This window comes from Mesorhizobium sp. M2A.F.Ca.ET.067.02.1.1, assembly GCF_004023285.1.
GTDB lineage: Bacteria > Pseudomonadota > Alphaproteobacteria > Rhizobiales > Rhizobiaceae > Mesorhizobium.
Genome location: NZ_RZSB01000001.1, coordinates 35,363 through 86,955, shown reverse-complemented (window position 1 = coordinate 86,955; position 51,593 = coordinate 35,363). Strand labels below are relative to the sequence as shown.

The window sequence follows — 51,593 nt, the reverse complement described above, 5'->3', positions numbered from 1 at the left end:
ATCGGCGGGTGGAGTGGATTAGTGCAGACGACATAGGTTCGGGGTCTGCCGTTGCCGAGCGGGTGCTCGAGCTTAAGTCCGCTTTCGTAGGTGCCTGCCGGATGCGGTGTTATCCGGCGCCGCACCCAGTCCGTGAGCGAGTGTCCCTCGGGAATGCCGAATGCTGTTGGCGGCGGAGTCGGCATGAAGATACCCCGTCCTTCCTCCGCAACCAATTTTCGACGGGCCGCGACGATGTCGGGGGGCATGGTGCTGAATACACTTTGACCGCTCTCGACGATGGCGCTGTCGAGATAAACGAGATGGCTGATATGGTCGGGTATCCGGTCGGCGGCGCCGGTGATGCTGATGCCGCCTAGACTGTGACCGACAAGGATCACATCGCTCAGCTCTTCCGTCACAATGTGGTTGACGATGTCGGTCACGAATGTGTCGGGCGTGATGTCCTTGCACAGCAAACGTGCGCGTTCGCCGACACCTGGTCGGCGTGGTCACGTGGCATCCCATCTTGCGAAGATTGGCAGCCACGTCCCGCCAACACCATCCGCCATGCCAGGCACCATGCACTAGCACATACGTCTTTGCCATGGGTTGTGCCGTTCCACTTGCTCACCGGCCGTTGTGGCTGCCATCCGGCACGATGGCCGGGCGTTGTCCCAAAGGGGCTCGACCACGTGACCGGTGGTAAGTCCGGCGCACAGGGCAGCGCCGTGGCCTGAGGACACCGCTAACGAGTCAAGGAAATTTGAATTGCGAAAGGCCAATATTCACTAGCTCTTTGCAAGTGGATGGAGAGGCTCATGGTGTGCCGCAGTTGCTCGCTGCCGGCATGCTCTTGGCACGGTCCCGGCTGATCATCCGAACTTGAACAGGACACCAAAGCCGCCGCGCGGATAGTTCCACTCGATGTCGCCGCCTTTCTCGCACAATATCCGGCAGGTGCCGCATTCCATGCAGCCGTCGGCGGTGATCTCGACTTGACCCTTGTCATTCAACTCATAGCATTTCGCCGGACAGACGTAGGTCAACGCAAGCAAGTTCGCGCTTGGCTTGTCGTGCGGTCGCACTATAATATGGGGGCGGCCGGAATCGACCAGATAGCGGTTCTGGTAAAGTTTGTCCTCGACACGAACCTTCGTCACTGCGATCGTCATCTTGTACCCTCTTCAGCGCCATGCCAATGCCAGGCGGACCGCGTCGCTGACCAACCCCCAGCGCGAGCGCGCGTTGATGAAGGCGGCCGTGGTGTTCTTTTCCTTCTCGATCTTCGGCGTGCCGTCGACACGCATGAAGTTCTGAGCGGCATGCGACATCAGCCGCGGATAGCTGTCAAAAAAGTTGCTGGAATTGGTGTGGAGCAAGGCTGGCATGTCCTTGTATTTCTTAAGATCCTTGATCACAAAGGAGTCATCCAGCATCGTCTTGTAGAGCGCAAGGTTCGCTTTGGTCATAGGACCGTTGCGGCTTTTGACTTTGATGATCGCCTCAGCCGCGACACGACCCGAGGTCATGGCAAGGTTCGAACCCTCACGGTGAATGGCATTGTTCAGTTGCGCTGCGTCGCCGACGATGACCCAACCGTCGCCGAAGAGCTGCGGAATGGCCTTGTAACCACCTTCGGGGATAAGATGGGCGGCATATTCTTTCACCTCCGAGCCAGCGATCAGCGGCCGGATCGAAGGATGGTTTTTCATCGCATCCAGGAGGGCGGACGGGCTCTCCATCGTCGCGGCGAAATCCGAGACCAGGCAGCCGATGCCGAGTGATATCGACTCCTTGTTGGTGTAAAGGAAGCCGAGCCCGGCCATGCTGCGAGAGATCGTGCCCACGGCCTCGATTACGCAGCCTTCATCGCCCTTGACCCCGAACCGCTGGCCAATGACCTCTTCGGGCAAGAAATGCATTTCCTTGACGGCAAGCGCCACGGTCTCCGGCTTCGGCATCTCGCGCAGGCCTGCGCGAGTGCCAAGCAATCCCGACACCCCTTCTGCGAGAACGACCACATTCGCGAAGACCACTCCGCCAGCCCGGTCTGTGCGGACGCCGATCACCTTGCCATTGCCATCACGGACGAGTTCCGTCGCGGTCGTCTCACACAGGACCGTCGCGCCAGCCTCGCGCACCTTGCGGGAAAACCATTTGTCGAACTGGGCGCGAATGATCGTGTAGCGGTTGGGTTTCGCCTCATTGAAGTCGTCCGACCGGTAATGAATTCCGGTGTGAGACGTGTCGTCCAACACCCAAAGTCGCTGTTCGACCAGGTGCCGCTCGAGGGGCGCATCATCCCGGAAGTCCGGGATGATCTTCTCCAGCATGTTCGCGTACATTATGGCACCCTGGACGTTCTTAGAGCCCGGATATTCCCCGCGCTCCAACTGCAGTACCTTCAGCCCCTGGCTTGCCAAAGTGTAAGCAGCTGCGTTTCCAGACATGCCGGCTCCGACCACTATGGCATCGAATTGTTCAATCATGTCCTCTCCCTCAACTCGCAAGCTTGTCTCGACTGTGCGGCGACAGCCGCCGGGTGAAGGCTTCCGTCAGTGCGGGCAGGAAGCGGATTGCATCCGTGACGATCCCGAGGTGGGCGAACTCGAAAATCGGCGCGTTCGGATCGGTGTTGATCGCGACGATGAGATCGGCCCCCTCGACCCCAACTCGGTGCTGGATGGCGCCGGAAATTCCGGCCGCGATGTAAAGCTTCGGTCGAATGGTCTTGCCAGTTTGTCCAATCTGTCGATCAGCCGGCATCCAGCCCTTCTGGACCAAGGGGCGCGAACAGCCATGCTCGGCGCCGATCGCTCGGGCAAGATTCTTCACAAGCTGAAGGTTCTCCGCCGCTCCGAGACCGAGGCCTCCCGCAACCACGACATCCGCATAGGCAAGATTTGCCATTGCCGACTGGTTATCCGGTAGGAAGCCGAGGACTTTGGTGACGATATCGTCCTCAACGAGCGACAGCTTGTGCCGCATGACACGCCCGACCGGCTTATCCACCCGTTGCGGCATAGGCATGACCCTTGGTCGCACCGTCGCCATTTGCGGCCGGTAATTTAGTGTATAGATCGTACACAACAATGAGCCACCAAAAGTCGGACGGGTCGCGGCGAGTGAACCGTCGGAATCTACATCAAGTTCGGTGCAGTCGGCCGTGAGCCCCGTCTGCAGGGTCGTCGCTACCGAGCCTGCAAGATCCCTGCCCAGTGTGGTCGCGCCGAGAAGGAGGATTTCGGGTTTATGGGTATTGACCAGATCCGTGAGCGCCTTGGCGAACGGCTCGTTCCGGTAGTCGGCGAGCGGCGGCGCATCGACGATGTAGACAAGATCCGCCCCGTAAGCGAAGGCCTCGGCAACAGCGTCCTCGACCATCTCGCCCGGCGGTCCCAGCACGACGCCCGCGAGCTGGACTTCAAGCTTGTCGGCCAATTTGCGGCCTTCGCCCAGCAGTTCGAATGATACAGGATGCACATTGCCGCGTTCGAGCTCGAGGAAGACCCACACGTGCCGGTAGTCTTTGAAATGGTCGGGAAGTTCTTTCTTTACACCGGCACGGCCGGGGGCAATGCGAGGGGTGGTTTGGCTTGCGGTCGACATTTTCTGCTCCTGGCCGTCACGTGCCGCTGTTGAAGGCCAGCTCATGTTCCAGCGCCGGCCGGCGGGTTAAGATATCGGCGATGAGTTCATCGGCTATGTCCTGCAAGCCCCTTTCCGCGGTGTCGATCTGCGCCGCCCTTTCTGCCCGTGCGGTGGGGGCGAAAACACGCTTGACGACTGTAGGCGAGCCACGCAGACCGCACCGGGTGAGATCGTCAATGCCGGCGTCGGCTGCAGTCCACTTCACGACTTGCCTGCGCGCCGCGCACAGAGCCTGCTGGAGCGAGCCCCGGCGGATTTCGTTGGTGTCTTCCAGCATGGTAATGAGGCAAGGGAGTCTGCTCTTCAGCAACTGGGTGCCGCCTTCGGCGCGACGCGCGACTTCGATCTCTCGCGTATCGAGATCGATGGAGGCAATCTTCGCGACATAGGTAAGTTGCGATAAATCTAGGCGCTTGGCTATGCCCGGTCCGACCTGGGCGGTATCGCCGTCAATCGTCTGCTTGCCGGTGAAGACGATGTCCGGCCTGCCGAAAGTCTCCCCAATTTTTGCGATTGCTTGCGAAAGAGCAAAGGAAGTCGCCAGCGTATCGGATCCGGCAAAATAGCGGTCCGTCAAGAGAACTGCTCGGTCAGCACCGTAACCGAGCGCCTTTCGCAGCGAGTCCTCCGCCATGGGCGGACCCATTGTGAGCACAGTAACCTCGCCACCATGAACGTCGCGCAGTTTGAGCGCTTCTTCGAGGGCGAACAGGTCGTAAGGATTGATGATGGTCGGAACACCCTGACGCATGATCGTGTTCGTCACCGGGTGCACGCGGATCTGTGCCGAATCCGGCACCTGCTTGATGCAGATTACGATATGCATTGGCGGTTTCTCTAAGCTCCCAGTCCGGATTCGTGCTTGGCGGTTCGCCTCATTGCCTGCATCGTTCATGCCAAGTCGTCTTCCTGCCTCTATTCCAGAAGGTGGCTTCGTTTGCTTCCGAGGAGGCGTCATGAGGACTGGATTTGTCGACTTCTCGACATTGTCGCGTCGCAGCCGTGTCGGGCTCATTACTTTCCGAACCGCTTCAGTGCAGAGTCGAGCGGGACGAAGGCGCGGCCAGGTGCGGGACATATGTTTGGATCGTGGTCCCTTAGCACCTTGAACACACGTTGCGTGAGCGGCGAGGAAGTCGCGAAATCTTCGTAGGCGCGTTCCAGCTTGGCGCGCACCCGCGCGGCGATTACCTGGTTAGGCAGACCGGAGAAATCTTCTTCGGCAAGGTATTGGCCCACGCGCTTCATGATATGGAGCCGCGAGACATTCATCACTTTCGGGTCGTAGGAGACGCCAAGGCAGGCGAAGAAGTCCTCCGCGGCCGACAGGCCCTTCAGTCGCGCTAGGATATCGGTGCGATCGATCGGGCGGCTATCAGCGGAGCAGTTCATTGTATTCTCCCGGCGCGTAATTGTGGTGTCGATGCATTGGTGACATTGCTGACGGCGTGCCGACCTCTGGCACGGCGGCTGGGCAAGAGACTTGGCGATCTCAAGCTTTTCTGAAGTGGTGAAGGCGACCCCGAGTTTGACTGCTCTCCATTGCGCAGGGTCGTCACGTTGAGGAAGACCTCACGGCTCGTCGGCTATTGTGCCGCTCGGACCCGGGCCGGAATGAAGCTGTTCTGCACCTCGCCCGCACAGTCCAGCACTGGGAACGGCCCGTAGCTTCTCGGTGATCGCAGGCAGGACCTCAAGCACGCGGTCTACGTCATCTTCGCCGTTGTCACGCGACAAGGAGAAGCGGACTGCCCCACATGCCGCGTTCATAGCGATCAGAACATGGCTCGGTTCCAGTGAGCCAGAGGCACAGGCGGACCCGGCGGAACAGGCGATTCCCAGCCGGCTCAGGACAATTGGAATTGCATCGCCTTCGATACCTTCGAATCCAATGTTTGCAGTGTTTGGCAATCGCTCTTGCGGATCGCCGTTGATGGATGTGTTTGGGATGCGCTGGATGATCCCGTTCTCAAGGCGGTCGCGCAACCATTTTATTCGTTTTGTCTCGTCCATGAATTTCAAGGCGAGTTCGGCCGCCATGCCCAGTCCGACTATGCCGGGTGTGTTTTCAGTGCCTGCACGCCGGTCGCGCTCTTGGTGCCCACCCTTGATCATGGAGGAGAAGCGCACGCCACGTCTTACATAAAGCGCGCCTATCCCCTTTGGACCATGCAGCTTGTGGGCGGAGAGCGACAGCATGTCGATCGCGGTCGATTTCAGCTCAATCGGAAGCCTTCCGACCGCCTGCACTGCATCAGTGTGGAAAAGCGCGCCGACTTCCCTGGCTAGATCGGCAAGCTTAACCACGGGAAAGATCGTACCGGTCTCATTGTTCGCCCACATTATCGAGACGATTGCCACTTGTGGAGTGAGAGCGGTTCTGTAGGCGTCCAGGTCGAGCCGGCCGTGGTGATCGACTGGGATAATGTGCACCTTGACGCCGCGCGTCTTTTCAAGGTGCGCGCACAACTTCAGAACGGCCGGATGTTCAACCGCGGAAGTCACTATTTCCGTTCGGTCGGGCATCACCTCCAGCGCCGAAAGGATGGCTGTACTGTCGCTTTCAGTCCCGCCCGAGGTGAAGATGATCTCGTCCTCGAATCCCGCGCCGATGAGGGCTTGCAACTGTTGCCTCGCCTTTCTCACGGCTTCAGCAACCGATGCGCCATAGGCGTGCATGGACGAATGATTGCCAAATTGCTCCGTAAAGAAAGGCAACATCGCTCCAACGACTGCAGGATCAACCCGCGTCGTTGCGTTGTTGTCGAGATAGACAGGGTTCATGGGAGTGATCCTTCAACTGCTGAAATGATTCAAGGGTAGGCGGGCCATTGAACCTCTGGCGCATATCGTATCTGGTAAGGTGGGCGGCCGGGCGAGCGATGGCTTGGCTGACCGGTCGCTGTCGACATTGCCCTTTGGTGGCGGCATCTGCCGGGAATTCAGCTGTTTCGGGCAATTTTGTTTGCTTGCCCACGGCAACGATCGATGATCGCGATTTGGCGCATCACCGAACGCAATTGTTCCGGGCCGACAGTGCGTGTCGGCCGGTTCCAGAGCGCCGGCGGTGCCGGTTCGACGCAGTATTCCTTGGCGTCGCTATAGTCGAACATAGCCTGTTCCCTCGCAATCATTTGCAGGACTTGCCGCAGCCGCACGTCTCACGCGCATTGGGGTTATCGAAAACAAAGCCGGATGTTTCGAGCCCAGTGACGAAGTCCACGGTCATGCCGGCTGCATGGGGTTGGGAGCCTCTATCCATGAACACCTTGAGCCCATCTCGCTCGATGATCGCATCGCCCTCACGTGAGACGCTCTCCAGGCCCATTGAGTATTGGAAGCCGGCGCAGCCGCCGGCATGGACCATGATGCGAAATCCTTCCGCCGGCTCGCTGGCGCGGTAAAGAGCGGCCTTGATGGCGGCAACAGCGTTGTCGGTGAGCGTAATCATGGCTCGATTTCTCCTCGGTCCGACGTTTTCGCGGATCATCTCGCATGGACCGTGCCAAAGGGAAGACGTGTCAAAAACCGTAGGACATCCCGACGTCTCTTATGCTCGATTGCTGGGGAGACGTCCGACAACCGACACTTACTGTCGGATTTGTCGCGTCCGCGTCACAGGAAGGGCGCCTGAGTTCGCGATGCACTCACGCGTAAAGCAATGAACAGAGCCAAAGATGTTCAGAGCTTGCCGCGGAGCAACTGGCACGATTTTTGTGAAGCCTTCGTTGCGGCGGCAAAATTGCCGGCCGATTCACCTTTGGGTTGCCCTCGCAATCGAAGAACGAAGGAGAGCAATATGATCCATCAGACCCGCCTTGAGTGGGAAAGCAGCACCGCCGGTGGTACCCGAATGCTCGATCGGCCGATTGGCGCCGACCACCCAACAATCGCTCTCTACCGGCGATTGGCCGCTGACCGCCCGGAGACAGGATTCGACTGGCATGTGCCTGACGATCGATCGCGTCCGCCGTGCACACCCCTGAGGCCCGTTTTTCGATCGATCGTCAAAAGAAGAACGGGGCAGGGGTAAAAACATGGATCAGCGCAAGAAGCGGTCGCCCAACGAAATCCGGCGTGCGTGGGAAGTCTGTCCGAACATTCCCGCGCGTGATTTCGCAGCCCAATTGGCCATTTCGGAAGCGGAACTGGTCGCGGCCCATTGCGGTTTCGGCGCGGCACGCATCGACCCGCGCGTCAATCACGTTCTGACGGGCCTCGAATTCGTGGGCGAAGTGACGGCGCTGACCCGCAATCAAGGTGCCGTGCACGAAAAGATTGGCGTCTTCAACAGAGTGATAACCGGCAACAATCACGCCATGGTCCTTGGTGACGAATTCGACCTTCGCGTCTTCCCGCAAGCTTGGAGGTATGGTTTCGCTGTTGAAAGGCGCCATCGCGGCGGAATCCAGCGCAGTTTGCAATTCTTCGACGCCACCGGCGCAGCAGTGCATAAGGTGCATCTCAGGCCGGTCTCCAACCTTCATGCCTATCGAAAGCTGGTGGCCGAGCTCGTATCCGCCAACCAGGAGCCGACCATGTCGCTTAAGGCGAGAGTAGCCGACCTGGGCGCGAGGACTGCGGACTGGGCCGGCACGGTGGACGACCTACGCGAGCACTGGAGCCGGCTGACTGACGTCAACCTTCTAAAGACGCTCAAGCTCAGCCGCTGCCAGGCTTTGCGCATGGTCGGCCAGGATTACGCTTGGCTGCTCGACAATGCCGCAGTTGGCGCCGTGCTCCAGCGTGCGGCCGAAGACGAATTGCCGATCATGTGCTTCGTCGGCAACCGAGGTTCTATCCAGACCCATTCCGGCTTAATCAAGTCGGTCAAGCAGATCGGGCCGTGCATCCATGTGCTGGACGAAACGTTCCGGCTGCATCTCAGGACCCACCAAATCCGTGAGGTTTGGGCCGTGCGCAAGCCGACCAATGACAGTCACGTCACCTCGCTCGAAGCATATGGGTCCGACGGCAAGATCATCATCCAGTTGTTCGGTGCGCGCAAGGAAGGCGAACGCGAGCGCGACGACTGGCGGGTTCTGGCGGAAAACCTGCCTCGTTTCCCCGACAGCTACATGAGAAAAGACCGATCGTCGTCGGTGGGACGCCGGCGCCCATCTGCCTCCGCAGCCAGTAGCCGGGCATTGAAGCCGAGACCGGGGACACGATGACGCAATAAGCGCGCTGTATTATCGCAACGCGATGAGCAGGAAGCAATTTGGCGCTGCCCCATCGACCGCATGGTTACGACGAAGCCGCGGCCTTTGGGCCGAGCTCAGAGGTGGCAATAGCGTGAACGCCGCCGACCGTCACTCCCCACCAGGCGGTCAGGTTTTGCGGTTCGGGCCGAGCAAAAATACTGTCAAGACAGCGAGGAACGTGGCAACCGCGCTGTAGACAAAGACACTGGCAATACCCGTGTGATCCACCAATAGGCCACCGAAAGTTGTGCCGGCTGCGATGGCCACTTGGAAGGTTATGACCATCAGTACACCAGCGCTCTCGGCCTGTTTCGGAGCGGCGCGTAGCACCATCCATGTCTGCAATCCGACCGGGACCGCGCCAAAAGCAAAGCCCCATACGGCAACTGCAATTGCCGAGGTCAAGGCCGATGCTCCCATAGTCAGGAGCGAGACAGCGGCTACGGCAATGAGCAGGGGCGGCAGGGCCGCGACCGCCTTGAGACTGTGTTTGGTGAGGAATGCGCCGGCTAAATTGCCGAAGACGCCGGCCGTGCCAAAAGCAAGGAACACGAGCGGGATTGACTTCTTTTCGAGCGCAGGAACGCTCTCGAGAAAGGCGCGGATGTAGGCGAAGCTGGCAAAATGGCCGGAAGCGACCAATAGCACGACTAGCACCGCAACCTTCATCGCCGGATTCTTCGCGACATCCAGCGGACTGCGGAATCTGCGCACTTCGATCGGAGGCAGTGGCGGAATGGTTACGAGTTGCACGAGCAGCGCAACGGCACTCACGATTGCGGCGACCTTGAACGAGGCTCGCCATCCCCAAATGTCACCGACATAAGCGCCGATTGGAGCCGCGCAGACGGAGGCGACAGAAACGCCGGTGAGGATGATCGACATGGCGCGCGGCATGAGGTGACTTGGAACCAGCCGCATCGCCAACGCTGCCGAAATAGACCAAAAACCACCAAGCGATATGCCAAGGACGACGCGTGCCGCCAGCAAAACCGGCAGCGACCCCGCAACCTCTGCCAGAACGTTCGACAGGATCAGCAGGAGCGTCATCGCCCAGATGACGACCCTGCGGTCCAGACGCTTTGTCACGATGGCGATTATCGGTGCCGAGATCGCCGCGACGATTGCGGTCGCTGTTAGCGCCTGTCCAGCCGTGCCCGTGGTGATACGGAGATCATGCGCGAGCGGTGTCAGAACGCTGGCGGGCAGAAACTCTGCCGTCACAAGCCCGAAGGTGCCGAAGGAAAGCGAAATGATGGCACCCCATGCAGGGCCAGAACGTTGATAGGGACTTTCTGGGTCAAGCCGATCTCGGTCGAACAAAGCCGCGTCCACTAAATCTGTCGCCGATTCGGTCATGAATGAGTTCTCCGGCTAGGAGCTGTTGCAGCAGGGGTGGCTACATCGCCGGGGATCAAAGCCGCGAGACCTTCCGGCGGCGGCCAGTCGGCATCAGTCGAGGCCTCGGCGCCCGACGCATCCGAGGCCTCATCGGAGGGCCGACGGACCCAACCGTCGACAATGCGGGAGAGTTCTCGGCGCGGTCGCATCGATCGCATTCGTCGAAGTGCGGTCTGTTCACTGCGAACCAAGCAAGCCGAACGCGGTGTCCTCGATCGAGGCCTTGATGGGGGGATGATCGACGATCTCTATATTGCTTTGAAGCAGGAAGTTCCGTCGCCATATGTGGTTATCCTGGCAGCCAGAATTGAGCGGTTGTCGCAAGCACCAAGGCGGTCGCAATGAGTGCAACGAGGCGGAAGTCTGATCGATGGCTGCGGTTCGATGGCCGCGCGATCGACAAAATTGAGGTGATGAGTTATCCCTTTTGAAGCCGTTGCTCCCAATTCTGGGATAAGGTAATTGCAGGCGGTCCCAGCAACGTCGGGCGGCCTTTTTGGTGATCGAATTCATGGGACGACACTCTCGGTCCGTGACGCATCTGCGAATGACTCCGCAAGTTCCGTGCCATCAACGACAAATCTGGCTCTGCTGAGCGGGTGGTGGAGGCACGAGCGTGGGCTATCCCAAGAGCTTGCCGCAAGGTTGTTCGAAGTTGAGGTGCCGGATAGACCGCAAATATGTCGGGCGGCCTGGGGTTGGCCAACACGAAGATGCGCAAGTTCAAAAGGACGAGCTGAACCCTTGCCGATATCCATCCGAGGCTGATCTGGAGAAGGTCAAGAACTGCGTCTTGAAGGCTTCCGCCGCACCGGCAAATGCTAAGCCAAGGTGCTGGGCAAGATGGACAGGGCCATCCAACCCGTCGACTGGACGCTCATTAATGGCGTCGGTGTGGCTCTGTAGCTGGCGAGAAAAACGCCCTGCTGAAAGACAAAAGCTCGTGTGGCCGGCTCTGAAGGACGGCCAGTGAGGCAGGCGAGGAGAGGCTATAGCCCATTCGTGTAGACTGATCTTGTCCCACGGAGGCGGCTAACCACCCCGCCAGACATCATCGAGGGGAGCGCCACTAGGCTTACCCCAAGTGTTGGTCATTTCCACCTGGGTGACCTCGGCCAAGTCACCAAGCCGCTTAGAGCAAGCTTTCGAACTGGATGCTCCCCGGGCACATGATCGGCTAGCTGTGAGCTTTCGGGAGGTTGTCCATTCGGACCGGACCGAGGAGACTGGAGTTACCACGCTTCAGCATCCATCGGAGGATCCGAATGAACATCCATAAGAATGCCCGTCTCACACCGCTGCGTCGAGAGGAGATGGCGCTGTCGGTGATAGAAGGCGCTTTCTCCAAAGCCCATGCGGCGCGTGTCTACGGCGTGTCGGCCAAGATCGTGGCGCGCTGGGTCGAGCGCTACAAGTCCGAAGGGCGGGCCGGCATGATCGACCGTTCCTCGCGGCCCGCCCATATGCCGCAGGCCACCGCTGCGTTGATCGCCGAGCGCATCATGGCGCTGCGGCGGCAACGTTGGACCGGCAAGCACATCGCCCATGAGGTCGGCGTCTCGCCCGCCACCGTTAGCCGGGTTCTCAAGCGTGCCGGACTGTCGCGGTTGCGGGATATCGAACCGGCCGAGCCGATCCGACGCTACGAGCGCGAGCATCCTGGCGAGATGATCCATATCGATATCAAGAAGCTCGGTCGTTTCGAGCGCATCGGTCATCGCATTACCGGCAAGCGCACCGGCAATGCCAGCTCGCGCGGCAGCAGTTGGGAGTTCGTCCATGTCTGCATCGACGACGCCTCCCGCATCGCCTTCTCGCAGATCCTGCCCGACGAGAAAAAAGAAAGCGCCATCGCCTTCCTCAAGGCGGCGGTGGCCTACTACGCCAGCCTCGGCGTCACGATAGCCCGCGTCATGACCGACAACGGCTCCTGCTACAGATCAAAGGCCTTCGCCAAGGCCTGCCGCGATCTCGGCCTCAAGCACGTCAGGACAAGACCCTATACACCCAAGACCAATGGCAAGGCCGAGCGCTTCATCCAGACAGCACTGCGCGAATGGGCTTATGCCATCGCTTATCCGACTTCAGATCACCGCGCCGCAGAGTTGCCGGTCTGGCTGCACAGATACAATTGGCACCGTCCCCACGGGAGCCTAAAGTCCAAAACACCTATCAGTCGCCTCGCTCTAACCGAGGACAACCTGTTGAGGCTCCACAGCTAGCGATCCCACCAGTTGAGTTGCTCCAAGTCGGTGTCTAGCTTTCTACATTCTGTGTCCGACGCTGGACAAGAATGTTGCAATCCCGACCAGCAAGTCAGCGCAGGCGCCACCTGTTGCCCAGCAAACGGCAAGGATTATCGAAAGACGAATTCGGCACGGAGCTTGCACCAACGATTGCATGCAAATGCCGACAGCATCTCATGAACGGTCTCTCGATTCTGGCGCGGTTAAATCGCGGCCGGTTCCAGATCATGTCCCGCCCGAAATGGTGAGGGACTTCAGCCTGTTTACGTCGCCCGGCATGTTGCCGACCGCTAACGGGGATCCGCATGCAGCGGTTGCTTGCGTTCATGCCGGGCCTCCGATCTTTTATTCAACCAGCAACACGCGCGACGGTCGGGGTACCTGGGTCATCACTCGCGCGAGCGACCAGCGCCGGGTGCTGCAGGACACCGAAACGTTTTCCAGCCATCGCAGCATCTTCGCCTCTGTGCTCGGCGAGAGCTGGCCGATGATCCCGCTTGAGCTCGATCCGCCATTCCACGGTGTTTTTCGCTCACTGCTCAATCCGCTGCTTTCGCCAAAGCGGGTAATGGCATTGGAGCCGGCTGTCCGGGAACGAGCGATCAAGCTGATCGACAGGATCGCCGCATCAGGCACGAGCTGCGACATCATGAAGGATTTTGCAGTTCCGTTCGCGGTCAATATCTTCCTTCGCTTTATTGGGCTTTCGGACAACGGACTAGAAACATTTGTCGGCTGGGCTAGAGATCTGCTCCACGGCGATAAGGAGCAACGACCACCCGCAGCCCGGACGATCGTGGCCTTCATCGACGAACTTGCCACCGAGCGCCGCAAGGAGCCGGTCGATGATTTCATGACCTTCATCGTGAAGGCAAAGGTCGAGGGTCGTCTGCTCAGTGACGAAGAAGTCCGTGGCATCGGCGTGCTTGTGTTCGTCGCGGGACTCGACACGGTCTCAGCAGCCATATGCTTCGACTTGGCCCATCTCGCGCGCAACCCCAAAGATCAGGAATTGCTACGAAGCGAACCGGACCGGATTGCCGTCGCTGCGGAAGAATTGCTGCGCGCCTATTCGACCATTCAGATGATCCGAGTGGCAACGAAGGATGTCGACTTCAAAGGCGCGCCGATCCGCAAGGGAGACTATGTTTCCTGTGCCACGATGATTGCCAATCGTGACCCGGCGGAATTCGAATGCCCGAATGAGATCGATCTGGCGCGCGAGGACAACCGGCACGCTGCCTTTGGCTATGGTCCCCATCGTTGTCTTGGCTCACACCTTGCCCGGCGGGAGATTGTCATTGGCCTGGAGGAGTGGCTGGCGCGCATCCCAGCCTTTCGGATCAAGACAGGGACTGAACCTATCACCTTCGGCGGCCATGTGTTCGGGATCGAGAATCTGATCCTGGACTGGTCCTGAAGTTTCAGCCAACGACATTGGAGTTCGCTATGCGTGTCGTCGTACATAAAGCCAGATGCCAGGGTCATGCGCGCTGCTGGGCGCGGGCGCCGAGAGTCTTCAAGCTTGATGACGCCGGCTACATCTTGCCCGGTGATATTGATGTTGCCGATGGGGAGCAACTGCTTGCCTCAAAAGGGGTACGAGCCTGCCCCGAACAAGCTCTGGAAGTTGACGAGCCCCCCGCTAACTCAGTTGTAGAGAGAGACACACGCAAAGTGCAGACTGGCATCGGGAAGGATAAAACAATCATACAATTCGCGACAGACCCTGTCGACCACGCGAAAATTACCGAACTGCGTGACCGAGAGGCGATCCGCAACTGCCTGTATCGGTACTGCCGCGGGATAGACCGCGCCGATGAGGCGGCGCTGCGTAGCGCATACTGGCCCGAAGCGTATGACAGGCACGGTCCCTATTGCGGACCGGCAGAGGACTTCATCCAATTTGCTCTCGGTCTGCCGGGGCACCGTAACATCCATCAAATCACGAACAGCCTGATCGACTTCATCAGTTCAGCAGAGGCCGCGGTCGAGAGCTATTTCACCGCGCTGCAACGCGGACCGGATACAGACCAAGAAATACGTCAGACGCTGCTTTGCGGCCGTTACTGCGATCTGTTTCAGAAGAGGCAGGACGAGTGGCGAATTGCGGAACGGACAGTCGTCTACGATTGGGTTGAGGAGCAAATCCCGCCAGCGATTCTTGAGGCAGATAGGTTCGGCCGGCGACAGCCGATTGGAGCACAACATCCAGACGATCCCATCTACCAGTTGCTCAAGGGTCACATCCCCACCGACCAAGATGGCGTCGAGGGTCCCCAACTGGGAGCTGCATAAGTGGGTAGAAATGGAGGATGAGCGCCCTACGGGAACGACATCTGTGTGGGGCCGCAACTGGCGGTCACTGCAACGATTTGGCTCGGCCCTTCATTCCGCCCAAGGTTGATGGGCTGAGATCACAAGCGGTCATCGTGGAGAAGCTCTCGTGAAACTGGCAGCACGCACCGTAATCATCACAGGCGCTGCGGGCGGGATCGGCCGTGCCCTGGTCGATATCCTTGCCGCGGACGGAGACACTGTAGTTGCGGTGGACCTTCCGGGCAGTGGTGTGGTTGAACTGGCTCGGGATCTCGGGTCGCCGCACGTCGGTCTGGAGTGCGATGTGTCGCGAGAGAAGGACATGCTCTCACTTTTCGGCCAGGTCGAAGCACGGTTCGCGCAAATCGATGTCCTCATCAACAATGCGGCGGTTGGACCCACGATGGATAGGATCATCGACACCGCTGTCGATACCTTCCGACGCGGCGTGACAGTGAACCTTATTGGGCCATTCGTTATGGCCCGGGAAGCGGCGCGGCGCATGAAGCCGGGCGGTGCGATCGTCAATGTGGCTTCGATGGCGGGCGTGGTCGGCAATCCCAGGCGCAACGCCTACGCAGCCTCGAAAGCTGGCGTGATCTCGTTGACAAAGTCCCTTGCATGCGAGTGGGCTATGCGAGGAATCCGCGTCACGGCGGTGGCGCCGGGCTCCGTCCGCACCCCAATGGTCACAGAACTGGCACGCGCTGGCAAAATGGACCTCGCGGCGATACGCCGCCGCGTGCCGATGGGGCGCTTGGCTCGCCCCGACGAGATCGCCAGGGTCGTGCGTTTTCTGAGCAGCACGCAGGCGCGCTACATCACCGGCTCGGTGCTGGCAGTCGACGGAGGCTGGATGTCATTCAACCAGCCGGGGGATGCTCACCCGCCGGTGGATGGTGCGCTCCAAGCCGAGCTCTCCTGTCCGGCCGAATGCACAGATGCGCGAATCGTGCTCGTCACCGGTGGCGCAAAAAGCATTGGCGCGGCCGTCGCTCGCCGCTTTGCCGCGAACGGCGACACCGTCGTGATTGCTGATAAAGATGGCACTGCAGCGGCAGAGCTGGCTACATCGCTCCCCGGCAAGCATCTGGCGAAATCGCTGGACGTGGCCGTCGAGAGCGATGTGGTGTCGATGTTCGAAGAACTGAGGGGACGCTTCGGGTATATCGATGTTCTGGTCAATAGTGCTGATACCGCCGACAGGATTGTGCCTGCGATCGAGCAACTGTCGAAACAGCTCGAACACGTCCTGGATGTCAACCTTACCGGCGCCTTCACCTGCGCGCGCGAAGCGATCAAGGCTATGCGCCCGGGCGGCGTGATCCTCAATCTCGGGTCGATCGACAGCTTTCTGCCGTTCGCGCCGCGCCATGCCTACGGCGCCTCCAAGGCGGGGATGGATATGCTGACCCGTTGCATGGCGGCCGAACTCGGGCCGGTCGGAATTCGGACAGCCACCGTCGCTCCTGGCCACATCCGCACGCCCGCACTTGCTCAGTTGGCCAAAGCCGGCCGCATCGACCTGACAGCAATCGGACGACGCATCCCCATGGGCAGGATGGGACGGCCAGAAGACGTCGCAGATGCATCGTTCTTCCTTGCTTCGTCTGACGCCTCATACATCAACGGCTCGATCCTCTACGTGGACGGCGGCTGGACCTCGTTCGGTGATGCGGGAAACGCCAGCGAACTCTATGACGAATGTTTTGCGGAGGCCGCAGGTTAATTGCCAGGCCTTCGCAGGGCGACCGGCCGAGCATTATGAAGCCTCGGCTCCACGACGCACCTGAGGTGCTTGAGATCCAAGCATGTGCATGCCGAGCACATTCCCGGTCGGCTGACGTGTCTATAACGAGGAGAAATCATGGAATTTGCCACTTTCATTCTGGCCGCCCAGCGTGGCTATCACCAATCCTCAGAAAGCGTCATCCGCAACTCCATCGAACAGGCCGTCGCTTCGGAGCAGGCTGGGTTCAACACCGCGTGGTTTGCTGAGCACCACTTCAACAATTACAGCCTCATACCATCCCCGCTGATGATGGTGGCGCACTGCGCCGGCTTGACAAGCACGATTCGCCTGGGCACTGCCGTCTGCGTGCTGCCGCTTTACCAACCGCAGCGCCTGCTGTCCGAGATCGGCTTCGCCGACATCGTTGCGAACGGCCGTCTCGAGCTCGGCGTAGGCTTGGGATACCAGCAGTTCGAGTTCGAACGGTTCGGCGTGGACATCGATGAGGCGCCGGCCGTCTTTTCGGAATACCTGGACATCATTCTCAAGGGCCTCAACCAAAACGTCTTCGAACACGACGGCCAGTATGAGAAGATCCCCCCAACAGCGATTTCGGTCCGCACAGTCCAGCAGCCGACGCCGCCTATCTGGATCGCTGGCGGAGCCGCACGGATGGCTCGGGCCTACCGCGAGGGGCACAATTTTTTTGTCACAGCCTTCCACGACGGCTTAGAGACTTTGACCACACTGCGTGAATCAGTCGAGAGGGCGGCGGCATCCGAGGAAAAGAACGTCACCGACGTCAAGATATCGCTGCTGCGCTGCTGCTATGCCAGCCACGACGAGTTGGAGATCAACAGCTATCTCGACAATGCCCGCTTCCAGCGCCGGCTTTCTGAAGCCCTGCATCAGCGCCGCCAACAGAGCCACGATGGCTACCTGCTGCAGGAGACACCGACCCAGCAGGATCTGTCCTTCGAGACCATGCGCAAAAATTTGCCGATTGGCAGCGTAAATCGCGTGATTGATCGCCTGCTGGAAGAGATCGATATCTTGAAACCGGACCAGATCGCAGTTCAGACTCAATTGGGCGACTTCGACCAAAAGACGATGCTGCGCCAGATCGAGCTCTGGGGCGACAAGATCATCCCTGCGGTCAACAAGGCGCTTTGTCATGCCGGAAGCTGAAGCCGGCCGTTACGATGATGGCTGCCTATCCAGCGCGCAATGGCGTGGGTCCGAGCTAGGGAGGAGCTTCGATCAGCATGTGCTGCCCTGCGTACATTCACGTTCGCTTGAGGAGGTCCAGGCGGGCGAGGTGTTGGCGACGGAGGGGACAGGCCTTTCGTCTGTCGAATTGCGTGATGTCTTGGCCGCAACTTTCCCGTCTACCTCCAGCAGCGTATTCGCTTTGGAGGAGTTGAGCGAGCCCGAGCCGGAACTGGAAGAGGAGCTGCTACGCCGGCTGCTGCTAGCGCATGCTGCGCCGGCCGACCCGGCGAGCGGCCGCTTGGCCAAGATCATCGCCCGGCGTGCGATGCGCACGGACCATCTTTGGCGGGATCTTGGCCTCTCAAATCGCGCTGAGCTCAGCCGCCTGCTTGCCAGACATTTTCCCGCGCTGGCGGCAGGCAACACAGAAAACATGAAATGGAAAAAGTACTTTTACCGCAAGCTGTGTGAGGCCGAAGGCTTTTCGTCATGCACTGCACCCAGTTGTCGGGAATGCCAGGACTTCGAAAGCTGCTTCGGCCCGGAGGAAGTTGAGAGTCGCCTCTCGCCGACCAGGAATGCCGGTTAGTCACTTCGCTTGATCGCAGCTGCGGACAAACGCTTATCGCGGCGCCGTAGTATGGAGGAAGGGATGTTCATCGCCTCGCGATATTTGGTGACGGTACGGCGAGCGACATTGATGCCGGTCTGCTTGAGCTGAGCAACGATGTCTTCGTCGGAAAGTACCTTGTCGAGCGATTCTTCGGCGATGATTGCCTTGATCCGATGGCGGACAGATTTGGCGGAGTGCGCGTCGCCGCCCTCGCAGGATGCGATTGTCGCTGTGAAAAAATACTTCAGCTCGAACACCCCGCGCGGAGTTAACATGTACCTGTTCGAAGCCACCCGGCTTACCGTCGACTGGTGCATTTTGATCCCGTCAGCGACATTTTTGAGACAGAGAGGCCGCAGATGGGCGACGCCGTGTGTAAAAAAGGCATCCTGCTGGCGCACGATTTCGGTCGCAACCTTAAGGATCGTCTTAGCGCGCTGCTCGAGGCAGCTGATCAGCCAGTTCCCTTTTTCCTGGCAATGGTCGAGAAACGCTTTGCCTTCCGGATTTTGATTGGTCAGCTGCGAGATTTCGGCGACATAGGTGTGGTTGATCAACACTTTGGGCAGCGTGGCCGGATCAAGCTCCACCCGCCATCCACCTTCGGACTTGGGCATTACCCAGACGTCCGGTACGATGGTTTCCGGCGTCCCGGACTGGAACCGGTCTCCAGGCTTGGGATCGAGCGCGCGGATTTCGTTCCTCATGTCGAGGAGATCCTCCTCGTCGACTCCGCAACGCTGCTTCAATCCCTGAAAATCCCCCCGTGCAAGCATCTCGAGATTGGCGACCAAAGCTGCCATAGCCGGGTCGAACCGGTCTTGCTGGCGCAGCTGAATCTCCAGGCATTCGCTGAGAGTTCGCGCAAAAATCCCCGGCGGATCAAATTGCTGCAAGATTCCGATGACCCGTTCCACATCAGCTTGCCGAACGTTTAACCTCCTGGCCAGATCGAAAAGGTTTACCTGAAGATAGCCAGTGTCCTCCAGATGGGCGGCGAGCTGTCCGGCAATCAGCCGCTCCTGGGGGGTGAACGGGGTGAGGGCGACCTGGCGGGCGACATGGTCGTGCAATGTTTCGGTGTGGGCGGTAAACTCCTCGACGGCAGGTCGATCGTTGCCGCTACTGCGTTGCGACTTCCATTGCCCGCGCCCGCCAGACGGCCCGCCAATGGGCGATTCGCCGATTTCGCTTCTGCTTTGACTGCTCCGCTGATCCACCCCTGACAGCGGCGAATCGTCGTCAAACGGGTCAGGCTTCAAAACGGGGTTCCTCTCGAGTGCCTGCTGCACGAGCTGATGGAGTTCAGTATGCGTCAATCGCAGCAAGCGAATAGCTTCAATGGCTTGAGGCGATAAGACCATACGTTGCTTCTGGCGTTGAAGCAGGCTTGCTGAGAGATGCATGTTGAACCGTAATCTGCCGAGGATGCTCTAGTGTGTGCTTGGGTTGTGTGAGACTTGCCACTTCTGGGTCATGCCGCCGCCTTCAGTTTGTCGAGAACGTTTTGCGGGGATGAAACGCCATAGGGGTCCGTCTCGCAGTTGTCACAGAAGCCTTCCTCCTCGAACCACTGCTCCACCACGCCATCGTCGATCAGAGCGGCGTATCGCCAGGAGCGCATGCCAAAGCCCAGATTGTCCTTCGCGACCAGCATGCCCATTTTGCGCGTGAACTCGCCCGACCCGTCTGGGATCAGCTCGATCTTCTGCAGCCCCAAGGACTTTCCCCACGCATTCATGACGAAAGCATCGTTGACCGAGACGCAGTAGATCGCGTCAATTCGCAGTTCCAGAAATTGATCATAGAGTTTTTCGAAATCGGGCAGTTGGAAGGTCGAGCAGGTCGGGGTGAAGGCGCCAGGCAGCGAGAACAGGATGACGCGCTTGCCCCCGAAATAATCGTCGGAGGTCTTGTTCTCCCACCGATAAGGATTTGGCCCCCCGATCGACTCATCGCGAACACGCGTGCGAAAGGTCACGAGAGGAACGTTCTTTCTGTCGGTCATTGATTTGCTCCCAGGCCAAAGTGGTACGGTGCATTTTTCGGTTAAACTGAAGCGGCATCGACTTCGGTCGACAGTTCCGGCAGCCTCGCGCCTTGGCGTGGTTGCCTCGGACCGGTCTTGTGCAAGACCGCCCCCGAGCAGGCACGTTTAAAGGCGACGAGCTTCCGCGGAGACGGGGAATTTCGCTCGCGTGCTTTATCGAGCTTTGAGAGGTAGGCATGGTCTGCAACCGTGATTTTGACTGCGTTCTATCGACCGAGTCGCAAGCGCCATGCCAATTGACCCGATGCCTTGGGTTCACTTCGGTTTTTGCAGCAACTTTCGTGTTGTGCAGTAATGCCGGTCGATATTATTGCTCAAGCAGCACTGGAAATTGGGTGCGACTCCGTTCGGCAAACCCGGCCTTTGTCCGAAGCCGGACACGAATGTCGGAAATAGCCAAACGCCAGGATCTGGGGCGGGTTAAGAAACGTTGCCGTGGGCACCGGCTTCAGCACAATTGCGCCACGCGAGCATGGCTCCCAGCGTCAATGCCGTGCAGCAGCGAGACGAAGTCACTGCAGAATATCAACCTCTGCGAAGTCGTTGAAACCCAGCATGTGCGAGCCGTTCGAGGCGCAGATCAAGGCATGCTCGAGGAAGAGCTCGTGCTCTCGGCAGCAAGTGTTGCGACGTCTGACAAGGATCGTCGCGCTTCAAGGAAAAGAACCTGAATGGTGCACGGCTTGTGAAGGCCGGCGCATGGAAATGGCTGGGCTGATCATCCTCCATGAGGGTTGAATGAAGAGCTGGCCCCTATCTCCCTCAGCTGCAACGGGGGGAGGTAGGGCATGTCCGTCTATCGCGCTGGGTAACATTCCTCGGTGAGGCAATAAGGGGGAGCAATTTCTCATTTCGGCAGACACGACCCAGCTCTCCTTTCATGCGCTGATTCCCCCAAGGGAAATCGCGACTCCAGGCTTCCTATGCAGCGAATCGCGGTGCTGTCCGATGTCCGACAATGTCGGATGCGGATCGTAGCTGGGCTAGATCCGTCACTTTGCCTCGATGGTTTCCCACTGGCCTTATATCTGCTTCGCCCCAAATGCGGCGACATAACCTGTGCGGCATCTGTGAATGGATCGACTTCAATCGAGACCTCGGAGGTCCCGATGCGCGAAGGGAGCTTGCCGATATGACGGCCACCATAGCGAACCACGGTCCGGACGACGAGGGGACTTGGATCGGCGGGCCTGCGGCGCTGGGACACCACCGCCTGGCAATCATCGATATCCAGGGCGGCCGTCAGCCGAGGATGCTCCAGGAGGATGGCCGACCTGACTTGGTGCTCGTCTACACGGGTGAGACTTACAACTACCGCGAGCTGCGTCAACAGCTGGCCGGCCTAGTCCATCGCATGAACACGAGCAGTGACACCGAGGTGGTGCTGCACCGCCCCCGCGAGTGGGGCTCTTCGGCGGGTACACTTTTTTCACGAAATCCGTGAATGTTTCTCGCGACATCATCCCGCAATCGGTGGTGCAGCGGGTGAAGAGCCCGTATCCGGCTATCCAGAATGCCGCCTACGACAAAATACTACGTACGCGGTTCACTGCGATGCTGGACGACCTAGTGCCGGCAGTGGCACCGCTGTTGTCCGTCGACAGGTCCCGCGCTTGCTCGGTGCGACCAACAACCTTAAGCGCTAGGGCGTAACCTGACCCTGCAAGATCTCCTCACCGACTATAAGGTGCGCCTCACGATCTGAGACGATGGGACAGGATGGCTAAGGAGGTGCGCCGTCTTGCATGCCCCGCCACCGAGGCGAACCCTCTTGGCTACGCGCGCCACAGCGACGCTCCATATCGTCAGGCCTGCGTCTCATGCTCAGATGAGCCGGTATTTGGCTCTCTCATCAGCAAACCGAGAGAGCCCATGCCAAGACGGAAGCAAGCAAGACGAACGAGCGTCAGAGATATCCTGCGCCTGACCCATAAACAGGGCAGTCCGGTGGGCCAGGTGGCAGAGCAACTGAGGTTCGGCAAGACTTCGGCTTCCACCTATCTGCGGGCGCTGGAGACGGGCTGTCGTGCAGGCCCTGCATGCGGCTTTGAGGACGATGCGATGTTGAAACACCGTCTGTTGCGCCGAATCGGCCGTCGGCCACACGTTGGGTCGTCATCAGGTTCTCGACAGCTTGCCGGTGTCAAATCCAAACCGTGGTCGGCGATCCCCACCAGGGTGGGAAGGCAGCGCTGATATAGCCGAACGTCGATCAAGTCACGATCAACTATTGCCTCATGTCACATGCCCTGCGGGACTGAAAAACGGAGAAGAACATGTGCGATGCAAAACTGAAGACCGTGCTTTCGCTTTTTTCGCCGGTGGCCAGCAAATTAGATGCTCTCTCGTCCAACGGACCAGCGACGGATGCAAATTGCGTTAAGCTAAATACGAACGAGAACCCGTTTCCGTTGCCGAAGAGCGTAATGCAAAGTGCAATTGCTGCGATCGAACACCAGTATCTTTATCCGGAAGACGACAATCTCAGCTTAAGGGCAGCTGCCTCCGATGCTTACGGATTTTCCAAAGATCAGGTGATTGCCGGCAACGGTTCGTCGGAGCTGCTCGGACTCATCTACAGAGCTTTCCTCGCCCCAGGAGATAGAGTGGCGATGCTGTCGCCCGGATTTTCGTTCAACCGTAAACTTGCCATGTTGCAGGGTGCCGAGTTTCTCGAAATCGCATCGAGCGAAGCTCATCCCCTGCCGATAGAAAAACTGCTGTCCGGCCCCGCAAAAGACGCGAAGTTCATTCTGTTGGCTAATCCGAACAATCCGACCGGAACATTCGTGCCGGTGGCCGAAATCGAACGCCTTGTGGAGCAAGCAGATCGCTTGGTCGTCTTGGATGAGGCCTACGTTGACTTCGCACCCGACAATGCCCTGCGCCTCGTCAATAGACATCCGAATCTTTTGATCTTGAGGACTTTTTCAAAGAGCTATGCTGCTGCTGGCGTGCGAGTCGGCTTCGGTTTCGGTCACCCAGAAATCATTGGCAGGCTGCGCAACATCCAGAATGTCTTCAACATGAACGTGATCGGGCAGGCGGTCGGGAAAAGCATTCTTGCGCATCGCCACGCCTACGAAGAGAACCACAGGCACATCAAGCATGAACGACAGCGAGTGACCCTGGCGCTGTTGCAACTTGGCTTTTCCGTAACACCCTCCCACGCAAACTTTTTGCTGGCCCGTGTGCCGGCGGGACAGGAGGGCTCATGCTGGCAAGCCGCGTTGAAAGAGCAGGCGATCCTCATCGCCAGCTTTCCTGACGTAGATTTGAAGAACTGTATTCGCGTCAGCATTGGCACCACAGAGCAGATGGACAAATTCCTTGCTGCCGCCAAACGCGTCTGTATGAGCTTTAAGAAGAATCGCGGTGTGCACAAGCATTAAGTCAATTCACATTAAGCGCCAAGTAATAGGTGCTGATATGTCGCCAGCTATGATGATTAGCGAATAAATAATAGGTAATTTGGAGAACAATTAATTGAAGAAAATTTCCGCTTCGGGCCTGACCTTCGGCATCTTCGATCATCTGGACGAAAACGGCGATGACATCGCACAACAATATGCAGATCGGCTGAGCCTAGCAGAAGCGTGCGATGGCTATGGCTTTTATGCGTATCATCTCGCCGAGCACCACTGTACGCCGCATGGCAGAGGTCCATCACCGAATTTGTTCTTAGCGAGCGTCGCCCAGCGAACCCGCAGTCTTCGTGTTGGTCCCATGGTAATGCTACTTGCGCTCTATCATCCGCTGCGTGCCTTCGAGGAGATCTGCATGCTTGATCAGTTGAGCGGCGGCAGGCTTGAACTCGGCATAGGGCGCGGCTCTGCTCCCACTGAATTGGGATACTTCGGGGTTGCTGTAGAAGCAGCACCAGAACAGTATGCGGAGGCCAGTGAGATTCTCATCAATGCGATGAAAGGCGGGACGCTTTCTTATCAGGGCCGCCACTTTGAGTTGAAAGATGTTCCGCTGACGTTGAGACCTCACCAATATCCCCATCCGCCGACATGGATCGCCACCAATCGACCCGAGCCGGCTAGCTGGGCCGCTGCGAATGGGGCAAACATCGCCTGCGTCGGACCTTCCACTTCTGTTCGCAGCGTTACCGACGCGTTCCGCGCCGCCCGAATTCACGATGCTGACATTGGCCAGCAAGCGCCATTTCTTGGATTGCTCCGAATGGTGGTGATAGGGCGTTCTGAAACAGATGCGTATTTGCTCGCAGCACCTGCCTATGAACGATGGCTCAATAGCTTCAAATTTCTATACGAACTAAATGCCATTTCCACTCCACCAAACTTGCCTTTGAACTTCGATGCAGCAATTGAAAGTGAATTGTGCGTCGTGGGAACGGCAGATTCTGTCCGAAAAGCTCTCCTTGATCAGCTGGAAGAGGCAGGTGCTAATTATCTTCTGTGTCAACTGGCATTTGGGGATTTGCCGCTGGATGCCTCACTATACACCGCATCGGCCATTCGATCCGAAATCATGGCTCGAGTTGCCGCATCGTGAATCCGTCGTGTGATTGGAGGAGCAGCGGCAGCGCTGCTCCTCATTGCGAAACGGTTGTGGGGGCCGGACTCCTGTCAGGTGTAAACCATTGGAGCACGTCCTATCTGATCCAGGTCATATCCTGCGGCTTTGAAGTAGTTGGCACATTCGGCTGGGGTGAAGAGGTCGACGACCGCGCCGAGGCCTTGCCCCTCTGATCTAATCCGGTTTGAAGTTCGTTCTGGCCCATCCAGAGGATCAGGACATGAAACGCAGCCGCTTCTCTGAAGAGCAGATCATCGGAATTTTGAAGAAACACGAGGCCGGGGTATCGGTTGGCGATCTGTGCCGCAAGCACGGGGTCAGCGACGCCTCGATCTACAATTGGAAGGCCCGCTTCGGCGGGATGGATGTCACCGAGGCTCGGCGACCTGAAGGGCTGGAGGACGAGAACACGCGCCTGAAGCGGCTTCTGGCCGACGCCATGCTCGACAATGCCGCGTTGAAGGACCTTGTGGGAAAGAAATGGTGACGCCCGCCGCCAAGCGGAAAGCTGTCGCTCGCCTGAAGGAAGGCTTCGGGATGAGCAAACGGCGGGCGTGTAAAGCCATCGGCTGTTGCCGCATGACGGTTCGCTACCAGACCAGCAGGCCGGACGACCGGGAGGTTCGCGAGCGGATGAAGGCGATCGCGCAGGAGCGTCGCCGGTTCGGCTACCGGCGTCTTCTCGTGATGCTGAGGCGGGAGGGCCTGGTCGTGAACCACAAGAAGCTGTTCCGGCTCTATCGGGAGGAGAAGCTCGCCGTTCGCCGCCGTGGCGGCCGCAAGCGGGCGATCGGGACCAGGGCGCCAATGCTGGTGCCGCTGAGGCCCGACGAGTGCTGGTCGCTCGACTTCGTATCGGACCAGCTCACCGACGGGCGCCGCTTCCGCATCCTGGCCGTCGTCGACGACTGCACGAGACAGTGCCTGGCACTCATCGTTGATACGTCTCTCTCGGGCATGCGGGTTGCCCGCGAATTGGACCGGCTCATCACTAGCGCGGCCGGCCCAGGATGATCGTCAGCGACAATGGCAGCGAGTTCACCTCGAACGCCATCCTCTCCTGGGCGGATCAGAACCGCGTCGATTGGCATTACATTGCGCCCGGCAAGCCGATGCAGAATGGCTTCATCGAGAGCTTCAACGGCCGACTGCGCGATGAACTGCTCAACGAGACGCTGTTCACCTCGCTGGCTCAGGCGCGCGTAGCCATCGCCCTGTGGCACGCCGACTACAACACCGCGCGGCCGCACTCCCAAATCGCCTGGCAGACCCCGGCCAAGTTCGCCAGCACCTTCAATCCGCGACGGTCGCTCGCGCTGCGCTATGCCAAAGGCTCCGCGCCAGCGCCCGTTGCTTCACCCGCCCAGCAGGGCACAACCCACGCCGGAAACGAACTCAAAACTGCTGGGGCAACGTCAGTCCCATAGAGCCTTGATGGTCGGCCTTTGCTCGCAGCAGCGCCTTAGGTTGGGCGAAGGCGTTCTCAATCGGATTGAAGTCGGGACTGTAGGGCGGCAGGTAGAGCAGGCTCGCCTGCGGCCTCAATCGCGCCGCGCAGGGTTCTCCAGGCGGATGTCGCCAATGTCAAATTTGCTGGCATCCATGTCGCCCTCGCTTTCTGGTTCGAGATCGGAAAATCGCCGAATAATCAGCACATCAACCTGCGCCTGAAGGAGCTCACTGCCACTTTCGGCTGGCGGGGTGTGCCGCCCCACAATTAGAATGTCAATTGTCGTGCCAACCGCACAAGCGAAGGCCAGAAAGCCAACATGTGTTCTGCGGCTTAATTAAGAGTCAGCCGATGTCGGCCGAACATCACCTTGTCTCGAAGTCGACGATCCGACAGCAGATTGCGAAAGTTGGCGCGATGCGAAACAAACTGCTGAAGCGCTCAACTTTTATTGATCACGCGTGTTGGACGCGACGCACTCCCGTTCCAATCGGGCTGAGCGCAAATTCTCCCGGTTCACAAAACTGAGTCGCTGGAGTAGTGGGGGCGCAGAGAAATCTCCGGTCGCAGCCTTACCCGGTCAAAACAAGGATACCAATGATGAAGACTCTCGCCGTCTGCTCTGGCGGATTGGACTCCGTTTCCCTTGCTCACATGGTGGCAGCGGAGCACGAACTCACCGGCCTTCTATCTTTCGACTATGGCCAACGGCACAGGAAGGAATTGGGCTTCGCCGCTCTTTGCGCGCAGCGACTGAAGGTCCCGCACCAGATCATCGACATCGGCGAAATTGGCCGTGGCCTTTCCGGCTCAGCGCTGACTAGCAGTATCGACGTGCCGGACGGCCACTACGCCGAAGACACGATGAAGATTACGGTGGTGCCGAACCGCAATGCCATCATGTTGGCAATCGCCTTCGGTCTCGCCGCCGCCCACAGCGCCGAAGCGGTGGCGGCGGCCGTGCATGGTGGGGACCATTTCATCTATCCCGATTGCCGTCCGGCCTTCATTGAAGCTTTCCAGACAATGCAAGACCGCGCGCTCGACGGCTATGCGCAGATACGCCTCTATGCACCGTATGTGAATCTCGGAAAAGCTGACATTGTTGCGGATGGCGCAAGATACGGCACCCCGTTTGCTGAGACCTGGTCCTGTTACAAGGGCGGCGTGCGTCACTGCGGACGATGCGGGACCTGCGTCGAGCGGCGCGAAGCGTTCCATCTCGCCGGGCACGCTGATCCCACCGACTACGAGGACGCCGATTTCTGGCTTGAGGCGCTGCGCAGGAGGCGCGCGTAATGTTCCACATCACCAAGGAATTCCACTTCTCGGCCTCGCATCAGCTCACCTCCTTGCCTCCCAACCATCAATGCGCGCGCCTGCACGGGCATAACTATGTCGTCGTAGTGGAGCTGTCGGCCAAGGAACTGGACGCCCACGGCTTCGTGCGCGACTATCACGATCTGGCGCCGCTCAAACGCTACATTGACGAGAGCTTCGACCATCGGCACCTCAACGACGTGCTGGGACATGAGAAGGTCACGGCGGAATGCCTGGCCAGACATTTCTATGAATGGTGCAAGGCACGTCTGCCGCAGACCGCGGCCGTGCGCGTTAGCGAAACACCGAAAACTTGGGCGGAATACCGTCCGTGACCGACATGCATCCCGCAATCCGTGTGAGCGAGATATTCGGGCCGACTATCCAGGGCGAGGGCGTGCTCATCGGCTTGCCGACGGTGTTCATCAGAACCGGCGGATGTGATTATCGCTGTTCATGGTGCGACAGCCTTCACGCGGTGGACAATCAGTATCGCCATGAATGGCTACCGATGCCGATCGATGCCGTGTGGCAAACCGTCCATGCGCTTTCCGGCGGCAGGCCGGTTATGGTCTCCTTGTCAGGCGGCAACCCGGCCATTCAGCCGTTCGGTCCCCTCATAGAACGCGGCCATCGCGAGGGCTATCGTTTTGCACTGGAAACGCAGGGTTCCGTGGTGAGGGAGTGGTTTGCGGATCTTGACGTGCTGACCCTTAGCCCAAAGCCGCCGTCCAGCGAGATGACCACCCGTTGGGCTGCGTTTGATGCATGCCTCGAAGCGGCGCAAGAGAAGCCGCAAATCGTGCTCAAGCTCGTCGTTTTCGACGAGAGTGACTATGCCTACGCCAAAGAAGTCGCGGCGAGATATCCGCACCTTCCGATCTATCTGCAACCCGGCAATCACACGCCGCCGCGCCCTGGCAGTGAAGACGCCTCTGTCGACTTGGACGGAATAATGATGCGAATGGAATGGCTTGTCGAAAGGGTGACTAGCGACAGGTGGTTCGAAGCCCGCGTGTTGCCGCAGCTGCACGTTCTGCTTTGGGGTAACAAGAGGGCGGTCTAGTCTGCGGCTTGCGTCGCACCGGAAGGCCGGGCTCCAACGGCTTGGCAGGCTCTCTTCGCGTGCCGAGTACAGCCGAGCTTTGTTCGCGTCAGCGGTCTCGCGATTGTGCGGCTGGAAACCGCCCGGACACCCCGCTGCCGGCGTGTGTCACCTTGACTCCGATGAGCTGTCGTCACGCAAAGTTGAAATCCGCAAGAACTGGCCTTCTCGCCCCACCTGCTCCGTCGCAAGCACGTCATCCCCTCATCCTTGTCCAGCTCTTATCGATGTATCTCATTGTCCGGCCTGACGCACGACTGTCAGCATGGGAATGCATCCATTGCGCAAATGCCTTCCATAAAGAAGATCGATTTCCTCACTGGCCCAACGTGAAATATAGCAACGTTTTCGTGGCGTGGGTCGGCTGCGTCGGGAGTAGCGATGAAAACGTATTAGGGTCGCCTGCGTCTCCTTGGGCAGCGAGTGTAAAGTATAGCGATGCGGCCTCCGGCGCGAACGGCAGCCGCGCAGTGATCACCTTCGCCTGTGCCTTTGCGGCGGGGGTCAAGCGCTGGTCTGCTCAAATTTTTTATCGTTTAGCTGGTTGAAACTGCTCCCGTTGCGGGCTGCAGAAGCCGGCCAGCCGAGAAACGGCAGCCGCACTTATGAAAGCACGCCAAGGCATGCGGGCATCTATCAGTTGCAAAGGACAATACTGGCCGCGCCGATTGGCCATCACGCGTCCATTAGGGCAGCCACCAACATCAGTTCGCAAGAGGAGCAAAAGTAATATGTATCGTCGTCACCTGATCAAAGGGTTGGTTGCGCTCGGCGCATGCCGGATTTGCGTTCAAGCCGCCCAAGCGACCAGTGCCCATTGGGGGTACACCGGTCCGGTCGGACCGGAGCACTGGGCTGATCTGGATAAGGAAAATTTCGTATGCTCTGCCGGCACGCAGCAATCGCCGATCAATATCAACAGCGCGGTCAAGGCGGATATCCCGCATATCGCCATCGGCTGGCACAAGGGCGGCGGCAATATGGTGAACAACGGCCACACCATTCAAATCAATATGCCACAAGGCAGCACGCTGACCCGCAGCGATCGTGTCTACGAACTGGTACAGTTCCATTTCCATGCGCCAAGCGAACATCACGTGGCGGGCAAGAGCTTCCCGATGGAGGTGCATTTCGTTCACAAGGACACGCAAAGTGGTACTCTGGGCGTGCTGGGCGTCTTTTTAACGCCCGGCGCGACAAATGCCAGCTTTGCTGCCCTTGCTGCGGCCTTTCCCGAACTGCCGAATGGGGAGGTGACGATCGACGAGGTGAATCCCAACTGGCTTCTGCCAGCCTCGCTTGGCTATTGGACTTATGAGGGCTCACTGACGACGCCGCCGTGCACCGAAAACGTCGAGTGGATGGTGGCGATGGAACCGGTTGACGTTGATCCGGCAGACATCCAGCGATTTGCCTCCCTCTACCCGTCGAACGCGCGCCCTATTCATTCACCCAATCGACGCTTCATCCTGCGCCAGAGTTGAGCGCCGCCCCAGCGGTTCCGCACGGTCCAACATTCTTGGCACAAGTTGGCGCGAAGCCTCCTCTTCCGGTCTGGCGGTCTGACGGCGCTCCCCAAGCTGGCTAGTCTAAATGATAGGGATTCGGTGCCGACACCACTCGTCCCAAAGACGTCGCGGCGAGGTTTGTCTGCAACCCGGCAATCACACGCCGCCCCGCCGTGGTAATGAAGACGTCTCTGTCGAGTCCGACGGAATATGATGCGCATGGAATCGCTGGTAGAAAAGGTGACCAGCGACAGGTGGTTCGAAGCCCGCGTCTTGCCGCAGCTGCACGTTCTACTCTGGGGTAACAAGAGGGTGGTGTATACCTTCTCCTAGCTTCGCCGCCAACTACTCGGTTTTCCGAATTGCTCTCTATATTCTTGAAGACGATGCGTTCGTTAAAGACATGTGCTGCGCACCTGGTGTAAAAGCTGCTCTCATCATGCAGAGGTCAAGCCAGTCGGGCTCATCCGAGGCTATGGCCGTGAGCACTGTTCAGTTCGGCAGAGAGGGCGCTTTTGTACACACTTTGCGATCGTGGCGGCCCCGTGGGCAGATCTGCAAGCTGCCGCGACACTAACCTCTCGAAGCCCGCCCGCCCGCCTGTTGATGCGTGTCTCCCAGTAAGATTCCTGTCCAAGAACGTGATAATCTTCTTGCCAGTGTTGTAGCTGATGTTGCCCTTGATGCCGCAGCCTACCGCGGCGGGACCAAACTCAATGGCAAGCAGGCCGGCTAGGATCGTGCAGCCAGTCGCGAGCCTCGCCCACAACGGGGTCTCACGCGCATGAGGGCGCCGACCATGGGTTCGGCGGTTCGTACGCGTATAACACGTATCTTTCTGAAAAAATCAATGCTCTCGGCTAAGCTACTGAATTATTTGGCTTCCATATAGCGCGTCGGCGGAACCAACTTGTAGACGGGCTATGAAAGGTTAAGCGCGGATGTCTATCGGCCGCCGGCGTTCCCGCTCTGTAAGCCTGCCTGAACTACCCGCGCCGCGGTCAAGCCCCAGGCTCCTGCTCATCCAGCGACCGCCCGATCAATGGCAGGCTGGAAAGACAAGAGCCGATGTCTTCCGATGGTCTCGCCATCAGCTTTGGGCTAACTTCCCCATTCTCCCGCTTCGAGCTCGACACACGGCGGTTTGGATGGCGCACGACAATCTGTGTCGGCTTTGTCGTGTCCGTGACAGACGCCTGAAAGGCCCGTTCGCGCGTTTTGCCGCCGTCTAAGCGGCTGGAATTTAATGACAAAGTTTTTTCTGGGATCGGCCGATCACGCTGGTACGCTTTTTGCGATGCTTGGTGTGAGGCGGCACGAGCTGCCTATCGGCACTTGTGTCGCGGGCAGTCGCGATGATTAGAACGAAGGAAGGAAAGCTATTATGTCAGGTCTGCGTCAGATCGCCTTTTACGGAAAAGGCGGCATCGGCAAGTCCACCACGTCCCAAAATACGCTCGCTGCCCTTGTCGACCTCGGGCAGAGAATCCTCATCGTAGGATGCGACCCCAAAGCCGATTCCACACGCTTGATCCTGAATTCGAAAGCTCAGGATACCGTCCTGGATCTCGCCGCACAGGAAGGTTCGGTGGAAGACCTCGAACTCCAGGACGTGCTCAAGGTGGGCTACAGAGGCATCAAGTGCGTGGAGTCCGGCGGCCCCGAGCCGGGTGTCGGTTGCGCCGGCCGCGGCGTCATCACCTCGATCAATTTCCTCGAGGAGAATGGCGCTTATGACGATGTCGATTATGTCTCCTATGACGTCCTCGGCGACGTGGTATGCGGCGGCTTCGCCATGCCGATCCGCGAAGGCAAGGCCCAGGAGATCTATATCGTCATGTCCGGCGAGATGATGGCGCTCTATGCCGCCAACAACATCGCCAAGGGCATCCTCAAATATGCCCATTCGGGCGGTGTGCGGCTGGGCGGGCTGATCTGCAATGAACGTCAAACCGACCGCGAACTCGATCTGGCCGAAGCACTGGCTGGCCGATTGAATTCCAAGCTCATCCACTTCGTGCCCCGCGACAACATCGTCCAACATGCCGAACTCAGGAAGATGTCGGTGATCCAGTACGCGCCGGACTCAAAGCAGGCAGGGGAATACCGCGCTCTGGCCGAGAAGATCCACGCCAATTCGGGCCAGGGTACGATCCCGACGCCGATCACCATGGAGGAGCTGGAGGAGATGCTGCTCGACTTCGGCATCATGAAGACCGACGAGCAGATGCTTGCCGAGCTTCACTCCAAGGAAGCGGCGAAGGCGGCGGCCCAGTAGTGACATTAGCGCTGCCATGAATCGGCGCGCCTTGCAGAGAACGGCGCCTATTCTTTGAGGCGTCACCCAACCTTGAAAGGGGGACTCATGAGCCGGGAATACGAGAATGACGGTGCTCTTCATGCGAAGCTTATCGAAGAGGTGCTGTCGCATTATCCCGACAAGGCGGCGAAGCGCCGCAAGAAGCACCTCAACGTCGCAAAGAGCGGCAACGAGGCTGGCGGGGAAAGCGAGGTCCTTTCCGAATGCGACGTCAAATCGAACATCAAGTCCATTCCCGGGGTGATGACGATTCGCGGCTGTGCATATGCTGGTTCGAAAGGCGTGGTGTGGGGGCCAGTCAAGGATATGGTCCATATCTCGCACGGCCCGGTCGGCTGCGGCCAATATTCTTGGTCGCAGCGCCGCAACTACTACGTCGGTACAACGGGCGTCGACACGTTCGGGACAATGCAGTTCACCTCCGATTTCCAGGAGAAGGACATCGTCTTCGGCGGCGACAAGAAGCTGGAACAGATCATTGACGAGATTGAAGTCTTGTTTCCGCTCAACAACGGCATCACCGTGCAGTCCGAATGCCCTATCGGCCTGATTGGCGATGACACCGAGGCCGTTTCTCGCAAAAAGACCAAGGAGTATGACAAGACGATCGTGCCGGTACGCTGCGAGGGCTTCCGCGGCGTCTCGCAGTCGCTTGGCCACCACATCGCCAATGATGCAATCCGGGATTGGGTCTTCGACAAAAAGGATGTCAAGTTCGAGGCCGGCCCCTACGACGTCAACGTCATCGGCGACTACAATATCGGCGGCGATGCCTGGGCCTCGCGCATACTGCTTGAGGAGATAGGGCTGCGCGTGGTTGGCAACTGGTCGGGTGACGCCACACTCGCAGAGATCGAGCGCGCCCCGAAGGCTAAGCTCAATCTTATCCACTGCTACCGGTCGATGAATTACATCTGTCGGCATATGGAGGAAAAGTATGGCGTCGCCTGGATGGAGTACAATTTCTTCGGTCCCTCCCAGATCGAAGCCTCTCTGCGCAACATAGCCAAGCATTTTGGGCCGGAAATCGAGGAGAAGACCGAAAAGGTCATTGCCAAGTACAGGCCGCTTGTTGATGCGGTCATCGCCAAGTACCTGTCGCGCCTGGAAGGAAATACCGTGATGCTCTATGTGGGCGGCCTGCGCCCCCGCCACGTCGTCACGGCCTACGAGGACCTCGGCATGGTCATCGTGGGCACCGGCTATGAATTCGCCCACAGCGACGACTATCAGCGCACCGGCCACTACGTGAAGAACGGCACGCTGATCTACGATGACGTGACCGGCTATGAGTTGGAGAAATTCATCGAAGGGATTCGCCCAAATCTGGTCGGCTCGGGAATCAAAGAAAAATACCCGGTGCAGAAGATGGGCATACCGTTCCGCCAGATGCATTCCTGGGATTATTCAGGCCCGTATCACGGCTACGATGGCTTTGCCATTTTCGCACGTGATGTGGATCTCGCCATTAACAACCCGGTCTGGGACCTATTCCACGCGCCTTGGAAAAGAAGCCGGGGCGATGAGCGGGCGATGGCTGCCGAATAAACATTTGCTTCAGCCCCAGTCTCCCACTGAGACGGTGAACTCCCGCGGCCTCTGATCCGCCGGAGCCTGGAACGTCTTGACGTCCTGAGCTGCCGTCCCGCGCAGCCAGATGCAAAAGAGGTAATCATCATGCCGCAGTCGGCTGAAAAAATTCTCGATCACGCTCCCCTGTTCCGCGAGCCGGAATACAGAAAGATGCTCGCTGAGAAGAAGCTAAACTTCGAATGTCCGCACCCCGATGAAATCATTTCCGATCAGCGCGATTTCACCCAGACGTGGGAATACCGCGAAAAGAACCTCGCCCGCAAAGCGCTTGTCGTGAACCCGGCCAAGGCCTGCCAGCCGCTGGGTGCGGTATTCGCTGCCGCCGGCTTCGAGCGAACCATGTCCTTCGTCCACGGCAGCCAAGGTTGCGTCGCCTATTACCGCTCGCACCTGTCGCGCCATTTCAAGGAGCCTGCCGCGGCGGTCTCCTCCTCAATGACCGAGGATGCGGCGGTGTTTGGCGGCCTGAAGAACATGGTCGACGGGCTCGCCAACACCTACCAGCTCTACGACCCCAAGATGATTGCCGTGTCGACGACCTGTATGGCAGAGGTCATTGGCGACGACCTGCACAGCTTCATCCAGAACGCCAAGGACGAAGATTCAGTCCCGCGCGACTTCGACGTGCCCTTTGCCCACACCCCGGCCTTCGTTGGCAGTCATGTCGACGGCTATGACAACATGGTCAAAGGCATTTTGGAGCACTTCTGGAAAGGTCAGGAGCGTACGCAAATCGAAGGAACCATCAACATCATTCCGGGCTTCGACGGCTTCTGCGTCGGCAACAACCGGGAGCTCAAGCGCCTGCTCGATGTAATGGGCGTGTCCTATACATTGATCCAGGATGCCTCTGACCAGTTCGATACGCCTTCGGACGGTGAATACCGCATGTATGACGGGGGCACGAAGATCAACGAGGTGAAGAAGGCCCTCAACGCCGAGGCAACGCTTTCGCTGCAGCATCACAACACCCGAAAGACACTGGGCTATTGCGAGGAGGTCGGGCAGGCGACGGCCTCGTTCCACTATCCGCTCGGCGTTCAGGCGACGGACGAATTCCTGATGGAGGTCGCGGCGATTTCCGGCAAGGAGATTCCCGAGGCAATTCGCCTCGAGCGCGGCCGACTGGTAGACGCCATGGCGGACAGCCAATCCTGGTTGCATGGTAAGAAATACGCCATCTACGGTGATCCCGACTTCGTTCACGCAATGGCCCGCTTTGTCATGGAGACCGGCGGCGAGCCAACCCATTGCCTCGCCACCAATGGCACCTCGGCATGGGAAGCCGATTTGAAGAAGCTGCTAGCATCCTCGCCTTTCGGCAAGGCTGCCCAGGTTTGGGCGGGCAAGGACCTGTGGGCGCTGCGCTCACTGCTCTTTACCGAGCCGGTGGACCTTTTGATCGGCAATTCCTACGGCAAGTACCTGGAGCGCGACACCGGAACACCGCTGATCCGGCTGATGTTTCCGATCTTCGATCGGCACCATCATCACCGCTTTGCGCTCTTTGGCTACCAGGGAGCGTTGCGCGTGCTGACGACGATCCTCGACAAGATCTTCGACAAACTCGATCGCGAGACGAGCGAGACGGGTGTGACGGATTATTCCTATGACCTCACGCGCTAAGAGCCGTGGCCGGCTTTTCGCCGAGGCCATTCCTTGCCCAATGGACTGGGGAGGCTGAGCAATGTCCTCCCTCAGCGCCAAAATCAAGGACGCCTTCGATGAGCCCGCCTGCGATAAGAACCGTGGCAAAGATGCCAAGGCGCGCAAGGAGGGCTGCTCGAAGTCGCTGACACCAGGGGCGGCAGCCGGCGGCTGCGCCTTTGACGGAGCCAAGATCGTCCTGCAGCCGATCACCGACGTTGCGCATCTGGTCCATGCGCCGCTCGCCTGCGAGGGCAATTCTTGGGACAACCGTGGTGCGGTTTCGTCAGGGCCGACCTTGTGGCGGACAAGCTTCACGACCGACCTCACCGAACTCGACCTTGTGATGGGGCAGGGCGAGCGGAAACTCTTCAAGGCGATCCGCGAGATCAAGCACACATACGCGCCGCCGGCGATCTTCGTCTACTCGACTTGCGTAACGGCGCTGATCGGTGACGACATCGAGGCCGTGTGCAAACGCGCCACGGAAAAGTTCGGTTTGGCCGTGGTGCCGATCAATGCGCCTGGCCTGGCAGGCTCCAAGAACCTCGGCAATAAGCTCGCCGCCGAGGCGTTGCTCGATCATGTCATCGGCACGGTCGAACCCGACGACCCCGGACCCTACGACATCAACATCCTTGGCGAATTCAACCTCTCGGGCGAATTCTGGCTTGTAAAGCCGCTCCTCGATCGGCTCGGGATCCGGGTGCGCGCCTGCATTCCCGGCGATGCGCGTTACCGCGACATTGCTTCCGCGCACCGCGCCCGGGCGGCAATGATGGTGTGCTCGACCGCGCTGATCAGTCTTGCCCGCAAGATGGAGGAGCGCTGGGACATCCCGTTCTTCGAGGGCTCCTTCTATGGCATCTCCGACACATCGCAAGCTCTTCGAAACCTTGTCAGGCTGCTGGTGAGGAAGGGCGCCGATCCGGAGATCCTCGAGCGCACAGAGACGCTGATCGCGCAGCAGGAGGCGATCGCGTGGAAGAAACTCGAATCCTACCGGCAAAGGCTCCAAGGCAAGCGCGTGCTGCTCAACACAGGCGGTGTGAAGTCCTGGTCGGTTGTCCATGCGCTGATGGAGATCGGAATCGAGATCGTCGGCACCTCGATCAAGAAATCTACGGTGCAGGACAAGGAGCGCATCAAACAAGTTCTCAAGCACGACAAGCACATGTTCGAATCCATGGCTGCGAGCGAGCTGTACGCCATGCTCTCTGAACACAGGGCCGATATCATGCTGTCGGGCGGTCGCACGCAATTCATTGCGCTCAAGGCCAAGACGCCCTGGCTCGATATCAACCAGGAGCGCCAGCATCCTTATGCCGGCTATGACGGCATGGTGGAACTCGTACGCCAGATCGACCTCGCCATTCACAATCCGATCTGGTCTCAGGTGCGCCAGCCGGCCCCGTGGGATTGCCAGCCTGAGCTGATAGGCGAATTGCCGTGCACGAGGAACGAGACCGCGTACCTGTTTGATGAATTCGCCTGCGCGACGGCACACGAGTGTTGAGGCGACCGATGGCCCGCATCCTTCCCCAGAGCAAATCGGCGGCAGTCAACCCGCTGAAGTCGTCGCAGCCGCTGGGTGCCGCCTTTGCCTTTCTTGGCGTCGACGGTGCGATGCCGCTGTTCCACGGCAGCCAAGGCTGCACAAGCTTTGCGCTCGTTCTCTTCGTGCGGCACTTCAAAGAAGCGATTCCCTTGCAGACTACGGCGATGGATGAGGTGGCGACCATCCTCGGCGCAGCCGACCATCTGGAAGAGGCGATCCTCAACCTCAAGAACCGCACGAAGCCAACGCTGATCGGGGTGTGCACGACCGCGCTGGTGGAGACGCGTGGCGAAGATTGCGCGGGTGATATTGCCAACATCATGCGGAAGCACACGCAACAGCTTGCGGGTACGGAGGTCGTGCTGGCCAACACGCCGGATTTTGACGGCGCGATCGAAGAGGGCTGGGCCAAGGCAGTCACCGCAATGATCGAAGGGATTACGCGCTCGGGCGAACGGGCGCGGCACCCGAAGAAGATCGCAATCCTGCCCGGATGCAACCTCTCTATCGCCGACATCGAGCATATGCGGGACATGGTTGAAAGCTTTGGGCTCAAGCCGGTTATTCTGCCCGACATTTCAGGCTCGCTCGACGGTACGGTTCCTGACCGCTGGGTAGCGACCACATACGGCGGCACCAGCGTCGAAGACATTCGCGAGTTGGGCACGGCCATGCAATGCATCGCCATCGGTGAGCACATGCGCCGCCCGGCGAAAGCGCTGCACGGGTTGACCGGCGTGCCTTACGTGTTGTTCCAGTCACTGACTGGGCTGCAGGACACGGACCGCTTCGTGTCGCTGCTGTCTGCGATTTCGGGCGCGGCGGTACCGGCCCGCGTGCGCCGGCGCCGGGCGCAATTGCAGGACGCGATGCTCGACGGACATTTCCATTTCGGCGGCAAGAAAATTGCCATCGCTGCCGAACCAGACCAGCTGTTCCAACTTGCGACCTTCTTTGCTGGCCTCGGCTCCGAGATAGCCGCGGCCGTCACAACGACCGACAGGTCTAAAATTCTCGAGAAAGTCCCGGCGGTTTCGGTTCAGATCGGCGATCTCGGCGATCTGGAAAGTCTTGCCGTCGGTGCTGACCTGCTTGTCACGCATTCGCACGGGCGCCAAGCATCGGAGCGGCTCCGAATTCCGCTCATGCGCATCGGGTTCCCGGTCTTCGATCGACTAGGCAGCCAGCACAAGCTCGCAATTCTCTATCAGGGCACCCGCGACATGATCTTCGAGGTCGCCAGCATCTTCCAGGCCAACCAACACGCGCCCACTCCTGAGGCGCTTGATCCACTCCGTAATCGAGAAATATCACGATGAACGCTGTTCGCCGCCTCTCGCTGGTCAGTAGTGAGGTTTTCGCCCCGATGCCTGAACGACGTAAGGGCGCATTGCGCGTTGCGATCGCCACTCAGGACATGCAGGACCTCAACGCCCATTTCGGGTCGGCCAGGCGCTTTGCTGTCTACGACGTGACGCGCGAGGAATGGAATCTCGTAGAAGCCGTGGCCTTCGATGACGTGTCCGATGAAAGCGGGGAGCATCGGGCCGAGCGCGATGATCGCATCACGCCAAAGGTGGATGCGCTCAAGGGCTGTCAGATCCTGTTTTGTCTGGCAATTGGCGGCCCTTCGGCAGCCAAGCTTGTCGCGGCAAAAATCCACCCGATCAAAGTGGCGGAGCCCCAATCGATCCCACAGGTGCTCTTGCGCACGCAGATGATGCTCAGGACGTGTCCTCCGCCTTGGCTGCGCAAGGTGCTGGCGCGAGCGGGCATTGCCGAAAAGAAACCGTCCTTCGAGGACGAGGACTGAAAAGAGGAGGACGCCAATGCCTGACCCCGCAATCCCCCCAGCTGTCGCCGAAGACGAGGCGGCTCTTTGCACCCCGTTCGTCAAATGCCTCGTGCGGCTGATCCGTTCTCAGGATTCCTATGGCTCGTGGGAACGCAAAGCGGACGCTGAGCTGCTGGGCGACTTCATCATTACCAAGGAACAGCGCCGAGGGATCCCAATCATCGGAGATCCCGATCCCGACGTGCTGTGGAGGCTCGACAAGTACTACGCCGCCATCGGGCTTGCGATCGAGGAGCGCTGCGGCCTTATGGCATCGCCGATGATCCAGGTGAGCCATGAGGGTTTTGGTCGGGTGCTTTTCACGACCGGACGGCTGGTCGTTTTGTCCAAAACGCTGCGCGATGTCCACCGGTTTGGCTTCGAGACGCTCCTGAAGCTCGCCACGGCCGGTACGAAGCTGGTCGACGATGCGATTTCAGTCATCGAAACCTTTCCCCACGTGGCGCTGGCATGATGGGCGCGATTTTCGAGAAAGGCCATCATGACGGACCCGAGAAACTATGTTGGCCAGTCCCCTCGATCCAGGGACTCGAGGCCGACCAGGTTGTTGGGGTATCGCCGATGAAGAAGCCGCTGGTCCTGATCTGCTCGCAAGATGCCGAGTTCTATCTGCTCTACAGCCACATACTGGAGGTTGACGGTTTCAGCAGTGAGACGGCAGACGGCGCGAAGGCTGCGCTGGCCTTGGCCGAACAACGGGAGCTTCAGGCCGTAGTGCTGGATTGCGACCCAGCCAGCATAAACGGGTCCGCAATTTGCGCCCACCTCAAGCGGGAACCGCGCACCACCGACCTGCCTATCATCGCCCTGATCGCGCCTGGCGCCGAGCACCAGCACCTCGATCTCTTGAAGGCAGGCGTTGAGAGCTTTGTGCGGCCGGTGGCTCCGGCCAAGCTGCTCGACTGCCTGCGGGCGAGGCTCGGGCTGACCAAGCGTGGTCCGAACGGGGTTGAAAACGACAGTTGGATTTGTTGTGGAGGCCTGGAGATGAAGCTCGATGCCCATCGGGTTCGCGGTAATGGCCACGACATCCATCTCGGACGGATCGATTTCAACGTGCTGCGGCTTATGATTGAGGCCCCCGGCAAGGTCTTCAGCCGGGACGAGCTTATCGGGGCGGCCTGGCTGCCCAACATTCATGTCGGTGCACGCACCGTCGATGTCCATATCAGCCGAATCAGGAGGGCGCTGAAAACGGCCTTGCCCGGCAGCGTCATTCGCACCGTCAGGTCGGCCGGCTACTCGCTCGAGAAGCCGGACGACTGAAATCGGTGATCGAACGTGGTGCCGCTCTCTCTTCCTCCTGAGAGCGGTGTTGCCGCTTTGAGGCGCTCCTAACGAAGACCAGGAGAAGCAGGCAAATGGAATTTAAAAGCATATTCAGTGTGACGGGTGCTGATCATTCTGATGAGGACCTCACAACAGCTGCCGGACTGTGTGCCGAGGTCGGCGCGCACCTATCGGTACTCATTATACCGCCTCCATTGCTCTTGATGTTGTCTCCGCCCCCCGAATGGAATACAGGACGTGCACAGGCAATTGCAGTACCGAACTATCGATTTCAGCAAATCGAGAAATTTTCACAGGACGTGACCAGAATGGAAAGACGGTCCGCGGATATCCTCAAAAGGCTGAAAGCTATGTCGCTTTCCTGTGACGTTGACACCGACTATTGCGATCCGGCTAGCCTCGGTGAAGTGGCACGACAGCGGGCGCTCTGCGCTGACCTGACGATCGTTGGAGGAGACCTCCTCAACGATGAGACTCTCGGACCTCCTGTTGTCAACGGCTGCTTGTTCGATAGCGGAAAGCCGGTGCTCATCGTGCCGAAGGGCGTTAAGGCGACGCTGTCGCCTCGACGCGTGCTGGTCGGCTGGGATTCGCGTGTAGAGGCCTCGCGTGCGGTTCGGGAAGCTCTTAGTATCCTATCCGCTGCCAAGGAAGTCTGTGTCGCTATGGTCGATCCAAAGGCGCAAAACAACGGGAAAGGCGCGCAGTCTGGAGCTGACATCGCTGCCTATCTTACTCGGCACGGTGCTCGGGTCTCCGTTGACCTGCTTAAGAGCGCCGGCAAATCGGCGGGCACAGTGCTGACCCAGCACGCGAACGACATCTGTGCTGACATGATGGTTATGGGTGCTTATGGCAGCCGTGGGCTGCGTGAGCGGATTTTCGGCGGTCCGCCGAGCTGGAGCTTTGGGAAGACCACATTGCCGCTGTTTTTGGCTCGCTGATCAGCTCCGTAGGAACACCGATCAGGTCGTAGGACCGCCAACCAGTCCGAAGTCGTCGTCGGTTACCGGTCGGATTGCGGAGACATGGCTGGATCCGCGAACATCTTGCGACGCTTGTCAGAGCCAAACCGGACGCCTCGACTGCTTCACGACGCTCTCGTGAACCAACTCGTGCGAGATCGTCCGCAACGGGCAGTAAAGACGAACGGCTGCAGCAGACCGCAGCCAAGCCACAGGGCGGGTGTACCAGGAGACCCCGCCTCGTGCGCGAACCCTGTTGGAAGGCCCCTTATCAGTACCCGGACGCGCGTCAAATCGGCGGCTGTCCCTGTCAGCCTGCGGTGTGCAAGGGCCGCTGCCGCGGAGCTTCCCCTGCCCGATCGTCGGGCGTGCGACAATGTCGGATTCCAGACGAGCTGGAACTGCGCGAACTCGTTGGTTTGACAGGTCTTTATCCGGCACGCCGCATGCATGGGAGTCTCCGAAAGCATTAAGAGCCGTTATCCATGGTTACGCCCCTCGAAAGAAAGAGCCGCTTCCGTCGTGGCAGGGAAACAGCCACTCCTGGGGTGGAGGCCGGCGCTAGAAGCCGCCGTAAGATCCGGAAGAGCCGCGCGACAGCATCACACACTTTCCTTCTGCTCTTGGGTTCGGATCACGCCGCGCCGCTGTCGATGCCGCCGACATTGAGCCCAAGACCTGGAAGGCGGCACACGCTTTTGCTGTCCTCTCAGTCGGGACCGCGGCTCAAGCATGCCTGTGAGGTTCGCATTGCTCAATGCCCGGCAATCGACGTCAACATGCCGCTGAGTTGGAAAACACTCCTAGAGGAGTAAGGATAAGTGGACCTCTTTTGTATTGGTGTGGGTGCTGGACCATCTAATTTGAGCCTTGCGTGTCAGATACAGGAAGAGATTGCGCAAGGGGCACTGTTCCTGGACCGGGAGGTCGATTTCCGAGGACATCCAGGCAGCGCTTTCGATTGCGCGGAGCTCCAGGTCGGCCACTTCCAGGATCTGGTTACTCTGGTCAATCCGCGATCAGCCTACACATTCGTAAACTACCTCCACGAGAACGGGCGTCTTTACAATTTCCTCAATGCGCAATTTCACGGGGTGCTTAGAGCCGAGTTCGCCCAATATCTCAACTGGGCGTTCCAGAAGAATCCGCTTGTCCGTGGCGGCGAGGCCGTTCGCGAAATCCGCTTTGACGGCGAGTTTCGCGTGCGGACGGACAACGCGGTCCTTGATGCAAGAAACCTCGTCATCGACATAGGCAAGCAGGCGCAAATTCCGCCTCAGTTTCATGGCTGGACTGGACCCAACCTGTTCCACTCATCTGAGTTGGCCCACATCAATCCTGAGGTGCAAAAAAAGCATGTCTGCGTTGTTGGCGGCGGACAGTCGGGAGCCGAGCTGCTACTGCACCTTGTCGGCCGGCCGAAAGAACGGCGGCCCGCGGCGATCACATGGGTCTTGACGCGCGAGATGCCTTTCGACGACCACGCGTTCACAAACGGGCTGTTCACGCCATGCTTCTCGGATCGTTTTGCTGCGATGAGCGAGGTGCATCGACAGCTGTTCCTGCGGCGTTTCGCGCTTGCCTCCGAGGGCATTTCAGAAAGCAAGTTGCGCGCGGTCTATCAGGCGCTCTACCACCACGCCTTTCTCGAGCCACACCAATGCGAGATCACATTGCGGCCAAGTTGCAACGTGTCGCGCTGCATCAATGCCGGAGCAGGGCACAGGCTCACGCTGCAACGCGGCTTGGACAACATCGGAGAAGTAACCGCCGATATCGTCATCCTGGCCACCGGGTACGAGAAACCGCTGCCGGGTTTCCTAGAACCGATCGCAGATCGCCTCGAACAGATCGGCAATGAGCTCGCCATCGGCGAGGATTTTTCGGTGTACTGGGACGGACCGCGAGACCGACGCCTTTTCGTTCAGAACGCCTGCCTTGGACAGCGCGGGCTGGCTGATCCGAACTTTGGGCTGCTGGCCTGGCGAGCGCGCCGCATCCTTGACAGCCTTCTGCGGCGCGCGCCATGCGCCAATCCCGAGCATCTAGGGTTCATCAACCGTCCCTTGACGGAGTGCTGGCCCGACCTCGGAGTCGAACAAATGGGCAGCGGGATATGATTCGTCGATATTGATGATCGGCGGTGGCATTCAGGAAAGATTTCCGCCTCTGGCGGCAAAAGCGGGACGAGCAATATTCCTACGGCGTCAGATCGCTCTGCTCGCGCTTGAGCAAGGTAGCGTCGCGCGACTCCTGCTTGGCGTGAAACAGCAAAGGGCATTCAATCACGATGCAGCTTTACGTGCTGTCGGGCTCAACGCCACGTGGATCGAGCCCAACGCCGCCGTTGGCAACCGCGACGCGAATTATGACGCCGGGCCACATGCGGCGGTGGCTGCAAGGGTACCGAGCCTCTCCCGCACTTTCGACCCCATCGCCGAAGTGCGACTACTCCAGGACGCCGAAGCCGGTCTTATCGCCAGCGGGCCAGCCAAACTCTCACCTTCCTAAACGGCAGCCGCTAAGGTGAGCCGTCGAAAGCCGACATTCAGGTTAACGTCAGCTGGCCGTGTTAGGGCTCGCTTATTCAAGGCGGTACCGGCGCTTGCCGAAGCTAAGAAGGGTTGGCATGCCCTTTGCCGTGCTTGATGTGCGGCAACACGGTGAGAGCTCCGCTGAAGCAAGCGAGAGGGAGCAATGCCCTCGAGACCGTGTCCGATTTTGACTGGAAAATATTCCGCGACAAAAGAGACGAAAGGTGTGGAATGACTTTGGACACCAAGATGGAACTGCGTATGGGGTCCCCGGCTCCTGCGCTGAAAGTGGAGAACTGGCTGCGTGGCGAGCCCCTCACGAGCCTTCGGCCCGGCAAGGTCTACCTCGTTGAATTTTGGGCGACTTGGTGCCGACCATGTGTCCACGCCATGCCCCATTTGATCGAACTGCAGGAGAAATATAAAGACAGCGGATTTGAGACGGTCGGAGTTGCCGCCTGCGAACAGGGTCCTACCGCGGACGAAGCGCGGACCAACGTGGATGCCTGGCTGACCGAGAAGTTCCCGAATCTGAATTATCGGACAGCGTTCGATTGCACTGGCGAAATGAAAAAGCTCTGGCTGGAACCCAGCTCTTCGTTCGGGATTCCCACCTCGTTCGTGGTCGACCGCGACGGCCACATCGCTTATATCGGCCACCCGGCGGAACTCGATGACGTTTTGCCGAAAGTCCTTAACGGCAGCTGGCGCAGCAGCTATGAAGCGAAAGCCGCCGATGCAAAGCGCATCGCGCATAACCAACTTGCAGCGCGCGAAATGTCGCTTACCGGGCCGATATACGCCAAACTTGAGCCGGCGATGCAGGCCGAGAATTGGACGGCGGCGCTCTTGGCCATCGAAGAAGGCCTCGCCTTGATGCCAGACTCTTGTGAGTTCCGGCAGATTCATGCGGATCTTCTGCTTCACAAGCTGCGCGACATCAAGACCGGCATGCCGGTCATGCGAGAATTGGTCGAGGACGCGATCGACAAAACGTCCGACGCGGTGTCGTGGATGGCCTTGGCCCTCAACCAACTCTTCGATCCCACGATGGACAATTCCCATCTTCCGCGCGCGGAGCGCTTTGCGATGGGCAACGAGCTCTCGGAACAGATACTGGCACTCAATCCCCCGAACGGCGATGGCCCGTTTAAATACCTCCGGTACCTCCCGGTAGCTCAGTATTATTACGAGAGCGGCAACAAAGATCGCGCAATCGAGTTGATCGAGGTGGCACTGAAATCGGTGGACCGGCTGGGGCCAATTCCGGACCACACCAAACAGTACTATCTTACCCCATTGCTCGAAGCACTGGCCAACTACACGGGTGAGCCTGCCTGTCACGCGGATCTTTGTGTGGCTCCGCAAAAGAAGGCACCCGAAACTCAAAACGCAGTCACTTCCTGAGCAAGAATCGCGAAGGGCATGACAATTGGAATTGAACACCGGCAAATCCGCCCGCCCAGGCGCACTTCGCAGCAATAACGTCGATGCCGCAAAAGTGCGCGGCTTGCGGCAGGTGGAATTTCCATTGCGTTTACCTCGGGTCGAACCGCGGCGCAGGCGTTCGCGCCGCGGTGAAAGGTCTCGCATTGGTGGACGTGCTCGAGGTCGGCCACGGGACACTGTTGCGTGGGATCGGCTCGCCCAAGCCATTCCCCGCCCACGCAAGCGCCCGAACCACACATCGCAGAAAAAGAGATCGTCCTTCAAGAGGAGTACTGAAATTGGGGAAAAGCGAAATTCCTCATGAACCGGTTGGCCCTGCTGTCCACGGGGACGGCGAGGCCCTTGCTTCCCCGTTCGTCAAATGCCTCCTGCGGTTCATTCGTACTCAGGATTCCTTCGGCTTATGGGAAGGCCATTCGGATGCCGAGCTGCTGGCCGAGTTCATCATCACCAAGCAACAGCAACGTGCGGTACCCTTTGGCGGCGATCCCGATCCTGACGCGCTGTGGAGGCTCGACATGTTTTACACCGCCGTAGCGCTTGCGATCGAGGAGCGCTCCGGCGTGTCGACGTCGCCGACAATAGAAATGAAACCCGTGGGGGCTTCCGGCGGTTGGGCGTTCTGTCGAGACGTCCACCGGTTCGGCTTCGAGACTTTCCGCAAACTTGCTGAGGCCGGTACGAAACTGGTCGACGATGCGACTGCAGCCATTGAAGCCTAGCCCGAGATGGAGCGCATCAAGAAACCATTGTTCCAGAAAGGATCTATGTCAGACCTAGATAGGATGAGGAAAAAAGTCTGAAAGCTCCAGTTGCGTGCAGCTATTGCCAAGATGGCATTGCAGGACCTCGTCGAGGGTCTGCCGGGCAAGTGGGCCGACATACAGGAAGTCGCCGAGAAAACCCAAGCCGTTTATGCCGAGTTGGATGTTGCCAAGAGAGAACTCGCTTCAATGAAGAATTTAGGATGATGCGCACATTCACCACCCGTGACGGCTCCATTTGGATGCCGCCGTACCTGACCTCCATCGATAGCAAACCTGCATCGGCTGCTGCCGTTGTTTCAAGGTCTGCTCGCGCGATGTCATGCATCTTCACGGCGTTGATGATGCGGGTGAAATCCTCGGCCCCTGCGATGACGAGGACGACGATTTCGACGGCAAGCTCAATCGCATGATCATGGTTGTCGATGATGCCGGCCGCTGCATCGGCTGCGGAGCCTGCGGCCGCGTCTGCCCCAAGAACTGCCAGACGCATGTTGCGGCCGACGAGCTCGCAACATGATCTGGCGAAAACCAGGGGAGCGGCGTGCACTTCATCTTTTTGTCGGCTCGTGGGGCTGGTCCTGTGCAGCAATGCGTCGATGGTTTACTTCGCTTTGGATTCGCTCCGTGTGGCAGTCGTCACGACGCTGGCCTGTTCGCTGCTGCTTCAGGCCGGCTCCTTCGGCCGCGTGCTCTTTCTGATCTGGCAGTCCTCTAGCCGCGCTCGTGGAACTCGCCACAGGGGCCAGCATGCCGATGGTTACAGGAAAGCTCGGGTACCAGTCGTCTGACTCTGATCAACTGCGGAATGCAATTTTCAGCTGTGTCCCGGCTTGGTCGAATGCCCAGCATGTGCTGCTGCTTTGATGCGCGGATGACAGGATCAGTGCTCAGACCCACACCAATTTTGGTCACCCTCTGATGACTGAGCTGATCGTATAGGGAATCTGTGTTCGGCTAACACGCGACCATACCCCTGGGCTGACCGGTGCGTAGCCGGTTCAGGTACTTTTTTGCTGGAGATAGCATGCTGGAAAAATTCGAACGTTATCCGCTCACCTTTGGACCCACGCCGATCGAGAGGCTCGACCGCCTCGGCAAGCATCTGGGCGACAAGGTGGAAATCTACGTCAAACGCGAGGACTGCAACTCCGGTCTCGCGTTCGGCGGAAACAAGCTGCGCAAGCTCGAATACATTGTGCCCGACGCGATCGCGTCAGATGCCGATACGCTCGTCACAATCGGTGGCGTGCAGTCCAACCATACGCGCATGGTCGCTGCGGTCGCCGCCAAGATCGGCATGAAATGCCTCCTGGTCCAGGAGAGCTGGGTCCCACATGATGATGCTGTCTACGACCGGGTCGGCAATATCCTCTTGAGCCGCATCATGGGGGCAGAGGTGCGCCTGGTTGACGAGGGCTTTGACATCGGCATCCGCCGCAGCTGGGAAAAGGCACTTTATGAAGTCAAGGCAAGGGGCGGCAGGCCATATGCGATACCTGCCGGCGCCTCTGTCCACAAATACGGCGGCCTGGGCTATGTGGGGTTCGCTGAGGAGGTGCGTGCCCAGGAAGAGCAGCTTGGGTTTGCCTTCGACTATATCGTCGTCTGTACGGTGACTGGTTCAACCCACGGCGGCATGCTCGTCGGGTTCGCCAAGGATGGTCGACAGCGCAACGTGATCGGTATCGATGCCTCCGCCATGCCCGCCAAGACCAAGGCGCAGGTGCTCGGCATCGCCCAAAATACAGCGAAGCTCGTCCACCTCGGAGCGGAAATTGTCGAGGCAGACGTGGTGTTGTTCATGGACTACGCGTACCCGGGTTATGGCGTTCCATCGGAGGAAACCAAAGAGGCAATCCGTTTGTGCGCGCGGCTCGAGGGCATGATTACGGACCCCGTTTACGAGGGCAAATCGATGCAAGGGATGATCGACCTCGTCCAGAGGGGCTTCTTTCCACAGGGATCGAGGGTCCTCTACGCACATCTAGGCGGCGCGCCGGCGATCAACGGGTACGGCTACACCTTTCGCAACGGCTGACGTTCGGCAGTCTGCGATTCCGCGGTCGCGCTCGAACGTGGGTAGGTAGCGTCGTTCGAGCGCTTGGCTGGAGAAGTGGAGGCAGCGACGGGCATCCACTAATTGGTACCATTACGTGCTGTCGGGGCTCAACGCCACGCGCATTGAGCGCATGCCGCCGTTGGCAACCGCGAGGCGAATTTTGACTCCGGGGCAAGAATCCACACGCGGCGGTGGCGGCACGAGGACCAAGCCGGCGAGTTCGCGCTTTCGAACTGGCGCCAAACTGCCACTGCTCGAGGACCGAGGCCAGTCTAATCACAGGCGAGCCGTCCAAGCTCTCAAGAGATAGGGCGAAACCCGACAGCGGCAGAAGACATGTCGGGTTCACGACAATCGGCCGCATTTAGCCTCGTGGAGAATTTCAAAGCATTTCCCGCCGCTTACCGGAGCTGAGGGAATTGGCACCTCCGTTGCAGCTTGATGTGCGGCAACACGGTGAGAGCTTCGCTGAAGCAAGCCAGAGGGAGCGATGCCCTCGAGACCGTGTCCGATTTTGACGGGAAAATATTCCGCGACAAAAGAGACGAAAGGTGTGGAATGACTTTGGACACCAAGATGGAACTGCGTATGGGGTCCCCGGCTCCTGCGATCAAAGTGGAGAACTGGCTGCGTGGCGAGCCCCTCACGAACTTTCGGCCCGGCAAGGTCTACCTCGTTGAGTTTTGGGCGACTTGGTGCGGACCATGTGTCGACGCCATGCCCCATTTGATCGAACTGCAGGAGAAATATGAAGGCAGCGGATTTGAGGCGGTCGGAGTTGCCGCCTGCGAACAGGGTCCTACCGCAGACGAGGCGCGGACCAACGTGGATGCCTGGCTGACCGAGAAGTTCCCGAATCTGAATTATCGTATCGGGTTCGATTACATTGGCGAAATGAACAAGCTCTGGATGGATCCCAGCTCTTCGATTGGGATTCCCACCTCGTTCGTGGTCGACCGCGACGGCCACATCGCTTTTATCGGCCACCCGGCGGAACTCGATGACGTTTTGCCGAAAGTCCTTAACGGCAGCTGGCGCAGCAGCTATGAAGCGAAAGCCGCCGATGCAAAGCGCATCGCGCATAACCAACTTGCAGCGCGCGAAATGTCGCTTACCGGGCCGATATACGCCAAACTTGAGCCGGCGATGCAGGCCGAGAATTGGACGGCGGCGCTCTTGGCCATCGAAGAAGGCCTCGCCTTGATGCCAGACTCTTGTGAGTTCCGGCAGATTCATGCGGATCTTCTGCTTCACAAGCTGCGCGACATCAAGACCGGCATGCCGGTCATGCGAGAATTGGTCGAGGACGCGATCGACAAAACGTCCGACGCGGTGTCGTGGATGGCCTTGGCCCTCAACCAACTCTTCGATCCCACGATGGACAATTCCCATCTTCCGCGCGCGGAGCGCTTTGCGATGGGCAACGAGCTCTCGGAACAGATACTGGCACTCAATCCCCCGAACGGCGATGGCCCGTTTAAATACCTCCGGTACCTCCCGGTAGCTCAGTATTATTACGAGAGCGGCAACAAAGATCGCGCAATCGAGTTGATCGAGGTGGCACTGAAATCGGTGGACCGGCTGGGGCCAATTCCGGACCACACCAAACAGTACTATCTTACCCCATTGCTCGAAGCACTGGCCAACTACACGGGTGAGCCTGCCTGTCACGCGGATCTTTGTGTGGCTCCGCAAAAGAAGGCACCCGAAACTCAAAACGCAGTCACTTCCTGAGCAAGAATCGCGAAGGGCATGACAATTGGAATTGAACACCGGCAAATCCGCCCGCCCAGGCGCACTTCGCAGCAATAACGTCGATGCCGCAAAAGTGCGCGGCTTGCGGCAGGTGGAATTTCCATTGCGTTTACCTCGGGTCGAACCGCGGCGCAGGCGTTCGCGCCGCGGTGAAAGGTCTCGCATTGGTGGACGTGCTCGAGGTCGGCCACGGGACACTGTTGCGTGGGATCGGCTCGCCCAAGCCATTCCCCGCCCACGCAAGCGCCCGAACCACACATCGCAGAAAAAGAGATCGTCCTTCAAGAGGAGTACTGAAATTGGGGAAAAGCGAAATTCCTCATGAACCGGTTGGCCCTGCTGTCCACGGGGACGGCGAGGCCCTTGCTTCCCCGTTCGTCAAATGCCTCCTGCGGTTCATTCGTACTCAGGATTCCTTCGGCTTATGGGAAGGCCATTCGGATGCCGAGCTGCTGGCCGAGTTCATCATCACCAAGCAACAGCAACGTGCGGTACCCTTTGGCGGCGATCCCGATCCTGACGCGCTGTGGAGGCTCGACATGTTTTACACCGCCGTAGCGCTTGCGATCGAGGAGCGCTCCGGCGTGTCGACGTCGCCGACAATAGAAATGAAACCCGTGGGGGCTTCCGGCGGTTGGGCGTTCTGTCGAGACGTCCACCGGTTCGGCTTCGAGACTTTCCGCAAACTTGCTGAGGCCGGTACGAAACTGGTCGACGATGCGACTGCAGCCATTGAAGCCTAGCCCGAGATGGAGCGCATCAAGAAACCATTGTTCCAGAAAGGATCTATGTCAGACCTAGATAGGATGAGGAAAAAAGTCTGAAAGCTCCAGTTGCGTGCAGCTATTGCCAAGATGGCATTGCAGGACCTCGTCGAGGGTCTGCCGGGCAAGTGGGCCGACATACAGGAAGTCGCCGAGAAAACCCAAGCCGTTTATGCCGAGTTGGATGTTGCCAAGAGAGAACTCGCTTCAATGAAGAATTTAGGATGATGCGCACATTCACCACCCGTGACGGCTCCATTTGGATGCCGCCGTACCTGACCTCCATCGATAGCAAACCTGCATCGGCTGCTGCCGTTGTTTCAAGGTCTGCTCGCGCGATGTCATGCATCTTCACGGCGTTGATGATGCGGGTGAAATCCTCGGCCCCTGCGATGACGAGGACGACGATTTCGACGGCAAGCTCAATCGCATGATCATGGTTGTCGATGATGCCGGCCGCTGCATCGGCTGCGGAGCCTGCGGCCGCGTCTGCCCCAAGAACTGCCAGACGCATGTTGCGGCCGACGAGCTCGCAACATGATCTGGCGAAAACCAGGGGAGCGGCGTGCACTTCATCTTTTTGTCGGCTCGTGGGGCTGGTCCTGTGCAGCAATGCGTCGATGGTTTACTTCGCTTTGGATTCGCTCCGTGTGGCAGTCGTCACGACGCTGGCCTGTTCGCTGCTGCTTCAGGCCGGCT

47 protein-coding genes and 6 pseudogenes are annotated in these 51,593 nt (G+C 59.0%); 39 read left to right on the top strand and 14 right to left on the bottom strand.

The features are described 5' to 3' along the window. The 9 genes from EOA28_RS00385 to EOA28_RS00350 all read right to left on the bottom strand — a co-directional run. Nucleotides 1-458, bottom strand: a 458-nt coding sequence (locus tag EOA28_RS00385) for an alpha/beta fold hydrolase (protein ID WP_128314340.1), incomplete at its 3' end; no start/stop codon positions are given. Nucleotides 459-854: 396 nt separating this feature from the next. Continuing rightward, complete coding sequence (locus tag EOA28_RS00380; RefSeq protein WP_024505235.1) at nucleotides 855-1,154, bottom strand: ferredoxin family protein; 300 nt, start codon at nucleotides 1,152-1,154, stop codon at nucleotides 855-857. 12 nt (nucleotides 1,155-1,166) lie between these two features. Continuing rightward, the gene (locus EOA28_RS00375) at nucleotides 1,167-2,471 is read right to left on the bottom strand and encodes an FAD-binding protein (RefSeq protein WP_126080604.1); all 1,305 of its coding nucleotides are present in this window, start codon (nucleotides 2,469-2,471) and stop codon (nucleotides 1,167-1,169) included. Between the two features lie 10 nt (nucleotides 2,472-2,481). Further along, nucleotides 2,482-3,591 carry an electron transfer flavoprotein subunit alpha/FixB family protein gene (locus EOA28_RS00370; RefSeq protein ID WP_126063815.1) on the bottom strand — a complete coding sequence of 370 codons (1,110 nt, stop codon included), beginning with the start codon at nucleotides 3,589-3,591 and terminating at the stop codon, nucleotides 2,482-2,484. 16 nt (nucleotides 3,592-3,607) lie between these two features. After that, nucleotides 3,608-4,459 carry an electron transfer flavoprotein subunit beta/FixA family protein gene (locus EOA28_RS00365; RefSeq protein WP_126063816.1) on the bottom strand — a complete coding sequence of 284 codons (852 nt, stop codon included), beginning with the start codon at nucleotides 4,457-4,459 and terminating at the stop codon, nucleotides 3,608-3,610. Between the two features lie 188 nt (nucleotides 4,460-4,647). Continuing rightward, a complete protein-coding gene (nifW, locus tag EOA28_RS00360) occupies nucleotides 4,648-5,025 on the bottom strand; it encodes a nitrogenase stabilizing/protective protein NifW (RefSeq protein WP_024505239.1) in 378 nt (125 codons plus the stop codon). Between the two features lie 180 nt (nucleotides 5,026-5,205). After that, nucleotides 5,206-6,417, bottom strand: coding sequence for a cysteine desulfurase NifS (gene nifS / locus EOA28_RS00355; protein ID WP_126063817.1), 1,212 nt, complete (start codon nucleotides 6,415-6,417; stop codon nucleotides 5,206-5,208). Between the two features lie 158 nt (nucleotides 6,418-6,575). Beyond that, nucleotides 6,576-6,746: a hypothetical protein gene (locus EOA28_RS38555; RefSeq protein ID WP_165349961.1), complete on the bottom strand. Its 171-nt coding sequence runs from the start codon at nucleotides 6,744-6,746 to the stop codon at nucleotides 6,576-6,578. Nucleotides 6,747-6,763: 17 nt separating this feature from the next. Next, nucleotides 6,764-7,084 (bottom strand): iron-sulfur cluster assembly accessory protein, encoded by a 321-nt coding sequence (locus tag EOA28_RS00350; RefSeq protein ID WP_029356570.1) that lies wholly within the window; start codon nucleotides 7,082-7,084, stop codon nucleotides 6,764-6,766. A gap of 586 nt (nucleotides 7,085-7,670) precedes the next feature. Between EOA28_RS00350 and EOA28_RS00345 the strand changes: the two genes are divergently transcribed. Beyond that, nucleotides 7,671-8,807, top strand: coding sequence for a ChuX/HutX family heme-like substrate-binding protein (locus EOA28_RS00345; RefSeq protein ID WP_126063818.1), 1,137 nt, complete (start codon nucleotides 7,671-7,673; stop codon nucleotides 8,805-8,807). A gap of 156 nt (nucleotides 8,808-8,963) precedes the next feature. Here the strand turns inward: EOA28_RS00345 and EOA28_RS00340 are convergent, their stop codons facing one another. Then, complete coding sequence (locus tag EOA28_RS00340; RefSeq protein ID WP_126063819.1) at nucleotides 8,964-10,196, bottom strand: MFS transporter; 1,233 nt, start codon at nucleotides 10,194-10,196, stop codon at nucleotides 8,964-8,966. 1,307 nt (nucleotides 10,197-11,503) lie between these two features. On the opposite strand from EOA28_RS00340, the gene EOA28_RS00335 reads away from it, so the two are divergent. The 7 genes and pseudogenes from EOA28_RS00335 (at nucleotide 11,504) to EOA28_RS00310 (ending at nucleotide 18,336) form a co-directional block, all read left to right on the top strand. Next, entirely contained in the window at nucleotides 11,504-12,460 is a 957-nt protein-coding gene (locus tag EOA28_RS00335) for an IS481 family transposase (RefSeq protein WP_126063820.1), read from the top strand. A 265-nt stretch (nucleotides 12,461-12,725) separates the two neighbouring features. Beyond that, complete coding sequence (locus EOA28_RS00330) at nucleotides 12,726-13,904, top strand: cytochrome P450 (protein WP_164759124.1); 1,179 nt, start codon at nucleotides 12,726-12,728, stop codon at nucleotides 13,902-13,904. Between the two features lie 29 nt (nucleotides 13,905-13,933). Further along, nucleotides 13,934-14,056, top strand: a pseudogene (locus EOA28_RS39855) (ferredoxin); the annotation flags it as partial. 138 nt (nucleotides 14,057-14,194) lie between these two features. Next, nucleotides 14,195-14,782, top strand: a complete 588-nt coding sequence (locus EOA28_RS00325) for a nuclear transport factor 2 family protein (RefSeq protein ID WP_126083656.1) — start codon at nucleotides 14,195-14,197, stop codon at nucleotides 14,780-14,782. 148 nt (nucleotides 14,783-14,930) lie between these two features. Beyond that, complete coding sequence (locus EOA28_RS00320; RefSeq protein ID WP_063169384.1) at nucleotides 14,931-16,532, top strand: SDR family oxidoreductase; 1,602 nt, start codon at nucleotides 14,931-14,933, stop codon at nucleotides 16,530-16,532. Between the two features lie 138 nt (nucleotides 16,533-16,670). After that, nucleotides 16,671-17,723: an LLM class flavin-dependent oxidoreductase gene (locus EOA28_RS00315; RefSeq protein ID WP_024505249.1), complete on the top strand. Its 1,053-nt coding sequence runs from the start codon at nucleotides 16,671-16,673 to the stop codon at nucleotides 17,721-17,723. Further along, a complete protein-coding gene (locus EOA28_RS00310) occupies nucleotides 17,710-18,336 on the top strand; it encodes a nitrogen fixation protein NifQ (RefSeq protein WP_029356557.1) in 627 nt (208 codons plus the stop codon). Before EOA28_RS00315 ends, EOA28_RS00310 begins: the two co-directional genes overlap by 14 nt. On the opposite strand, the gene rpoN is transcribed toward EOA28_RS00310, so the two are convergent. Together rpoN and EOA28_RS00300 are read right to left on the bottom strand one after the other, a co-directional pair. After that, nucleotides 18,333-19,766, bottom strand: coding sequence for an RNA polymerase factor sigma-54 (gene rpoN / locus EOA28_RS00305; RefSeq protein WP_126063822.1), 1,434 nt, complete (start codon nucleotides 19,764-19,766; stop codon nucleotides 18,333-18,335). The genes EOA28_RS00310 and rpoN overlap by 4 nt on opposite strands. Nucleotides 19,767-19,834: 68 nt before the next feature. Further along, on the bottom strand, nucleotides 19,835-20,368 hold the full coding sequence (locus EOA28_RS00300; protein ID WP_029356553.1) for a peroxiredoxin: 534 nt from the start codon (nucleotides 20,366-20,368) through the stop codon (nucleotides 19,835-19,837). Nucleotides 20,369-21,542: 1,174 nt separating this feature from the next. Between EOA28_RS00300 and EOA28_RS00295 the strand changes: the two genes are divergently transcribed. The 4 genes and pseudogenes from EOA28_RS00295 (at nucleotide 21,543) to EOA28_RS00280 (ending at nucleotide 26,382) form a co-directional block, all read left to right on the top strand. Beyond that, a complete protein-coding gene (locus EOA28_RS00295; protein WP_206437555.1) occupies nucleotides 21,543-21,854 on the top strand; it encodes a hypothetical protein in 312 nt (103 codons plus the stop codon). A gap of 832 nt (nucleotides 21,855-22,686) precedes the next feature. Beyond that, on the top strand, nucleotides 22,687-23,802 hold the full coding sequence (hisC, locus tag EOA28_RS00290) for a histidinol-phosphate transaminase (RefSeq protein ID WP_126063823.1): 1,116 nt from the start codon (nucleotides 22,687-22,689) through the stop codon (nucleotides 23,800-23,802). A 94-nt stretch (nucleotides 23,803-23,896) separates the two neighbouring features. Further along, on the top strand, nucleotides 23,897-24,931 hold the full coding sequence (locus EOA28_RS00285) for an LLM class flavin-dependent oxidoreductase (protein ID WP_095484287.1): 1,035 nt from the start codon (nucleotides 23,897-23,899) through the stop codon (nucleotides 24,929-24,931). Between the two features lie 244 nt (nucleotides 24,932-25,175). Continuing rightward, nucleotides 25,176-26,382, top strand: a pseudogene (locus EOA28_RS00280) (IS3 family transposase). A 13-nt stretch (nucleotides 26,383-26,395) separates the two neighbouring features. Here the strand turns inward: EOA28_RS00280 and EOA28_RS00275 are convergent. After that, nucleotides 26,396-26,513: pseudogene (locus EOA28_RS00275) on the bottom strand (transposase); the annotation flags it as partial. Then, a complete protein-coding gene (locus EOA28_RS38550; RefSeq protein ID WP_167512160.1) occupies nucleotides 26,497-26,670 on the bottom strand; it encodes a hypothetical protein in 174 nt (57 codons plus the stop codon). The pseudogene EOA28_RS00275 and the gene EOA28_RS38550, both read right to left, overlap by 17 nt. 335 nt (nucleotides 26,671-27,005) lie before the next feature. Here EOA28_RS38550 and queC point away from each other — a divergent pair, with 335 nt between their 5' ends. The 27 genes and pseudogenes from queC to EOA28_RS41045 all read left to right on the top strand — a co-directional run. After that, nucleotides 27,006-27,704: a 7-cyano-7-deazaguanine synthase QueC gene (gene queC / locus EOA28_RS00270; RefSeq protein ID WP_063170389.1), complete on the top strand. Its 699-nt coding sequence runs from the start codon at nucleotides 27,006-27,008 to the stop codon at nucleotides 27,702-27,704. Beyond that, nucleotides 27,704-28,060 carry a 6-carboxytetrahydropterin synthase QueD gene (gene queD / locus EOA28_RS00265; protein ID WP_126063824.1) on the top strand — a complete coding sequence of 119 codons (357 nt, stop codon included), beginning with the start codon at nucleotides 27,704-27,706 and terminating at the stop codon, nucleotides 28,058-28,060. Before queC ends, queD begins: the two co-directional genes overlap by 1 nt. Nucleotides 28,061-28,065: 5 nt before the next feature. After that, complete coding sequence (gene queE, locus EOA28_RS00260) at nucleotides 28,066-28,791, top strand: 7-carboxy-7-deazaguanine synthase QueE (RefSeq protein ID WP_164752747.1); 726 nt, start codon at nucleotides 28,066-28,068, stop codon at nucleotides 28,789-28,791. A gap of 770 nt (nucleotides 28,792-29,561) precedes the next feature. Continuing rightward, nucleotides 29,562-30,314 (top strand): carbonic anhydrase, encoded by a 753-nt coding sequence (locus EOA28_RS00255; RefSeq protein ID WP_126063825.1) that lies wholly within the window; start codon nucleotides 29,562-29,564, stop codon nucleotides 30,312-30,314. Between the two features lie 160 nt (nucleotides 30,315-30,474). Then, nucleotides 30,475-30,671: pseudogene (locus tag EOA28_RS39850) on the top strand (7-carboxy-7-deazaguanine synthase QueE); the annotation flags it as partial. Nucleotides 30,672-31,722: 1,051 nt separating this feature from the next. After that, entirely contained in the window at nucleotides 31,723-32,616 is an 894-nt protein-coding gene (gene nifH, locus EOA28_RS00245; protein WP_024505261.1) for a nitrogenase iron protein, read from the top strand. A gap of 87 nt (nucleotides 32,617-32,703) precedes the next feature. Further along, complete coding sequence (gene nifD, locus EOA28_RS00240; protein WP_024505262.1) at nucleotides 32,704-34,206, top strand: nitrogenase molybdenum-iron protein alpha chain; 1,503 nt, start codon at nucleotides 32,704-32,706, stop codon at nucleotides 34,204-34,206. Between the two features lie 129 nt (nucleotides 34,207-34,335). Then, nucleotides 34,336-35,877, top strand: a complete 1,542-nt coding sequence (gene nifK, locus EOA28_RS00235) for a nitrogenase molybdenum-iron protein subunit beta (RefSeq protein WP_126063826.1) — start codon at nucleotides 34,336-34,338, stop codon at nucleotides 35,875-35,877. A gap of 61 nt (nucleotides 35,878-35,938) precedes the next feature. Continuing rightward, nucleotides 35,939-37,414, top strand: a complete 1,476-nt coding sequence (nifE, locus tag EOA28_RS00230; RefSeq protein WP_095489376.1) for a nitrogenase iron-molybdenum cofactor biosynthesis protein NifE — start codon at nucleotides 35,939-35,941, stop codon at nucleotides 37,412-37,414. A gap of 8 nt (nucleotides 37,415-37,422) precedes the next feature. Further along, on the top strand, nucleotides 37,423-38,775 hold the full coding sequence (gene nifN / locus EOA28_RS00225) for a nitrogenase iron-molybdenum cofactor biosynthesis protein NifN (RefSeq protein WP_126063827.1): 1,353 nt from the start codon (nucleotides 37,423-37,425) through the stop codon (nucleotides 38,773-38,775). After that, a complete protein-coding gene (nifX, locus tag EOA28_RS00220) occupies nucleotides 38,772-39,269 on the top strand; it encodes a nitrogen fixation protein NifX (RefSeq protein WP_063169371.1) in 498 nt (165 codons plus the stop codon). The genes nifN and nifX overlap by 4 nt, the downstream gene beginning before the upstream one ends. Before the next feature lie 16 nt (nucleotides 39,270-39,285). Further along, nucleotides 39,286-39,765, top strand: a complete 480-nt coding sequence (locus EOA28_RS00215; protein ID WP_024505267.1) for a NifX-associated nitrogen fixation protein — start codon at nucleotides 39,286-39,288, stop codon at nucleotides 39,763-39,765. Continuing rightward, nucleotides 39,762-40,577, top strand: a complete 816-nt coding sequence (locus EOA28_RS00210; RefSeq protein WP_063169370.1) for a response regulator transcription factor — start codon at nucleotides 39,762-39,764, stop codon at nucleotides 40,575-40,577. Before EOA28_RS00215 ends, EOA28_RS00210 begins: the two co-directional genes overlap by 4 nt. A gap of 95 nt (nucleotides 40,578-40,672) precedes the next feature. Further along, on the top strand, nucleotides 40,673-41,545 hold the full coding sequence (locus EOA28_RS00205; protein WP_126087041.1) for a universal stress protein: 873 nt from the start codon (nucleotides 40,673-40,675) through the stop codon (nucleotides 41,543-41,545). Between the two features lie 842 nt (nucleotides 41,546-42,387). Next, nucleotides 42,388-43,686, top strand: coding sequence for a SidA/IucD/PvdA family monooxygenase (locus tag EOA28_RS00200; RefSeq protein WP_063169368.1), 1,299 nt, complete (start codon nucleotides 42,388-42,390; stop codon nucleotides 43,684-43,686). A gap of 13 nt (nucleotides 43,687-43,699) precedes the next feature. Further along, entirely contained in the window at nucleotides 43,700-44,077 is a 378-nt protein-coding gene (locus EOA28_RS00195; RefSeq protein WP_024505270.1) for a hypothetical protein, read from the top strand. A gap of 254 nt (nucleotides 44,078-44,331) precedes the next feature. Beyond that, nucleotides 44,332-45,507, top strand: coding sequence for a TlpA disulfide reductase family protein (locus tag EOA28_RS00190; RefSeq protein ID WP_245501437.1), 1,176 nt, complete (start codon nucleotides 44,332-44,334; stop codon nucleotides 45,505-45,507). 320 nt (nucleotides 45,508-45,827) lie between these two features. Then, nucleotides 45,828-46,271, top strand: coding sequence for a DUF269 domain-containing protein (locus EOA28_RS00185; RefSeq protein WP_245501436.1), 444 nt, complete (start codon nucleotides 45,828-45,830; stop codon nucleotides 46,269-46,271). A gap of 90 nt (nucleotides 46,272-46,361) precedes the next feature. Beyond that, nucleotides 46,362-46,520: a CCE_0567 family metalloprotein gene (locus EOA28_RS00180; RefSeq protein ID WP_224571204.1), complete on the top strand. Its 159-nt coding sequence runs from the start codon at nucleotides 46,362-46,364 to the stop codon at nucleotides 46,518-46,520. After that, a pseudogene (fdxB, locus tag EOA28_RS00175) lies at nucleotides 46,517-46,833 on the top strand (ferredoxin III, nif-specific). The gene EOA28_RS00180 and the pseudogene fdxB (EOA28_RS00175) overlap by 4 nt, the downstream one beginning before the upstream one ends. After that, the gene (locus EOA28_RS41050; protein WP_348627494.1) at nucleotides 46,739-47,104 is read left to right on the top strand and encodes an exopolysaccharide production repressor protein; all 366 of its coding nucleotides are present in this window, start codon (nucleotides 46,739-46,741) and stop codon (nucleotides 47,102-47,104) included. Before fdxB (EOA28_RS00175) ends, EOA28_RS41050 begins: the two are co-directional and overlap by 95 nt. A 236-nt stretch (nucleotides 47,105-47,340) precedes the next feature. Beyond that, the gene (locus tag EOA28_RS00165) at nucleotides 47,341-48,354 is read left to right on the top strand and encodes a 1-aminocyclopropane-1-carboxylate deaminase (RefSeq protein WP_024505903.1); all 1,014 of its coding nucleotides are present in this window, start codon (nucleotides 47,341-47,343) and stop codon (nucleotides 48,352-48,354) included. Nucleotides 48,355-48,951: 597 nt separating this feature from the next. Beyond that, complete coding sequence (locus EOA28_RS00160) at nucleotides 48,952-50,109, top strand: TlpA disulfide reductase family protein (protein ID WP_127249268.1); 1,158 nt, start codon at nucleotides 48,952-48,954, stop codon at nucleotides 50,107-50,109. Nucleotides 50,110-50,429: 320 nt separating this feature from the next. Next, nucleotides 50,430-50,873, top strand: coding sequence for a DUF269 domain-containing protein (locus EOA28_RS00155; RefSeq protein ID WP_245501436.1), 444 nt, complete (start codon nucleotides 50,430-50,432; stop codon nucleotides 50,871-50,873). 90 nt (nucleotides 50,874-50,963) lie between these two features. Further along, nucleotides 50,964-51,122, top strand: a complete 159-nt coding sequence (locus tag EOA28_RS00150; protein ID WP_224571204.1) for a CCE_0567 family metalloprotein — start codon at nucleotides 50,964-50,966, stop codon at nucleotides 51,120-51,122. Next, nucleotides 51,119-51,435 (top strand): annotated as a pseudogene (fdxB, locus tag EOA28_RS00145) (ferredoxin III, nif-specific). Before EOA28_RS00150 ends, fdxB (EOA28_RS00145) begins: the two are co-directional and overlap by 4 nt. Then, nucleotides 51,341-51,593 (top strand): exopolysaccharide production repressor protein (locus tag EOA28_RS41045; protein WP_348526042.1); only part of this gene is annotated, 253 nt, incomplete at its 3' end. The pseudogene fdxB (EOA28_RS00145) and the gene EOA28_RS41045, both read left to right, overlap by 95 nt.

What these genes read in the sequence shown, in the direction of transcription:
- EOA28_RS00380 (WP_024505235.1), bottom strand. Translation starts at nt 1,154, where the DNA reads ATGACGATCGCAGTGACGAAGGTTCGTGTCGAGGACAAACTTTACCAG.
- EOA28_RS00375 (WP_126080604.1), bottom strand. Translation starts at nt 2,471, where the DNA reads ATGATTGAACAATTCGATGCCATAGTGGTCGGAGCCGGCATGTCTGGA.
- EOA28_RS00370 (WP_126063815.1), bottom strand. Translation starts at nt 3,591, where the DNA reads ATGTCGACCGCAAGCCAAACCACCCCTCGCATTGCCCCCGGCCGTGCC.
- EOA28_RS00365 (WP_126063816.1), bottom strand. Translation starts at nt 4,459, where the DNA reads ATGCATATCGTAATCTGCATCAAGCAGGTGCCGGATTCGGCACAGATC.
- nifW (WP_024505239.1), bottom strand. Translation starts at nt 5,025, where the DNA reads ATGAACTGCTCCGCTGATAGCCGCCCGATCGATCGCACCGATATCCTA.
- nifS (WP_126063817.1), bottom strand. Translation starts at nt 6,417, where the DNA reads ATGAACCCTGTCTATCTCGACAACAACGCAACGACGCGGGTTGATCCT.
- EOA28_RS38555 (WP_165349961.1), bottom strand. Translation starts at nt 6,746, where the DNA reads ATGTTCGACTATAGCGACGCCAAGGAATACTGCGTCGAACCGGCACCG.
- EOA28_RS00350 (WP_029356570.1), bottom strand. Translation starts at nt 7,084, where the DNA reads ATGATTACGCTCACCGACAACGCTGTTGCCGCCATCAAGGCCGCTCTT.
- EOA28_RS00345 (WP_126063818.1), top strand. Translation starts at nt 7,671, where the DNA reads ATGGATCAGCGCAAGAAGCGGTCGCCCAACGAAATCCGGCGTGCGTGG.
- EOA28_RS00340 (WP_126063819.1), bottom strand. Translation starts at nt 10,196, where the DNA reads ATGACCGAATCGGCGACAGATTTAGTGGACGCGGCTTTGTTCGACCGA.
- EOA28_RS00335 (WP_126063820.1), top strand. Translation starts at nt 11,504, where the DNA reads ATGAACATCCATAAGAATGCCCGTCTCACACCGCTGCGTCGAGAGGAG.
- EOA28_RS00330 (WP_164759124.1), top strand. Translation starts at nt 12,726, where the DNA reads ATGGTGAGGGACTTCAGCCTGTTTACGTCGCCCGGCATGTTGCCGACC.
- EOA28_RS00315 (WP_024505249.1), top strand. Translation starts at nt 16,671, where the DNA reads ATGGAATTTGCCACTTTCATTCTGGCCGCCCAGCGTGGCTATCACCAA.
- EOA28_RS00310 (WP_029356557.1), top strand. Translation starts at nt 17,710, where the DNA reads ATGCCGGAAGCTGAAGCCGGCCGTTACGATGATGGCTGCCTATCCAGC.
- rpoN (WP_126063822.1), bottom strand. Translation starts at nt 19,766, where the DNA reads ATGCATCTCTCAGCAAGCCTGCTTCAACGCCAGAAGCAACGTATGGTC.
- EOA28_RS00300 (WP_029356553.1), bottom strand. Translation starts at nt 20,368, where the DNA reads ATGACCGACAGAAAGAACGTTCCTCTCGTGACCTTTCGCACGCGTGTT.
- EOA28_RS00295 (WP_206437555.1), top strand. Translation starts at nt 21,543, where the DNA reads ATGACGGCCACCATAGCGAACCACGGTCCGGACGACGAGGGGACTTGG.
- hisC (WP_126063823.1), top strand. Translation starts at nt 22,687, where the DNA reads ATGTGCGATGCAAAACTGAAGACCGTGCTTTCGCTTTTTTCGCCGGTG.
- queC (WP_063170389.1), top strand. Translation starts at nt 27,006, where the DNA reads ATGAAGACTCTCGCCGTCTGCTCTGGCGGATTGGACTCCGTTTCCCTT.
- queD (WP_126063824.1), top strand. Translation starts at nt 27,704, where the DNA reads ATGTTCCACATCACCAAGGAATTCCACTTCTCGGCCTCGCATCAGCTC.
- queE (WP_164752747.1), top strand. Translation starts at nt 28,066, where the DNA reads ATGCATCCCGCAATCCGTGTGAGCGAGATATTCGGGCCGACTATCCAG.
- EOA28_RS00255 (WP_126063825.1), top strand. Translation starts at nt 29,562, where the DNA reads ATGTATCGTCGTCACCTGATCAAAGGGTTGGTTGCGCTCGGCGCATGC.
- nifH (WP_024505261.1), top strand. Translation starts at nt 31,723, where the DNA reads ATGTCAGGTCTGCGTCAGATCGCCTTTTACGGAAAAGGCGGCATCGGC.
- nifD (WP_024505262.1), top strand. Translation starts at nt 32,704, where the DNA reads ATGAGCCGGGAATACGAGAATGACGGTGCTCTTCATGCGAAGCTTATC.
- nifK (WP_126063826.1), top strand. Translation starts at nt 34,336, where the DNA reads ATGCCGCAGTCGGCTGAAAAAATTCTCGATCACGCTCCCCTGTTCCGC.
- nifE (WP_095489376.1), top strand. Translation starts at nt 35,939, where the DNA reads ATGTCCTCCCTCAGCGCCAAAATCAAGGACGCCTTCGATGAGCCCGCC.
- nifN (WP_126063827.1), top strand. Translation starts at nt 37,423, where the DNA reads ATGGCCCGCATCCTTCCCCAGAGCAAATCGGCGGCAGTCAACCCGCTG.
- nifX (WP_063169371.1), top strand. Translation starts at nt 38,772, where the DNA reads ATGAACGCTGTTCGCCGCCTCTCGCTGGTCAGTAGTGAGGTTTTCGCC.
- EOA28_RS00215 (WP_024505267.1), top strand. Translation starts at nt 39,286, where the DNA reads ATGCCTGACCCCGCAATCCCCCCAGCTGTCGCCGAAGACGAGGCGGCT.
- EOA28_RS00210 (WP_063169370.1), top strand. Translation starts at nt 39,762, where the DNA reads ATGATGGGCGCGATTTTCGAGAAAGGCCATCATGACGGACCCGAGAAA.
- EOA28_RS00205 (WP_126087041.1), top strand. Translation starts at nt 40,673, where the DNA reads ATGGAATTTAAAAGCATATTCAGTGTGACGGGTGCTGATCATTCTGAT.
- EOA28_RS00195 (WP_024505270.1), top strand. Translation starts at nt 43,700, where the DNA reads ATGATCGGCGGTGGCATTCAGGAAAGATTTCCGCCTCTGGCGGCAAAA.
- EOA28_RS00190 (WP_245501437.1), top strand. Translation starts at nt 44,332, where the DNA reads ATGACTTTGGACACCAAGATGGAACTGCGTATGGGGTCCCCGGCTCCT.
- EOA28_RS41050 (WP_348627494.1), top strand. Translation starts at nt 46,739, where the DNA reads ATGATGCCGGCCGCTGCATCGGCTGCGGAGCCTGCGGCCGCGTCTGCC.
- EOA28_RS00165 (WP_024505903.1), top strand. Translation starts at nt 47,341, where the DNA reads ATGCTGGAAAAATTCGAACGTTATCCGCTCACCTTTGGACCCACGCCG.
- EOA28_RS00160 (WP_127249268.1), top strand. Translation starts at nt 48,952, where the DNA reads ATGGAACTGCGTATGGGGTCCCCGGCTCCTGCGATCAAAGTGGAGAAC.